Here is a 56,735-nt window from a genome sequence, read left to right as displayed (position 1 = left end):
CGCCGGGCGGCAGGCTCCACAGCGCCGGCTTCGGCTCGCCCGCCTCCTTCGCCGTGGGATCAGGGCGGGCGGAGGTGAACAGCAGCGAGCCGTCGGGGGCCCACACCGGCGAGGACTCACCCGGGACGCTGCGCGTCAGCCGGCGCGCCGGGCGGTCGCCGGCGGGGTCGACCTCCCACAGCGCCGACTGCCACTTCTTCTTCGCGGGGTCGAGCGTGCCGACCGAGATCGCCAGCCGAGAGCCGTCCGCGGACAGCGCGAGCGCGCCGATGCGCGGCAGCGCGGCGAAGTCGGCCAGCCGGGCGAACGGGCTGCTCGGGGCGTCCGAGGGGTCGGCGTCGGACGCCGGGGCTGCGGAGGAGTCGGACGGGCTCACCGGGACCTGCTCTCAGGAGGGGGCGACGTCGGCCCCACCGTAGTGAGCGGTGCGCCCGGCCGGGACGACGGCCGGGCGCGGCTCCGCTCAGAGCAGAGGGGCCGCCTCCAGCGGGGTGAGCTCCGAGTCGACGGCGCTGACGAACATGTGCCGCGCCACCTCGAGCGGCAGCAGGTAGCCGTCCAGGCTCACCGAGCCCTCGACGAGCCGGGCCTGCATCGTCACGCCGGGGCGCACCCCGTGATCGGCCAGGGCCCGCAGCTGGTCGGGGTTCTCCTGCAGCTGCTCGCTGATCCGCCGGATCACCACGGGGCGGCCCTCGGCGGTCGCCGTCGTCGAGAGCACGGTCAGCGCGTCGAGCACCGCGGAGGTCTCGCCGCCCAGCGGCTCGTCCCCGCGCAGGGCCTCCAGGCCCGGGATCGGGTTGCCGAACGGGGAGACGCTCGGATTGCCCAGCAGGGCGAGCAGTCGGCGCTCCACCGCCTCGCTCATGACGTGCTCCCAGCGGCACGCCTCCTCGTGCACGTCGGCGTAGTCCAGGCCGATCACGTCGACGAGCAGGCACTCGGCCAGCCGGTGCTTGCGCATGACCGCGGTGGCCAGCTGACGGCCCTCCTCGGACAGCTGCAGGTGCCGGTCGCCCTCCACGGTCAGCAGGCCGTCGCGCTCCATGCGGGCCACCGTCTGGCTCACGGTGGGGCCGCTCTGGTGGAGACGTTCCGCGATCCGGGCCCGGAGCGGGGTGATCCCCTCCTCCTCGAGCTCGAAGATGGTGCGGAGGTACATCTCCGTGGTGTCGATCAGGTCGTTCACAGGTACTCCTCCGGGTCGGCGGCCAGTCTACGGGCGGTGCGCCACCCCATCGGGCTTCCCGACGCCGCGTCCAGCAGGCGCGTTGCCCGGTCGACGCCGGTAGCGTCGCTCCCGTCGGCGGCCGCAGCCGGCGACGTCCGCGCACGGGCACGGGGAGGTGGGATGAGCGACTCCGTCGCCGTCGTCTGGGACGAGAGCCTGCTGGGCTACACCATGGGCGGCGAGCACCCGCTGCACCCGGTGCGGCTGGATCTGACCATGCGCCTGGCCGACGGCCTGGGCGTGCTGGACACCGACCGGGTCCGGGTGCTGCGGCCGACACGGGCCGACGCCGAGCTGCTCGAGCTGGTGCACGACGCCGAGTACCTCGAGGCGGTCCGCCGGGCGCCGGCCGACCCGACGGTCGGACACGGCCTCGGCACCTCGGACAACCCGATCTTCCCGGACATGTACGACGCGGCCGCCCTCATCACCGGCGGCAGCGTCCTGGCGGCCGAGCAGGTCCACACCGGAGCGGCGCAGCACGCGGTCAACATCTCCGGCGGGCTGCACCACGCGATGCGCGACGCCGCCTCCGGCTTCTGCGTCTTCAACGACGCCGCCGTGGCCATCGCCTGGCTGCTGGGGAAGGGCTACGAGCGGATCGCCTACGTCGACCTCGACGTGCACCACGGCGACGGCGTCCAGGCCGCCTTCTACGACGACCCGCGGGTGCTCACCGTCAGCATCCACCAGACCCCGCTGACCCTGTGGCCGGGCACCGGTTTCCCGGAGGAGACCGGCGACCCCGAGAAGGCGTCGGGGAGCGCGGTCAACCTGGCGCTGCCCAACGGCACCGAGGACTCGGCCTGGCTGCGCGCCTTCAGCGCCGTCGTCCCCAGTGTGCTGCGGGCGTTCGACCCGCAGATCATCGTCACCCAGTGCGGCTGCGACGCCCACCACGAGGACCCGCTGGCCGACCTCGGCCTGACCATCGACGGGCAGCGGGCCAGCTACCGGGCGATGCACGAGCTGGCCCACGAGCTGTGCGACGGGCGGTGGATCGCCCTCGGTGGCGGCGGCTACGGGCTGGTGCGTGCGGTACCGCGCGCCTGGACCCACCTGCTCGCCGAGGCCGCCGGCTCGCCGCTGGACCCCGCGACGGAGATCCCGCAGTCCTGGCGCGACGACGTCGTCGCCCGCGGCCTGCGTGCCCGGCCGCCCACGCACATGACCGAGGGCGGCTACACCGGCTTCGCCCGCTGGGACGCCTTCACCGAGTCCCGGGTGGACCGGGCCATCATGCGCACGCGCCGGGCCAGCTTCCCGCTGTTCGGCCTGGACCCGGACGACCCCCGTGACTGAGCCGCGACCGCAGGGCACCGCCGCGCCCGCCGCCGAGGAGCCCACGCCCACGCCGCCCAAGCACTGGGAGGCCGACATCGTCGCCGCGGACGGCGGCACGGTGCACCTGCGCCCGATCTGCCCGGAGGACGCCGACGGGCTGACCGGGCTCATGGACCGCAGCAGCGACCAGACGCGCTACTACCGGTTCTTCGGGCCGATGAAGCGCCTCTCGGCCAAGGAGCTGCACCGCTTCACCCACGTCGACCACGACGCCCGCGTCGCCTTCGTCGTGCTGCTGGGCGACCAGGTCATCGGGGTCGGGCGCTACGACCGCTACCCCGGCACCGACGACGCCGAGGTCGCGTTCCTCATCGAGGACGCCCACCAGCGGCGCGGCCTGGGGTCGGTGCTGCTCGAGCACCTCGCCGCGGCCGCCCGCGAGCGCGGCATCAAGCGGTTCGTCGCCGAGGTCCTCGCCCAGAACAGCACGATGGTGCGGGTGTTCCAGGACGCCGGCTACAAGTCGCAGCGTTCCTACGAGGACGGCGTCGTCCACCTGTCCTTCCCGATCGAGCAGACCGAGGACGCGCTGGCGGTCACCTACGAGCGGGAGCAGCGCAGCGAGTCGCGGTCGATCGCCCGGCTGCTCACCCCGTCGTCGGTGGCCGTGGTGGGTGCCAGCAACGACGACGGCAAGATCGGCAACGCGCTGCTCCGGCACCTGCTCGACTACGGCTTCGCCGGCCCCGTCTACCCGGTCAACCCGTCCGCCCGGCACGTCCGGGGCGTGCCGGCCTACGCCGACATCGAGTCGATCCCCGACGACGTGGACCTGGCGCTGGTGGCTGTACCGGCCGACGAGGTGGCCGGGGTGGTCGAGGCGTGCCGCCGCAAGCGGGTGCGCGGCCTGGTCGTGGTGTCCGGCGGGTTCGGCGAGTCCGGTCCCGAGGGGCGGGAGGTCGAGCGCCGCCTGGTCGCCTCCGCGCGCGCCTCGGGCATGCGTGTCGTGGGCCCGAACTGCCTGGGCGTCGTCAACACCGACACCGGGGTCCGGCTCAACGCCTCGCTGGCGCCGATGGTGCCCGGGCGCGGACGCGTCGGGTTCTTCGCCCAGTCCGGCGCCCTCGGGGTGGCCTTGCTGGAGCGGGCGCGCGGGCGGGGCATCGGGCTGTCGACGTTCGTCTCCGCCGGCAACCGCGCCGACGTGAGCGGCAACGACCTGCTCCAGTACTGGGCGACCGACCCGGGGACCGAGGTCGTGCTGCTGCACCTGGAGAGCTTCGGCAACCCGCGCAAGTTCGCCCGTCTGGCGCGCACGGTCGGGCGGACCAAGCCGGTCGTCGCGGTGAAGAGCGGCCGGCACGTCGGCGTCGCCCCCGGGCTGGCCGGCACCTCGGTGGCGGTGCCGGAGCAGTCGGTCGCCGCGCTGTTCGCCTCCGCCGGGGTCATCCGCGTCGAGACGGTGGCCCAGATGTTCGACGTCGGGACCTTGCTGGCCCACCAGCCGCTGCCGGCGGGTGACCGGGTCGCGATCGTCGGGAACTCCACCGCCATCGGGGTGTTGGTCGCCGACGCGGTGCTCGAGGAGGGGCTGACGCTGGCGCACGAGGCGCCGGTCGACATCGGCGTCAACGGCACCCCCGAGGAGTTCCGCGCGGCGCTGCAGGCGGCGGTCGACGACGAGGGCGTCGACGCGGTCATCGCCGTGTTCCTGCCGCCGCTGATGGCCGGCTCGCACGAGTTCGGCCCCGCGCTGCGCGAGGTGGCGGTCGGTTCGGCCAAGCCGGTGCTGGCCAGCTTCCTCTCCGCCGAGGGCGTGCCACCCGAGCTCGCCGTCCTGGACGAGCACGGGATGCCGGCCCGCGGCTCGGTGCCGTCCTACAGCACCCCCGAGCGCGCGGTGATCGCGTTGGCGAAGGCCAGCGAGTACGCCCGCTGGCGCCGCCGTCCGGTCGGCGAGGTGCCGGAGCTGCCCGACGTGGACGAGGAGCAGGCGCGGACCGTGGTCCGCCGTGCGCTGGCGTCGACACCGGCCGGCCGCGAGCTGGACGACGACGAGCTGATGGCGCTGCTGGGCGCCTACGGCGTCCCGCTGCTGCGCACCCGCACCGTGACCGACCCGGAGGCGGCGGTCGCCGCCGCGGCGGAGATCGGCTACCCGGTGGTCCTCAAGTCGACGGCGCCGTGGCTGCGGCACCGCTCGGACCTCGGGGGCGTCCGGCTGGACCTCGTCGACGACGACGCGGTGCGTGGGGCCTATGCGGCCATCCCGTCGGGCGACCCCGTGATCGTGCAGGAGATGGCCGCCCCCGGTGTGGCGACGGTGGTGGAGATCGTCGACGACCCCTCGTTCGGCGCCCTGGTGAGCTTCGGCGTCGGGGGAGTGGCCACCGAGCTGCTCGGCGACCGGGCCTTCCGCACCCTGCCGCTGACCGACCTCGACGCCGCCGAGCTGGTGCGCGGCCCCCGTGCCTGGCCGCTGCTCGACGGCTGGCGGGGGTCCGAGCCGGTGGACACCGCAGCGCTGGAGGACCTGCTGCTGCGGGTGGCCCGGCTCGCCGACGACCTGCCCGAGGTGCTGCGGCTGAGCCTCGAGCCGGTCATCGTCGGCCCGGCCAACCCGTGGCACGGTGGCCGATCGCTGGTGGTCGCCGGTGGCACCGCCCGTGTCGGCCCGCCGACCGCCCGTGTCGACCCCGGCCCCCGCCGCATGCGCTCGCCGTTGTGAGACGACGAGAGCCCGCCCCCGAGTGGGGGCGGGCTCTCGTGCCCAGCGGTCACCCCGTCAGGGTGAGCCGCTCTGCGAGCAACCGCGTCCTGGCGCGGGGCCGGAGGTTCCCGGCAGGACGTCCGTGGACTCGCTCAGTGCAGCCGGGGGACGGCTCCTGGCCGCGGTGAGGCCCGGAGGACCTCAGGCCAGGTAGTCGCGCAGGGCGTCGGCGCGCTCCGGGTCGCGGAGCTTGTTCATCGTCTCGCGCTCGATCTGCCGCACGCGCTCGCGGGACAGGCCGAACTGCTTGCCGATCTGCTCCAGCGTGCGCGGCTGGCCGCCGTCGAGACCGAAGCGGAGGACGACGACGTCGCGCTCCCGGTCCTCCAGCGTCTCCAGCACGTTCCGGACGTCGCCCTTCATCATCTGGAAGGCGACGGCGTCCTCGGCGACGGCGGCGTCGGCGTCCTCGATGAAGTCACCGAGCCGGGACTCCTCGTCCGCGCCCACGGTCTGGTCCAGGCTGACCAGGTCGCGGCTGTGCTCGAGCAGCTCGACCACCCGCTCCTCGGTCATGTCCAGCTCGAGACCGATCTCCTCGGCAGTGGGCTCGCGCTCCAGCTCCTGGTGCATGCGGCGCCGGGTGCGGACCACCTTGTTCACCTGCTCGGCGAGGTGGACGGGCAGCCGGATCGTGCGCCCGGAGTCGGCCATGGCGCGGGTGATCGCCTGCCGGATCCACCAGGTGGCGTACGTGGAGAACTTGAAGCCCTTGGTGTAGTCGAACTTCTCGACCGCGCGGATGAGCCCGACGTTCCCCTCCTGGATCAGGTCGAGGAAGGTCATGCCGTGGCCCGTGTAGCGCTTGGCCACCGAGACGACGAGCCGGAGGTTGGCCTCGAGCAGGTGCGCCTTGGCGGCCTTGCCGTCGACGGCGAGGGCCTTGTAGTCGCGCTTCTTGGCGGCCGACAGCTCCGGCTTCTCGGCCAGCAGGCGGTCGGCATAGAGACCCGCCTCGATCCGCTTGGCGAGCTCGACCTCCTGCTCGGCCGTGAGCAGCGCGGTCTTGCCGATCGTGTTGAGGTACACGCGCACGAGGTCGGTGGACACCAGGCCGGTGGTGTCGGGCTCCCGGCGCGGGGTCCGCGAGCGCACCTCGAGGGTGTCGTTGGGGGAAGACTGCAGCAGCGTCACGATGCTTCTTCGTCCTTGCCTTCGATTCGGATGCATCCGCCGGTCATCGGTGGCGCGGCGGCGCTGACATCCGGGGCGTCGATGGGGATTCCGGGGTGCCCGGACCATCCCCGTTGCTCTTCTGTCCGGTGTGGTACGTGATGCACAACGGTTCGGAGCGGGGTCCGTGTTCCGCGAGCGCAGGGTTCACAGGCAACCCGCAGGGAGTGTTCTCGAACACGGGTGCTACCCAGCTCGGAGCGGGCTCAGACCTCCAGGAGCAAGGTCATCGGTCCGTCGTTGACCGAGGCGACCTGCATCCGCGCGCCGAAGACCCCGGTGGCCACGGTGGCGCCCCTGCGCCGCAGCTCGGCGACCACCTCGTCGACCAGTGGCTCGGCCACCTCGCCGGGCGCCGCCTCCGACCACGAGGGGCGCCTGCCCTTCCGGGTGTCGGCGTAGAGGGTGAACTGGCTGACGACCAGCACGGGGAGGCCCAGATCGGCGGCGGACACCGCGCCGTCCGCGCCGGGGAAGATCCGCAGTTCGTGGATCTTGCGGGCCAGCAGCCGGGCGCGCTCGACGTCGTCCGCGTGCCCCACTCCGACCAGTGACAGCAACCCCGGGCCGATCTCGCCCACGACCGCGCCGTCGACCGTTACAGCGGCCGTAGCCACCCTGCTCACCACGGCGCGCACGGGGTCATCCTCCCGCGGTCTCCCAGGACGCATGCGCCCAGGGGTGGGTCGGCCGTCGGCCTCGCCGCCACATCACGGTCGCGTGACGGTTCCGCTCCGCAGGTGGGCTGCGGAGGCGCCCGGGTAGCCGGTTGGTGGACGCCCACCAAGGAGGTTGCTCGTGCTCGGATTCATCGCACTGCTGTTGGTCATCTGGCTGGCACTCGCCGTCGTCGGCGCCGTCGTCGAGGGCCTGTTCTGGCTCCTGGTCATCGGCATCGTGCTCTTCGTCGCCACTGCGGCCTACGGGTGGGTGAAGCGGAACACCAAGGTGTGACCTGTCGCCCCCTGCCTCCGTGTCGGGCCGCAGAGGCGCGGGCCTCCGGCGCCGGACCGTCGTCCGGTGGTGAGGGGTCCGCGGACAGCTCCGCGACCGGACGGCGCGGCTCGGCGCACCAGCCCTGGACCGCTGCGGCGAGCACACCGGTGACGTGTCGTGTCGCCAGGTCGCGTCCGCCGCGGGCCCTGGGTGCAGGAGGGGAACACATCCAGCCTGTCTTCTCCGCGCCCGTCCCCGGGTAGCCCGAGGCCAGCCGGCGATGTCCCGACGGTTCGCCGGCGCACGGAACCGGCCCGCGAGGGCCGCTGACCACGCCGTCCCACGGCACCTCCCCGCTGGGAGGTGCCCATCGACGAGCAGGAAACGGAGCACCGGCCATGGCGACAGCGAGCAGCAACCACGAGAACGAGCAGGGTCACGGCAGCGGGGGAGCGGGTCACGACGAGGGCTCCGGCAAGGCGATGGAGCGCACGATGTACCTGCGCTTCGGGGCCATGATCCTCACGGCGATGGTGGTCATGTACTGGACCATGTTCGCCGGCACGTGGGAGTGGAGTCACGTCCGGTGGAGCGAGAGCCGCCTGTTCATGGCGCTCACCATGGGCGGGACGATGGGGCTGGTCATGCTCGCCTGGATGCTCAACATGTACAAGAACACCAAGGCCAACATCGGCATCGTGGCGGCGAGCCTGCTGCTGCTGGGCGGCGGCGTGTTCCTGGACCGCAGCCAGGCCACCGTCCAGGACGAGGCCTGGATGAGTGCCATGATCCCGCACCACTCGCTGGCCATCACCCGGTCCGAGCGCGCCCAGATCACCGACGTCCGCGTGTGCCGGCTGGCCCTCGAGATCATCCGGGCGCAGGAGCGGGAGATCAGCGAGATGGAGTGGCTGATCGAGGACATCGAGGAGAACGGGGAGGCCGAGACCGCCGAGCAGGCCGACGCCCGGCCCGTCCCGGACTTCGAGGGCTCGGCCCTGCGCGACTGCGCGACGGGCTGAGCGAGCCGGATCGGGAGGGAACACGCGAACGCCCCGGTCCCACAGGGGACCGGGGCGCCCGGGTGCGGTGCCTGGGAGCGGATGCCTACCGCAGGTCGAAGCGGTCGAGCTCCATGACCTTGACCCACGCGGCGGCGAAGTCCCGCACGAACTTCTCCTGCGCGTCGTCGGCGGAGTAGACCTCGACGATGCCGCGCAGGATCGAGTTCGAGTTGAACACCAGGTCGGCGGCGGTGGCGGTGCGGACGACGTTCCCGGTGGCGTCCAGCCCTTCGTAGACGTCCTCGGCGTCCGCCGAGGTGCGCCACGAGATGCCCAGATCGAGCAGGTTCCGGAAGAAGTCCTGCGAGAGGACCCCCGGCCGGTCGGTGAACACGCCGTGCGGCACGCCGCCGGTGTTCGCGCCGAGCACGCGCAGCCCGCCGACCAGCAGCGTCATCTCCTTGGCGGTGAGCTCCAGCATGTAGGCCCGGTCGACCAGCAGCGTCTCCGGCTCGAGCTTGCTGCCCGGCTGGAGGTAGTTGCGGAAGCCGTCGGCACGGGGCTCGAGCCAGCGGAAGTTGTCGACGTCGGTCTGCTCCTGCGAGGCGTCCGTACGACCCGGCGTGAACGGCACCGTGATCTGCACGCCGGCGTCGGCCGCGGCCTTCTCGACCGCCGCGGTGCCGCCGAGCACGATCAGGTCGGCCAGCGAGACCTTCTTGCCGGTCTGCTCGAAGTCGGCCTTCACCTGCTCCAGTACGGGGAGCACGTCCCGGACGCCCGCGTTGACCGCCCAGCTGATCTGCGGCTCGAGGCGGAGCCGGGCGCCGTTGGCCCCGCCGCGCTTGTCCGTGCCGCGGTAGGAGGCGGCCGCCGACCAAGCCGTGTGCACCAGCTGGGACACGGTCAGGCCGGAGGAGAGCAGGCGCTTCTTGAGGTCGGCGATCTCCGCCTCGCCGACCAGCTCGTGGTCGACCGCCGGCACGGGGTCCTGCCAGATGAGCTCCTCGGCCGGGACGTCGGGGCCCAGGTAGCGGCTCTTCGGGCCCATGTCGCGGTGCAGCAGCTTGAACCAGGCGCGGGCGTACTGGTCGGCGAAGTACTCGGGGTCGTCGCGGAAACGCTCGGAGATGGCGCGGAACCCGGGGTCCTTGATGAGCGCCAGGTCGGTCGTGGCCATCATCGGCGGGTTCTTCTTGCCCTCGATGTGCGCGTCGGGGATGAGCTCCTGTGCCTCGGGGTTGCTGGGCTGCCACTGCTTGGCGCCGGCCGGGCTCTCGGTGAGCTCCCAGTCGAAGCCGAACAGGGTGTCCCAGAAGCTGTTGTCCCAGGTCGTCGGGGTGGGGGTCCAGGCGCCCTCGAGACCGCTGGTGATGGTGTCGGGGCCCTTGCCGGTGCCGTGCTGGCTGATCCAGCCCAGGCCGTTGCCGTGCACCGGGCAGCCCTCCGGCTCGGGGCCGACCAGCTCGGGGTTGCCGGCGCCGTGGGTCTTGCCGAAGGTGTGCCCGCCGGCGATGAGGGCGACGGTCTCCTCGTCGGTCATGCCCATGCGGCTGAACGTGACGCGGATGTCGTGCGCTGAGGCGACCGGGTCGGGCTGTCCCTTCGGGCCCTCCGGGTTGACGTAGATCAGGCCCATGGTGACCGCGGCCAGGTGGCCCTCGTCGAGGTCGAGCGGGGCCTGGTCGGCGTAGCGCTCGTCGCCGAGCCAGGTGTCCTCCGGCCCCCAGAAGACCTCCTGCGGCTGCCAGCTGTCCTCGCGGCCGAAGGCGAATCCGAAGGTCTTCAGGCCCATGTCGTCGTGCGCGACGTTGCCGGCGAGCAGAAGCAGGTCGGCCCAGGAGAGCTTCCGGCCGTACTTCTGCTTGATCGGCAGCAGCAGGCGGCGCGCCTTGTCCAGGTTGGCGTTGTCGGGCCAGCTGTTGAGCGGGGCGAACCGCTGCGCGCCCTCGCCGCCACCGCCGCGGCCGTCGGCGATGCGGTACGTGCCGGCCGCGTGCCACGACATCCGGATGAACAGCGGGCCGTAGTGACCCCAGTCGGCCGGCCACCAGTCCTGCGACGTGCGCATGACCTCGGCGATGTCGCGCTTGAGCTGCTCGACGTCGAGCTTCGCGAACTCGGCCCGGTAGTCGGAGTCACCGAGGGGGTCGGCGTCCTTGGCGGGCTTGTTGAGCACCGACAGGTCGACCTGGTTGGGCCACCAGTCCCGGTTGCTCCGCGGCCGGCCGCTGGTGGCCTGCGTCGGCGACGGGATCGCCGGGTTCTCGCTCTCGCTGGTGCTGGCGGTCTGGACCTTGTCGGTCTCGTCCTTCACGGTGGGCCTCTCTGGTGTGCGGCGGGAGTGGAGGGTCAGGCAGCGATGCAGGCCGGGCAGCGGCCCCAGAAGACGACCTCGGCCTCGTCGACCTCGAAGCCGGCACCGTCGGACGGCGTCAGGCAGGGCGCGGCGCCGACGGTGCAGTCGACGTCGACGATCGCGCCGCAGTCGCGGCAGACGAGGTGGTGGTGGTTGTCGCCCACGCGTGCCTCGTACCGGGCCACCGAGCCCTGCGGCTGGATGCGCCGGACGAGGCCCGTGTCGGTGAGGACCCGCAGCACGTCGTAGACGGCCTGGTGGGAGATGGCAGCCTCGCGGGTGCGCGCGGCGCTGATGAGCGACTCGGTGTCCAGGTGGGGGTGCGCGTGCACGGCGTCCAGGACCGCGAGGCGCGGGCGGGTGACCCGCAGGCCCACCGCACGCAGATCGCGCTCGAGTTCGGCGTGGCCGGGCACGGGCACATCCTGCCGCGCCTTCCTTGACAGAGTCAAGAAACGCCCGGGGCCGGCGCGCGCGTTGCGGCGGGTGGCATTCCGTCCGCCGGCGGTAACCTCGGCCCGATGCGCCCCGAGGAGTCCGGCAGTACCGTCCCGCCCCTTCCGGAAGCCGGCCTCGCGGCCGCGCCGGGCCACGTCCTCCGGGGGATGGCCATGGGCGTCGCGGAGGTCGTGCCCGGGGTCAGCGGGGGGACCGTCGCTCTGGTCGTCGGCGTCTACGAACGGCTCATCGACGGCATCGGGCACGTCGTGACGGCGCTGCGGCTGTCGGTCACCGGGCGGTTCGGGCAGGCCCGCGAGGAGCTGGGGCGGGCGCACTGGACGACCATCGCCCCGGTGCTCGCCGGCATGGTGGTGGCCGTCCTCGTCGCCGCCCGGTTCCTCGAGCCCCTGATCGAGGACCACCCGGTCGGCTCCCGCGCGGTCTTCTTCGGATTGGTGCTCTTCTCGATCGTCGTGCCGGCACGGATGGTCGGCCGGTGGGCGCCACGGGACGTCGCTGTCGCGCTGCTCGGCGCCGTTCTGGCGTTCGGGCTCACCGGGCTCCCACCCGCGGACGACGTGGAGCCTGCGCTCGGGATCGTCGTCCTCGCCGCAGCGGTGGCCATCTGCGCCCTGGTGCTGCCGGGGGTGTCGGGCTCTTTCCTGCTGCTGACCCTGGGGCTCTACCAGCCCACTCTGGCGGCGGTCAACGAGCGGGACCTGGCCTACCTCGGCGCCTTCGCGGCCGGCGCCGCGCTGGGACTGGGGCTGTTCGTCCGGGCGTTGCAGGTGGCGCTGAGCCGGCACCACGCACTGACCCTCGCGCTCATGACCGGCCTCATGGCGGGATCGCTCCGCGCGCTGTGGCCGTGGCAGGACGCGGACCGCGGGCTGCTCGCCCCGGACGACGGCGCCCTTCCCATGGTCGCCCTCGCGGTCGGCGCCGGTCTGGCGGTGACCGCCGTCCTGCTCCTCCAGGAGCGGCTCGAGCGCCGCGCCCTGGCCGCGGCCCTCACCGCTCCGGACCGCCCGGGCAGCTGAGGCCCCCGCCGCCGCCCGGGTCAGCCGGGACGGGCGGCGACCCGAGATGGGGCGTCGTCCCGCGACCGTGGCGCGATCGAGTCGCCCGGCGCCTTCTGAGCCGAGCGCCAGCGGTGGTAGACGCTCCACAGCGAGAGCATCGGCGGAAGCACGAGGAACGCCGCCAGGAGGCTGTACAGGATCGTCAGGGCGGTGAGGATGCCGAACTGGCCGATCGGCGTGAGCGGCGAGAACAGCAGCACCGCGAAACCGAGCGCGGTGGTCAGCGCCGAGCCCACCAGCGCGGCGCCGGTCGTGCGCATCGTGGTGGTCATCGCCTCGACGACGTCGCCGTCCGCGGCCTCGAGCTCCTCGATGAAGCGGTGGGTGAGGTGCACGGTGTAGTCCACGCCCACGCCGATGGTGAGCGCGGTGATGAGCGCGGTGAACACGTTGTAGGAGACGCCGAGGGCGACCATCGTGCCGAGGACCAGCACCACGACGAGCGCGATGGGCAGCACCACCAGCGCCCCGAGCACGGGGCGGAGGTCGGCCAGCCCGAAGTAGAGGACCAGCACGATCAGGGCGGCGATGATCGTGACGGCGATCGAGCGCGCCTGGTTCTCGGTGAGCGTCTGGGCGATCGACACCTCGAGCACCTCCTGGCCGGTCACGACGAACTGGTCGTCCTCGCCCTGCCAGATGCCCTGGAGGTCGTCGACGACCTGTTGCACCGCGGCCTGGTCCTGGGCGGTGATCGGCACGTCGATGATCGTGCGGGCGAGACCGTCCTCGTCGATCGAGAGCACACGGGCCAGCTGGTCGGGTGCGACCTGCCGGAGCTGGTCGAAGATCTCCCGGAAGGTGCTGGGCTCGACCGTGAGGCCGAGGTCGAGCTGCTCGAGGTACTGGTCGAACTCGGCCGAGTAGTCGTCGCCGGGGAGCCCGGAGTCCTCGGCGTAGTCCTCGATGAGCGTCAGCAGGGACGACCGCGGGGGTCCGGTGACACCGTCGGGTCGCGAGTCGGGGGAGGCGAGCGTCTGCTCGAGGTCGATGACGTCCCGCGCGAGCCGGTCGTCGAGCTCTCCTTCGACGAGCAGCGTGGCCCTGGCCGTGCCGCCGGCGAAGTTCTCGTCGAGGAACTCGAGGTCGCGGGCGGTCTCGGAGTCCGAAGGCAGGAACTGCGCGGTGGAGAAGGTGGTGTCGATCCTCGTCGCGCTGACGCCCGCCAGGGCGCCCACGGCGACCACCGCGAACAGGATCGGCACGGGATGTCGCACCCCCACGCGCGCGACCGCGGCGAGAGCACGTCCCGTACCGGGGATCGACTCGGCCAGGGCTCGGTCCCGCAGTTCCTTCCCGGCTCGGGAGCGGCGCTCGTCGAGCAGTGACCGCGCCGCCGGGACCAGGGTGGTCATCACCACGTAGCCGCTGACGATGCCGATGGCGGCCAGCAGACCGAAGTCCTGGAGCGGCGGGATCGGGCTGGTCAGGTTGGTGAGGAAGCTGATGGCGGTCGTGGCCGCGGCCAGCAGCAGGGGCAGTCCGGTACGGCGCACGGCCGTGTACGCGGAGTCGCCGATCGTGTCGCCGGCGGCGAGGCCTTCGCGGTAGCGACCGGTGAGCTGGAGCGCGAAGTCCACGACCAGCCCGATCAGCAGCACCGGGATGATGGTCACCGTGGGGTTCGAGGGACCGACGACGTCGAGGCCGCCGGGGCCGAGCAGGCCCTGGAGCCCGAAGATCCACACGACGGTGATGACCAGCCCGGCCAACGAGAGGGCCACGTCGCTCGCCGAGCGGTAGAAGACGACCAGCAGTACGACGATGACGAGGAAGGCCAGGCTCATCAGCAGCACGGTGGTCGACGTCTGCGACTCGCTGATCTCCTGATCGAGCTTCGGCGGGGAGAAGGTCCGTACCTCGAGGCCCGGTATCTCGGCGGAGGAGATCACCTCCTCCGCGGCGAGCGCCGCGGCCCGGATCTCCTCCTGCGGTGCCTCGGAGAGGCTGAGGACGCCGAGCCCGCCGATCGGCCGACCGTCGGCATCGCGGGCGATGAACTGGGCGATGGTCGAGCCGAGTTCGCCGAGCTGACCTTCCGCCCCCTCCAGCGACCGGATGGCCTCGGTGATCTGCTCCCGATCCGCCTCCCCCGGGGCGACGTCACCGAGGAGGAGGTCGATGGCGTGGGCGTAGGAGAACACCGCCCGGGGCCCGTCGGCGAGGACGGTCGCGACCTCGGGGCCCTCGGCGGCCGCCGCCATGGCGTCGAGGACGCCCTGCACCGCCGCCGGCTCCAGGACGTCGCCGCGTGCGATGACCTGCACGGTGGTTCCGCCGGCAGCGGTGGCGAACGACTCGGCGATCCGCTCCTGGGCGGCCGCCGCCTCGCTGGACTCCGGGAGGAACGCCTCGACCTGATCCCCGGCCGACTCCCGCAAGAGGGCACCGGCGCCGAGGCCGATCGTGATGACCATCAGGACGGCGAGTGCGAGGCGCCGGTGGTCACGGACGACTCTGCCCTGCCACGAGAACACGTTCACGGGCGCCGTCCTACCCCGCCGACCTGCGACGATGCCGCGGACCCCGACACGACCCGGAGCGCCTACGCGGCGCTGCACCGGCTGGCCGGCGAACTCCGGGCGGCCCGGCGGAAGACCGACGACGATCTCTTCGCCGCCAGCAGCATCGTCGAGGGCATCCGGCGGTGCCTGGCTGCGGTGGTGCCGCAGGAACTGCGGAGGAGGAGGACCGGGCCCGCCCGGTGAATCGGTGAGTCAGGGGCCCATCGGCTCCACGTCCTGGCGGCGGGATGGAGAGATCATGCCGGCCCTCTGCATCGCGCAGGACGCCGCCGCCGGCGTGCTGCTCGCCCGCGATCCGCTCGCCTGCTGATCGGGATGCCGCTGGACGAGCACGTGCGTGGACGGAGCAGCCGGCCGCAGCTGTGCAGCACACCGAGGAGCTGAGCACCACCGGGACGATGCGGCGCGGAGGATCAGGTCCCGTCGGAGGTGAAGGGGTGCACCGAGGCGCCGTCCCCCATCTTGTCGGCGCCGATGACCGCGAGCGTGCCGTCGGCCTGGAGGACCACCGCCGCGACGTCGTCCAGCGAGCCGAAGCCCTTCTCGCGCGCTGCCGAGTGCAGGTCCGACTCGATCATCCGGTGCCGGCGCAGGGCCCGGTCCACCGGCTGCCCGTCGTGGTACAGCAGGGACGGTCCGGGATCCAGCAGGCGCTTCAGCGCAGGCCAGCGGGCGCGGCCCGCTGCGAACACCCACTGCAGGGTCACCAGGAGTGCGAACGTGACCAGGACCTCCACCAGGGACACCTCGCTCGCGGTCAGCACCCGGCCGAAAGCCGAGCCGAGGGTGACGGTGATGACGAAGTCGAAGGGCGTCATCTTGGCCATCATGCGGGGGCCGGAGCCGCGCAACAGGAGCGCGAGCCAGACGTAGCCGAGCGTCCCGATCAGCAGGATGCGCGCGATCGGCTCCCAGCCTTCCCAGAGGAACTGGACCTGGTTCACGAAGCTGGCCTCCCGGCTGAGTGGTGGATCGGGCTCCTCGGGCCGTACCCGACCACCGAGGAACACACGACCGGCGCGACGGGAGAGCGCGCCGGCGGACGGGGCATGGATCGGGGTTTCCGGGTACCCCGCGCGGCCAGGGCGGTTCGCCACGACGGGAACGCGCGGACATCGACAGCGGGGAGGGTCGTCGTGCCGACGGACAGGGAGAAGGACAGCGCGGGCAGCACCATCGTCCGGGGCATGCGGAGCACGGTCGGGAGGGAGAGCACCACCTTCGGGTTCTCCATCCTCGTCACCGTCACCTTCGCGGTCTGCCAGGTGACGCAGGGATCGCCCGATCTGCCGCGCATCGCCCTGTACGCGGTCGGCGCGGTCATGTCCTTCACGCTGCTCGAGGGGATCCTCTCCGCCGGCTTCCGGCGGCCGATGCCCCAGCACCCCACCCAGACGCTGGCGCTGGGCACGAGCCTCAACATCCTGTCCGTCCTCGTCGGGCTGGGCGCCGCGATGCTGCTGAGTGCGTCGTTCTCGCATCTCGCGGTCTGGGGCCTGGCGCCGTTCGTCGCCGGTGTGGGCTACCTGCTCACCGAGAGCCTGGAAGAGGCGCTCGCCGAGCGGATCCTCGTCTCCTCCGGGGACGGCGAGGCCCGGGAGGTCTCGGGCTAGGGCAGCACCGCGGTGCCCACTCGTGCGGTCGGCAGGGGAGGCCCGGTGCGTGGGGCTCCCGGTACGTCAGGGCGCGGGCGGCGCTGTCCCCGGGACGACCGCCGCTTCCGCGCGGCGCCGGACGCGGCGACGTCGAGACCGCCTTTCCCGGCTGGATCCTCACGGACGAGGAGCCCGCCGACGTGACCGGAATGCCCGGCCCGCTCGAGCGGACCGCGCTCCGGTGGTACTGCCTGCGGCGAGCCTGACGGCGCAGCAGCCTCTTCGCCGTGGCGGCGGGTGAGTGCGACCCGACCTTGCCGCCGACGAGCTGCTCGACGGCGGCATGACGACGTCACATCGTCATGCGCGGGTGCCTCCCGAGCGGGTAGGGGAACGTGCGACGACCACGTCGAGGAGCACGACAGGGGTGAGGCCGGCGGTGAACCTGATCGACGGAGCCGGGGGCTGCGATGTGGGTCGTCCGGCCGGTGGCGGCGGGCGAGGTGCGGTCAGGTTGCGCCGTCGACCGGGGCCTGACGCAGCACGTGATGACCTGAACTGCTGGACGACCGGAACGAGGTGTGATGGAAACGACGCCCTTCTACATCCTGCTCTTCATCCATCTCGGTGGCCTGGTCCTGGGGTTCGGATCGGTCCTCGTGACGGATCTCTACGGCTTGTTGTGGCTCCGGGACCGGGTCCGCTTCCCGCAGGTGGTGCGGGTGAGCAGCGTGACGGAGAACTTCGTCTGGGCGGGGTGGGGGGTGATGGTGGCCACCGGGATCCCGCTGCTCGTGCTCAAGGGCGAGATCGACAACCTGCTGGTGGTCAAGCTCTTCTTCGTCGTCCTCATCGGGCTCAACGGCCTCCTGCTGCACGTACTCCACGACCGGATACGGGGCTACGAACAGGGCCGCGACGTGCCGGCGAAGGTCCTGTTCCGTCTGTCGTTCGCGTTGCTGGTGTCGCAGGTGGCCTGGTGGGGCGCGCTCCTCATCGGGTTCCTGCACCGCCACGTGCAGTCGATCATCGAGTGGCCCGATCCGCCGTGGCTCCTGATCGGGCTGATCGTCGCTGCCTTCCTGGCGATCTGGGCCGGCGGCGAGGTGCTGGTGCGGCGCAAGCGCAGGGCCGCCGAGGACCTGGTCGACGAGGTCGCGCCCTGACCCGGCGATCCCTGGCCGCTGCCCGAGAGGAGCTCGACGGCCGCCGTCCGGTCGATCGACGCCGTCGACGACGGACAGCTCCACCGCGCGCAACGGGACCATCGGTGTCGGACAGCGGGATGCCACGGTTCGGGCGAGTGCGGCAGGATCGGCAGGCGTGCCGACTCTCCGCATCGCCCAGGACGACGCCGCCGACGAGCTGCTGAGCCGCGATCCGCTCGCGTTGATGATCGGGATGCTGCTGGACCAGCAGTTCCCGATGGAGCGCGCCTTCGCCGCACCCCGGCTGCTCGCCGACCGCCTCGGCGTCGCCGAGCTCGACGCGGGGCAGCTGGCCGACATGGACCCCGACGAGCTGACTCGCGTCTTCCAGGGTCCCCCGGCGCTGCACCGCTATCCGGGGTCGATGGCCGGCCGGACCCAGGAGCTGTGCCGGGTGCTGGTCGAGCGCTACGAGGGCCGCGCGGAGAACCTGTGGGCGGGCGCCGCGGACGGGACGACATTGCTGCGCCGGCTGAAGGAGCTGCCCGGCTTCGGGGCGCAGAAGGCGTCGATCTTCCTTGCGCTGCTCGGCAAGCGGTACGGCGTCACCCCGCCGGGCTGGCGCGAGGCCGCGGGCGCCTACGGCGAGGAGGGGGCCCGCCGCTCGGTCGCCGACATCACCGGGCCGGAGTCGCTGGCCGAGGTGCGCCGGTTCAAGCAGGAGCAGAAGGCCCTGGCGAAGCAGACCAGGGCAGGGGAGCGGGAGCAGGCCTCGCCGGCCTGACCGGTCACCCCGGGATCGGGACGATCACCCCGGGATCGGGACGACGGCGATCGGGCAGGCCGCCCGGTGCAGGACGCCGTTGGTGGTCGAGCCCAGGCGGGCCAGCCGGCCGCGGTGCCGGTGACCCACGACGAGCAGCTCCGCCCCGGCCGACGCGGTGAGCAGGGCCGTGGCCGGGGTGTCGCGCAGCACCTCCTCCCGGATCCGGACGTCCGGGCTCCCGTGGCGCACCGGACCGACCGCCTCGGTCAGCAGCCGCCGCGCGTCGGCCTCGACGCCGCTCCAGTCGACCAGCGGTCCGAAGGCGCCGACGGCGGACTCCAGCGGGACGTCGCGCCAGGCGTGCACGGCCCGCAGGTCGGCACCGCGCGCAGCCGCCTCGGCCACGGCGAAGGCCAGCACGGCGTCGTCCCCGGTCCTCCCGTCGACGCCGACGACCACCGACGGGGGAGGGCCGTCGGGCGGCGCGCAGTCGTCGGGCAGCGCGATGACGGGACACCGCGCGTGCTGGACCAGTGCGCCGGCGGTGGAGCCCAGGATCAGGCCGGGGAGCCCGCCCATGCCCCGGCGCCCGGTGACGATCATCGCCGCGTCGGCCGACAGGGCCAGCAGCCCGTCGACCGGGTAGTCCTCGACCACCGACGCCGTCACGTCGGTCAGCCCGGTGGTCTCCCGGACGCTGTCGGCGGCGGCCTGCACCAGCCGGGTGGCGCTGCCCGCGAACTGCTCCCTGATGTCGCGGTCGGCCATCGGCGCCGCCCCGCCGTCAGCCCGCCGCGGCGTCACGTGCACCACGAGCAGCCCGGTACCCCGGCGACGCGCGCACCCGGCGGCGTAGGCGGCGGCCTGCGTGGAGGAGGCGGAGCCGTCGACACCGACGACCACCTGCCCCGCTGAGGACACCTGCGGACCGGACATCGGCCACCTCCCGTCACGAGCTACCAGTCGTACCCCACCCGCCCCGGACCGGCCCGACCGGCCCGGGGGGAGGCGGACGTGGGACGCGGAGCATTCCTGCCGCGCCTGCACGACCCCCTGCAGCGGTGGCACCATGGGGTGCGGACCGGGCGTGCAGGGGCGTTCGCCCCCCGCCGCACCGGACACCGGAGGGATGGACGTCCGTGGCCACCAGCCAGCAGTTCCCGCGGCCCCGCCGCGCCGAGCCGGTGCTGATCACCGAGGCCCAGGTCAGCCAGGTCGACCAGCACGCCGCGCGGAAGAAGCGCTACGCGATCACCATGCTGGTCCGCAGCGTCTGCCTGGTCCTGGCGGCCGTCTTCTACCAGGTCGTCTGGCTGATGCTGATCTTCGCCGTCCTCGGCACGATCCTCCCGTGGTTCGCCGTGATCATGGCCAACGACCGCCCGCCGAAGAAGAAGCAGCACGTCAACCGCTATGTGGCCGGCCCGGACCGGCAGCTGGAGAGCCGCCCCCACCGGGTCATCGAGGGCTGACCCGCCCGCTCAGCCCTGCGCGGGCACCGGCGCCTCGGCGTGGTGCCGCCCGATCGGCAGCATGAGCGGCTTGCCCGACACGGGGTCGATCACGACCCGGCTCTCCAGGCCGAAGACCGCCCGCACGCAGTCCTCGGTCAGCACGGAGGCGGGGTCGCCGGCCGCGTGGATCCGGCCGCCCTCCAGCGCCACGAGGTGGTCGGCGTAGCGGGCGGCGAGGTTCAGGTCGTGCAGGACCATGACGATCGTCGTGCCGCGCAGCCGGTTGAGGTCGGTGAGCAGGTCGAGGACCTCGATCTGGTGGCTCACGTCCAGGAACGTCGTCGGCTCGTCGAGCAGCAGCAGATCGGTCTGCTGCGCGAGCGCCATCGCGATCCAGACCCGCTGGCGCTGCCCGCCGGAGAGCTCGTCCACGGCCCGCTCGGCCAGCGCCGTCGTCTGCGTGGCCTCCAGCGCCGCGGCCACCGCGGCGTCGTCCTCCCTGTTCCAGCGGGAGAAGATGCCCTGGTGGGGGTGGCGACCGCGCCCGACCAGGTCGGCCACGGTGATCCCCTCGGGCGCGATGGGGGACTGCGGGAGCAGACCCAGCGTGCGCGCCAGCTCCTTGGCCGGCATCCGGTGCACCTCCTTGCCGTCCAGCAGCACCCGCCCGGCCCGCGGGGCGAGCAGCCGGGACATGGAGCGCAGCAGGGTCGACTTGCCCGAGGCGTTGGCCCCCACGATCGCGGTGATGCGGCCCGCCGGGACGGCGATGTCGAGCTCCTCGATGACGGTGCGCTCGCCGTACGCGAGCGTCAGCCCCTCCGCGACGAGGGTGTGGGAGCGGGTCATAGCGAGCCTCCGGCCCGGTTGGTGCGGATGATCAGGTAGATCAAATAGGGCGCGCCGAGCACCCCGGTGACGACGCCGACCGGGAAGCGGGTGTCGAACGCGAACTGGCCGACGAGGTCGGCGACCAGGACGAGCAGGGCCCCGACCAGGGCCGCCGGGACGAGCAGCGAGCCGTGGGGCCCCACGATCCGCGCCGCGATCGGGCCGGCGAGGAACGACACGAAGGCGATGGGCCCGCACGCGGCCGTGGCGAACGCGACCAGCCCCACGGCGGCGACGATCGCGACCAGGCGGGTGCGCTCCACCCGGACGCCCAGCGCCGCGGCGGTGTCGTCGCCGAGCTGCAGCGCCGAGAGGTTCTTCGTCTGACCGAGGAGCACCGGGCCGAGCACCAGCAGGGCGACCAGCGCGGGCAGCACCGCCGTCCAGGTGGAGCCGTTGAGGCTGCCGGTCAGCCAGCGCAGCGCCTCCTGGTAGTCCCACTGCCCGGCCTTGGTCAGGACGTAGTTGATGACGCTGGTCAGCATGGCGCCGATACCGATGCCGATGAGGATGAGCCGGGTGCCGGCGACCCCGCCCTTGAAGGCCAGGCCGTAGATCAGCAGCGCGACGCCGAGGGCGGCGGCGACCGCGAGGGTGGACACCGCCGTCCCGCTCAGCGAGAAGATCACGATGCCGACGACGGCCGCCGCGCTGGCGCCGGAGCTGATGCCGATCACGTCGGGGCTGGCCAGCGGATTGCGGAGCATGGTCTGGAAGGTGACGCCGCCCAGACCGAAGCTCAGGCCGGCGACGACGGCCAGCACCCCGCGGGGCAGCCGCAGCCGCCCGACGGTGAACGAGGCACCCGGCACGCGCTCGCCGAGGACCACGCGCACGACCTCGCCCAGCGGGTAGAACGTCCGCCCGACCATCAGCGTGGTGACGAAGACGGCGACGACGAGCACCGCGAGCACGATGATCACCAGGCGGCGCCGCGACGCTCGGCGGACCCGGTTGCGGGCGACCGCGTCGACGTCGGCCGTCGGTGCGGGGAGCAGGGTCGTCACAGCTCGCGCACCTTCTGCCGGCGGACGACCGCGATGAAGAAGGGGGCGCCCACCAGCGCGGTGACGATGCCGACGTCCAGCTCGGCGGGGCGGGCGACGATGCGGCCGACGACGTCGGACGCGACCAGAAGGGAGGCGCCGGCCAGCGCCGAGAAGGGCAGCAGCCAGCGGTGGTCGACCCCGACCAGCAGCCGGCACAGGTGCGGGACGACGAGCCCGACGAACCAGATGGGACCGGCGACCGCGGTCGCCGCGCCGCACAGCAGCACCGACCCGAGGGCGGCCACACCGCGGGCGATGGCCACGCGCTCGCCCAGCCCGGCCGCCAGTTCGTCCCCCAGGGCCAGGGAGTTCAGGCCGCGGGCGGAGAGCAGGCTGATGACGAGACCCACGGCGAGGAAGGGCAGCACGGGGGTGATCGTGGAGAAGGTCGCCCCGCCCACGCCGCCGACCTGGAAGGACTGCACGTTGGCCGCGATGTCGCCGCGCGGCAGGGCGATGGCGGTGATGAACGACGTCAGGGCCGCCGAGGTCGCGGCGCCGGCCAGCGCCAGCTTCAGCGGCGTCGGGCCGCCGCGGCCCAGCGCCCCGACGGCGTACACGAAGACGGCGGCCAGGGCGGCGCCGGCGATCGCGACGAAGATCCGGCTGGTGGCGGTGAACAGCCCGAACCAGGCCAGACCGGCCACCACCGCGAGCGAGGCACCCATGTTGATGCCGAGGACGCCGGGGTCGGCCAGCGGGTTGCGGGTGACGCCCTGCATGACCGCGCCGGCCAGGCCGAGCGCCGCGCCGACGAGCACGGCCAGGACCGTGCGCGGTATGCGCTTGGTGACGGCCGCCTCCTCGATGGTCTCCGAGGACCCGCCGAGCGCGGCGAGGATGTCCGACCAGCCGACGCCGCGGGAACCGATGGCCACCGAGGCCGCCATGAGCAGGGCGAGCACCGCCAGGACGACGAGCAGCCAGAGGAACCGGACCGACCCCGGACGCCGCCGCGTGGCGGCGTCCGGGGTCGGGACGGGGAGGACCGAGCTCACGGGAGGGACGTCACGCAGCCTTGTCGGCGACCTCGGCGAGCATGGACACGTAGTCCTCGAGCACCCAGGAGATCGCCAGTGGCGTGGGGTTCGCCGCCGTGCCGAGCGGGGTGTCCGGCAGCAGCACGATCGCGTCGTTCTGCACCGCGGGCATCTGCGACAGCAGCGGGTCGGCCTTCAGCGCGTCGACCAGCTCCTGGTCGCCGTAGGTCACGATGATCTGGACGTCGTCCAGGGTGTCGATCTGCTCGGCGCTGATCGTGCCGGAGAACTGGTCGGCGTCGGTCGAGGCAGCCTCGATGCTCTCCGGGGTGGCCAGGCCGAGGTCCTCGAAGAAGGCGCTGCGGGTGTCGAACGGCGTGTAGTAGCTGACCTCGCTCAGGTCGGTGGTGTCGACGTGGGTCAGGAACATCGCGGACTTGCCGGCCAGCTGCGGGTGCTCGCCGACGGTGTCCTCGATCTCCTGCTCCAGGTCGGCGACGAGTTCCTCGCCCTCGTCGGCCATCCCCATGCCGGCCGAGTTGATCTCGATCATGTCGCGCCAGGAGGTCGCCCACGGGCCCTCGGGGTAGGCCACGACCGGCGCGATCTCGCTCAGCGTGTCGTAGTCCTCCTGGGTCAGCCCGGAGTAGCCGGCGAGGATGACGTCGGGCTCGGTGTCGGCGACGGCCTCGAAGTCGATCCCGTCGGTCTCGTCGAAGAGCACCGGCACCTCGGCGTCGAGATCCTCCAGGCGCTCGGACACCCAGGGGAGCAGGCCGTCGCCGTCGTCGTCACCGAAGTTGGCCGCCGCCATGCCGACCGGCACGACCCCCAGGGCCAGGGGCACCTCGTGGTTGGCCCAGGCCACCGTGGCCGCCCGCTCGGGCTCCGACTCGATCGTCGTGGTGCCGAGGGCGTGCTCGATGGTCACCGGCGCGAAGTCGCCGGAGCTCGCCTCCTCGGTGTCCGTGGAGGAGTCGGCGCAGGCGGCGAGCCCACCGATGAGCAGCGTGGCCGCGGTGAGTGCGACCAGTCGTGGTGCGCGGTGCATGGTGTCCTTCCAGCGTCGTGCCGCGCTGCGGCGCAGCGCGGTCCGTCCGGCCCGTCGGTGGCGCCCCCGACCTGCGGCGCGCGGCACGGGACCGGGCGGCACGCTGGAGAGGGCCGCCGGGGGAGGATGCCGACAGAGCCGGTGGCGTTCGTGATGAGGTGAGGCTTGCCTAACCTAGAGCTGCCGAGTGCGGCTGTCCATCACGGGAAGATCACGTTCGTCGCCTGTCATCATGGATGCGGCCCGGCGGGTGCCCGGTTCCCGGGTCGCGACCCCGGACGCACACCACGAAGGAGAACCCGTGAGCAGCAGCGACATCCTCGAGCGGCCGGACGTCCGCGACGCCGACACCGGCAACGCCAACGAGGTCTTCCACTACGTCCGCAAGAACAAGATCGCCGAGAGCGCGGTCATGGGCACGATGGTCGAGGCGCTCTGCGGAGAGGTCTTCCCGGTCACCAAGACCCCCAAGCCGGGCAGCCCGGTGTGCCCGGCCTGCAAGGAGGTCTACAACCAGCTCAAGAAGGACTGAGCAACCTGTCGTCCCGTGTGGGCCCGAAGGGGCCCGGGCAGGGACGACCGACGCGCTCCGCACAGCCGGGGGGCCGCTCCTGGTCGCGGTGCGATCCGGAGGATCGCGGTGTCACTGCCCGAGCCGCCGCGCCTCCGCGGCCAGCTTGGCCTCCCGGCGCGCGCGGCGACGGGGGTTGTGGCGGCGCAGCGGCGCCGGCCAGCGGGCCTGGACGGTGGCGTTGAGCTCGGCGCCCAGCAGGACCGCCATGCCGAAGAAGAAGCAGAACAGCAGGATGCCGATCGGGGCGGCCAGCGCGCCGTAGGGCAGGGCCGCAGTGAGGACGTCGGCGACGTAGGTCCGCAGCAGCAGGGCGGCCACCATGAAGAAGACCAGCGCCAGCACCGCGCCGGGCAGGTGCCGGCTCCACGGCAGGCGGCTGGGGAGCACCACGTTGTAGAAGCTGGTGAGCGCCAGCAGCAATCCGACGATGACCAGCGGCCAGTAGATGCCGTTGATCAGGACGGTGGCGACCGGCTGCCAGCCCGCGGGCAGCAGTGCCACCAGCACGCCCCGGCCGAGCACCAGCAGGGGCAGGGTCAGGACGGCGATGACCATGCCGACGACGAAGAGCCACAGCGCCTTGAGCCGGGTGCGGATCGGCCCGCGCACGTCGCGCTGGTCGTAGGCGATGACGATCGTGTTCATGAAGGTGGCCGTCGCCGAGGACCCGGCCCACAGGGAGATCAGGAAGCCCAGGCTGACGACCTCGAGCCGCCCGGAGCTGAGGATGTCGTTCAGCGTCGGGGCGACCAGGGAGTCGACGACGTCGGGGGTGAGCACCTCCGTGGAGGAGCTGAGCAGGTAGTCCTCGATCTGCCGGACCGAGTCCGCGCCGATCAGGTTGCTCAGGTAGCCCAGTGAGCCCAGCAGCCCGATGAGCAGCGGCGGGACGGAGAGGATCTGCCAGAAGGCCGCCTCGGCGGACAATCCGAGGATGCGGTCCTGCCACGCCTTCGCCAGCGTGCGGCCCAGGACCTGCAACGGCACCCGGACGAACGCCGGCCAGGAGTCCAGCCGGCCCGGTTTCCCGTCCTCGACGCGAGTGGCCCCCGGGTCGGAGCGCTGCTGGGCGGCGCCCACGGCCGGTGGGTCGCCGGCGTCGGGAGGTGGGGCGCCGCCCTGCGCCGGCGGATCGCCGGGCAGCACGGTGCTCATCCGGTCAGTCTGCACGGCGCGCCCCCGGTCGGGCAGCGGCACCCGCTCGTCGGGGGGACCCCCGGCGGGGGAGCCGGTCAGCGCACCCGCCGGCCGCCGGCACGACCGTTCCCGGGGCGCCGGTCAGCCGGGCGCCGCCCGCCCGACGTGGGAGCGCCGGTCGGAGCCGTTCCCTCCGGGCGGGCCGGGGGAGCCGGCGACTCCTTCGGCGGATCGGCCTTGGGCACGCAGGTGATGACCGCCTCGGCGTTGTAGCGGGTGCGGAAGTCCTCCCGCTTGATCTCCGCTCCTGTGTCCAGGTCCTTGAACACCCGGGTCACGGTGATGTCGAAGCCGGGCACTCCGGACTGCGGGATGCAGTCGCCGTCGTCGACCTTCTCGATCACCGCCGGCTTCCTCGGGTTCCGCCGCTCGCTGCTGATCGACTCGATCTCGTAGCGCTTGGTGCCGTAGAAGGTGACGGTGAGGGCGCGCGGCGTCCACTGCGTGTCGACGTAGACGCCGGTGTCGCTGTCGTTCCGCCACTGGAGGTCGATCGCCCCCTCGTAGACCGTCGCCTCCCGGCCGGCCGGATAGCGGCTGATGTAGAAGCTGTGCGGCTTGTGGTAGACGTCCTCGAGCCCGGCGAAGAACACCGCGTTGAACATCGTGGTGGCGAACTGGCTGATGCCCCCGCCGACCGCGGTGGACAGCTCGCCGCCGCTGATGACGGTGGCGGGCACGTACCCCTGGGCCGTCCCGCGGGGGCCGGTGTAGGTGTTCAGGCTGAAGGTCTCGCCGGGCATGATCAGCGCACCGTCGACCTCTTCGGCCACGACGCGGATGTTCTCGCCGCTGGCCGGGTTGCTGATGTTCGTGGTGAAGCTGCTGATCTCCTCGCGGATGCCGAGCGCCTCGGCCTCCTGGGTGGTGAACTCCGCCGGCACGGGGCCGGGCTCGGCGGTGACCGAGCGCGGCGCGGGGTCGTCCAGCACGGGCAGGAGCTGCTCGACCAGGTGTGCCGGGTCGATCCCGGTCCCGTCGACCGAGGGCACGACCCGCACGGAGCCGCCGGCGACGTCGAAGGTGGCGTCCTGGGCGGGGGTGCCGAAGACGGCCAGCTCGTCCCCGAGGGCGGTCTGCAGCGCGGCCGCGTCGATGCCGACCTCCAGCTCGCCGTCCTCGGTCGGGGTGAAGGTCAGCGACGCGGCCAGGGCGCTGACCGGCACCTCGGCGGTCGGGCCGCCGGGGCCGCCGGTCACCGCGACCGGGGCCGCGAGGGCCGGCTCGACCGTCTCGGCGAGCACGCGCTCGGCCTCGGGCGTGTCGACGTCGACCGGATCGACGTCCACGGGCAGTTCGAGGGGCGTGGCCGGATCCACCTCGCCGGTGAGGGCCGCGGTGATCGCCGTCTCGGCGCCGTCGCGGTCGAGCGTCCGCCCGTCGGCGGGCTCGACCACGCGGGGCGTGGTGCCCTCGATCGCGATCGTGGCGTCGGACGGCGCCCGGTCGACCTGCTCGGCGAAGGTCTCCAGCTGTGCGCTCAAGGAGCCGAGCTCGTCGGCCACCGCGGACTCGTCGACCTCGACGACGGGCTGGACCTCTCGGTCGGAGAACAGCGTGGTGAGACGGGTCCACGGGTTCAGCGGCTGGTCGTCCGCGGTGTCGACGGTCTCCTCGGCGTCGAGCCGGATGCCGGCCCGGGAGGGCGAGAAGACGCCTTCCACGTCGTCGGCGACGATGCGGCGGTCGGCCGCCACCCGGTCGCCGAGCTCCGCGTCGAGCCGGTCCACGGCGGCGGCGGGCTCCATCCCGCCGATGTCGACGCCGGCGACGACGGTCGACCGCGGCACGCTGCCGGAGGAGACGAGAAGGTCCACGCCGTAGACGGCGGCGAGCACGGCGAGGGCGCCCGCGGGCGCGAGCACCGCCGGACGGCGCCACCACGGCGAGCCCGCGGTCTCGGCACCGGTGGCGGGAGGCGGCCCGTCGCCACCGTCCCCGGAGCCGTGGACGACCGGCGCGGTCAGCCGCCCCGTGGCGTCCACCGGGGAGTCCGCGGGCGGGGTGTCGCCCTGGGGGGCGGAGGGTGCGTCGGCGAGGCCCTGTGGAGCGGTGGTCCCGGGGTCGCCCTCCGGCGCGCCGCTGAGCCAGTCCCGTGACACCGGCCGGGTGTCGTCGACCTCACCGGGGGCCGTCGGAGAGATCTGCGGCTCGGGCGTGTCGCCGTCGTCGGCAGCGGGCCGCGACGGCTCGACCGGTGGTCGGCTGTCGGGGCCGTCGCTGCGCAGGCGCACGGTCTCGTCGTGCGCGGGGGGCTGCTGGGACATGGGGGGATCCTCCGGTCGCCGTCGACCGGGAGTGCCCGGGAACGACGGAGCCGCCGGCCCTCCGTCCGCACGAGGCGGTACGGAGGAGCCGGCGGCGTCGTCGGGTGAGGCTGTCATCGCGGGCGCGACGATAGCCGGTCTCTCAGGCAGTTACGTGCTGCTCGCCCTCGGTGTCGATGATGTCGACGGCGATGTCGCGGAGCTTGCCCTCGTACTCCCGTGCGTGGTGCCCGCAGAAGACGAGGTCGCTGCCACTGGCGAGCACGACTCGCACCTTGGCCAGAGCACCACAGCGATCGCAGTGGAAGGGAACGACGAGGTCATCGGTGGGCGGGGTCGTCGTCAGCGTCTGGGTCATCTGGCTCATCACTCGCTCTCTACCGCACGGATCCGCGGATGCGGATCGGCCTCCTGCACAGCGCCAGGATGGCCCCTCGTGTTCCCGCTCTGCTGTCGGCGAACCCGGACTCGCCGATCGAGACGAGTCCGTGATGTGCCGGCAGTGGAACGGGTTCAGCAGGGGACGTCACTGGGGTGGTACCGGTCGTGCACGTGCTGGTCTCGCTCGCCGTGCCGGTCGGGTGACCGGTACGGCGGTGGGTCCGCTGCTGTTCTGACGACCCCCACGCTACGCCGTCTACCCGGGGGATGTCGGCGCACACCCGCGCGGGCTGTCGTGCCGAGTGAGCCCCGGAGGGGTCCGCGCAGGCGCGACGGTGGAGCTCAGCGCACCAGGGGTACGGCTCCTGGCCGCGGTGGGTGTCGTGCCGAGTGGGCCCCGGAGGGGTCCGCGCAGGCGCGACGGTGGTGCTCCACGCAGCCGGGGCACGGCTCCTGGCCGCGGTGTCGTCCGGGAGGACGACGGTGTCCTAGTCGAGGTAGTCGCGCAGGACCTGGGAGCGGCTGGGGTGGCGCAGCTTGCTCATGGTCTTGGACTCGATCTGCCGGATCCGCTCCCGGGTGACCCCGTAGACCTGCCCGATCTCGTCGAGCGTGCGGGGCTGGCCGTCGGTCAGGCCGAAGCGCAGCCGGACGACGCCGGCCTCCCGCTCCGAGAGGGTCTGCAGGACGCTGGTGAGCTGGTCCTGCATGAGCGTGAAGCTCACCGCGTCAACGGCCACGACCGCCTCGGAGTCCTCGATGAAGTCGCCAAGCTGGCTGTCGCCCTCGTCGCCGATGGTCTGGTCGAGGCTGATCGGCTCCCGGGCGTACTGCTGGATCTCCAGCACCTTCTCCGGGGTGATGTCCATCTCCTTGGCCAACTCCTCCGGCGTGGGCTCGCGGCCCAGGTCCTGGAGCAGCTCGCGCTGGATGCGGCCGAGCTTGTTGATGACCTCGACCATGTGCACCGGGATGCGGATGGTGCGGGCCTGGTCGGCCATCGCGCGGGTGATCGCCTGCCGGATCCACCAGGTGGCGTAGGTCGAGAACTTGTAGCCCTTGGTGTAGTCGAACTTCTCGACCGCGCGGATGAGGCCGAGGTTGCCCTCCTGGATCAGGTCCAGGAACGCCATGCCGCGGCCGGTGTAGCGCTTGGCCAGGGAGACGACCAGGCGGAGGTTGGCCTCGAGCAGGTGGTTCTTGGCGCGCTCGCCGTCGCGGACGATCCAGTTGAGGTCGCGGCGCATCTGCGGGGAGAGCTTGATGCCCTCCTCCTCGACCTGACGCAGCCGCTCGGAGCCGTAGAGCCCGGCCTCGATCCGCTTGGCGAGGTCGACCTCCTCCTCGGCGTTGAGCAGCGCGACCTTGCCGATCTGCTTGAGGTAGGCGCGGACGGAGTCGGCCGACGCGGTGAGCTCGGCGTCCTTGCGGGCCTGGCGGAGCGCCTCGGACTCCTCCTCCTCGTCCCACTCGAAGTCGGTGCCGCCCTCGGCGGCCTCGTCCTCTGCGGGGGCGACCTCGACGCCGTCCTTGCCCGTCATGACCGTCTCGTCGAGCGTGAGCCCCTCGGAACCGCCGTCGACCACGGCGACGGTGGTGCCCTCGCCGGCCACGGCGGTCAGGACCGCGCCCTCGCCGGCCGGGGTGGAGGGCGTGATCGCCGGCTTCGTCTTCCCCTTGGCGGGCGCCTTCGCGGTCTTCTTCGCCGCGGCCTTCCTCGCCGCGGCCTTCCTCGCCGGGGCCGCCGTGCCGGTGCTCTCGGGAACCGCGGCGGTGGCCCTCGGGGCGCGGGTACCGGCGGCGACCGTCCTGGCGCGCGTGCGGGCGCTCGCGTCGGCTGCTTCCGGTGCTGGCTTGTCGGCGGGCACTCAGGTTCCTTCCCGTGCTGGGGACGTACGCCAGGGGACCGTGTGATCCTCGGGTAGCGGCTCCGGCTCTCGCCCTCGTCGTCGGGGGAGTCCCGGCAGCCCGGTGCGGTGTTTGACCGCGCTGGGGTGGGGGATCCCTCACGGCTGGAGGGCGGCGGGCTGGGGCAACGCCATTGTAACGACGGGCCCCGGCGATTCCACCGCCCTTTCCTGCCCGTTCCGCCGGGGGAGTGGCCGGGTCGCCCCCGGGGTCAGGCCTCCGGGCGTTCGTGCGCCGCCAGGGCCGCTCCGACGATGCCCGCGGCGTTCTGCAGTTGGGCCGGGACGACGGGCGTCCGCGTGGTGAGCAGCGGTACCCACTTGGCCGCCTTCTTGCTGACGCCGCCGCCGACGATGATCAGGTCGGGCCAGAGGCCGGCCTCCAGGACGTCGAGGTACCGGTCGACCCGCGCGGCCCACTCGGGATAGCTCAGCTCCTCGCGCTCGCGGGCCGACGCGGCGGCGCGGCGCTCGCCGTCCTCGCCGTCGACCTGGATGTGGCCGAACTCGGTGTTGGGCACCAGGCGCCCGTCGACGAACAGGGCGCTGCCGATGCCGGTCCCGAACGTGAGCATCAGGACGACGCCGTCCCGGTCCCTGCCGGCGCCGTAGCGCATCTCGGCGATCCCGGCGGCGTCGGCGTCGTTGAGGGTCGCCACCGTGCCGGGGATGCGTGCCTCGAGGCCGGCGTCGACGTCGGTGCCGATCCAGCTGCGGTCGACGTTGGCCGCCGTGTGCGCCACGCCCTGCTTCATGACGCCGGGGAAGGTGACACCCAGGCGACCGGTCCAGCCGAAGTGGGCCACGATCCGGCCCACGGCGTCGTAGACGGGGTCGGGCAGGGCGGGCTGGGGGGTCTCGATCCGCAGCCGCTCGCCGATGAGCTGCCCCTTCTCGAGGTCCACCAGGCACCCCTTGATGCCGCTGCCGCCGATGTCCACACCGAAGCCCTGCATCCGACCAGGTTAGTGAGCCTGTCCGGGCAGGGTCCGGCTGCGGCAGGATCGGGTCGTGACCGAGCCCTCCGCAACCCCGACGTCCCCGGACCTCGACGCCCTGCTGACGCTGGCCGTGGCCACCGCCCGCGAGGCCGGCGAGCTGGTCCGCGGCGGACGTGCCACGGCGGGGGACGACGTGGCGGTCAAGTCCAGCCCGGTGGACGTGGTGACCGCGGTGGACACCGCCAGCGAGCACCTGATCATCGGGCGGCTGCTGGGCGCCCGGCCCGACGACGGCGTGCTGGGCGAGGAGGGCGCCGAGCGGGCCGGTACCAGCGGCGTCCGCTGGGTGGTCGACCCCATCGACGGCACGGTGAACTTCCTCTACGACCTGCCTGCGTACGCCGTCTCGATCGCCGCCGAGGTCGACGGTGCCGCCGCGGTGGGCGTGGTTCTCAACGTCGCCACCGGTGAGCTCTTCACGGCCGTGGCGGGCGGCGGGGCGTTCCTCTCGACGCCGGCGGCGCCGGAGCCGGTGCGGCTGACCGGCGGCCGGGCGAGCTCGCTCGAGCAGAGCCTGGTCGCCACCGGCTTCGGGTACCGGGTCGAGCAGCGGCGGGCGCAGGGCGCGGTCGTGGCCGAGCTGCTGCCCCGGGTGCGCGACATCCGCCGGCACGGGAGCGCGGCGCTGGAGCTGTGCGCCGCGGCAGCCGGGCGGGTGGACGCCTACTACGAGGCGGGTCTCCAGCCGTGGGACCACGCCGCGGGCGCGCTGGTCGCCGCGGAGGCGGGCCTGGCGCTGTCCGGGTTGCCGGGCCGGCCCGTCGGCGATCCGATGGTCGTGGCCGCCGCCCCGGGGATCGCCGAGGACCTGCTCGCCCTGCTGGCCGAGCTGCACCCGGCCTGAGGCCCCGTCCAGGGCACCGCCCCGAGCGGGTGGGGAGGAGGGGGTCCTTCCTCAGCAGGCGTTCGCGGCCTCCTCGGCGTCGGCCAGGGCGGCGTTGACCGCGTCGTCGGTGGCCAGGCTCTCGCCGATCACGAAGTCGGGCCCCAGGACCAGGTCGACCTGCTGGGTGGCGCGCACGTCCTGCCAGAGCCCGGCGCCGGGGAGGTAGAGCGCCAGGAAGGCGGCGGTGGACTTGCCGCCCACGCCGTGGCGCACCTCGCCCACCCCGGTGACCTCGCGGCCGGTGGGGTCGTTGGCGACCTCGGCGATGGTGAACCCGCGAGCGCCCAGGTCGTCCGCGACGGCCTGGGCGATGCCCGCCTGGTCGGAGGCGTTGAAGACCCGCACCGACACGGTCGCGGGGTCCAGGGCGGCGGGTGCGGACTCGGCGGTCTCGCAGGCCGCGTCCTGCTCGGCCTGTCGAGCGGCGTCCTGCCGGAAGACGTTCCACCAGACGCCGAACGCGACGAGGGCCAGCACCAGCAGGAAGATGAGCGGCGGCAGCGGCCGTCGCCCGCTGCGGGCCCGCACCGGGGGGCGTTCGGTGCGCAGCGTCACTGTCACTCTCCTCGCAAGGACCCGGGAGCCCGCACCGGCCGGGGGAGCCCGGCCGGAGCGCGACGGTGGGTCGGTCGGGGTCGAGCTTAGAGCCGGACCGGCCGGCTAGATCGCACCGTCCTCGAGCGCGGCGCGTCCGAGCTCCACCACCGGATCGATGCGGTCGGCGTATCCGCTGGTGTTCTTGCCGGCCATGGCGCCGGCCGCCGAGCGGGCCACGATGCCGGCGACGATGGCGGCGAACTTGAAGAACGCGAAACCGACGTACCAGTTCAGCTCCGACAGGTCGGCCCCGCTGCGCTGCGCGTACCGCTCGGCCACCTCGCGGCGGGTCGGGAAGCCGGGCAGCGCGGTGACCCCGCTGGCCGCCGATGCGCGGTCCTCGCCGGCCTCGGGCCAGTAGACGAACATCATGCCGATGTCGGTCAGCGGGTCGCCGAGCGTCGACATCTCCCAGTCCAGGACGGCCTTGATGCGGCCCGGGGTGGCCGGGTCCAGCAGGCAGTTGTCCAGCCGGTAGTCGCCGTGGACGATCGTCGAGCGCGGGGTGCTCGGCACCGTCTCGGCGAGCCGGGCGGCCAGGGCGTCGAGGTTCGGCCGGTCCCGGTCGCGGGTGGCGTCCCACTGCTTGGTCCAGCGGCGCACCTGGCGGGCGGCGAAGCCCTCGGGGCGGCCGAAGTCGCCCAGCCCGACCGAGGCGGGGTCGACCGCGTGCAGGTCGGCCAGCACGTCGACCAGGCCGTCGCCGATCGCGCGGCGCTGCGCTGGCTCGTCGGCGTACCCGTCGGGCAGCGAGCCGACGGCGTGGATGCCCACCACGCGCTCCATGACGTAGAACGGCGCGCCCAGGACCGACTCGTCGGTGCACATGTGCAGCGTGCGCGGCACCGGCACGGGCGTGCCGTCCAGCGCCGAGATCACCCGGTGCTCCCGGGCCATGTCGTGGGCGGTGGCCAGCACGGCGCCCGTGGGCGGCCGGCGGAGGATCACCGAGTCGTCGGCGGAGCCGCCCTCCGGGGTCACCACGTAGGTGAGGTTGGACATACCGGCCGCGATGAGCTCGACGGTCACCTCCTGCCAGCGCTCGTCGCCCAGCGCACGCGCCAGGTAAGGGCCCACGACGGTCGGATCAGCACCCACGGGAGTCGCCACGGCGGCAGGGTAACCTCTGCCGCTCCGCCGCCCGGACGCCCGTCCGTGCGCCCGATGTGTCGCCCGTGATCCCGCGGGCACAAACCGGGCCCGTAGGGCGTTGGGCGGCTGCCGGACCCGTCCGCCGTCCACCCGGACGGCAGCGAGCGACCGGCACGGACCGGAGGCCCCGCGTGCGGGCCGCCGGCACCAGACACACCGATCGCCCACCGGCGACCGGCCGAGACGACGGAGCCCACCCGGCACCGCGTCAGAAGAGCGGGCCCGACGCCCGCGAGAACCAGGAGGGGCACCCCATGGCCACCGACTACGACGCCCCGCGCCGCAACGAGGCCGACGAGCTCGGCGAGGACTCGCTCGAGGAGCTCAAGGCACGCCGTGCCGAGGCGCAGTCCTCGTCGGTCGACGTCGACGAGACCGACTTCAACGAGAACCTCGAGCTGCCCGGCGCCGACCTCTCGAACGAGGAGCTGACCGTGCGCGTGCTGCCGAAGCAGGAGGACGAGTTCACCTGCTCGCGCTGCTTCCTCGTCCAGCACCGCAGCCGGCTGGCCGCCACCAAGGGCGACGACCTGTACTGCCGCGACTGCGCCTGAGCAGGAGCACGTCCTCCCGCACGCCGCAGGGAGGACACGGGCCGACCGGGAGGGGACGGCGATGACCGAGCACCCGGGGCGCACGGCCGCTCCGCGCGACGTCCCGTCCCCTCGTCCGGTCGCGCCCGTCCCGGTCCCCGCCGAGGACGGCGCTCTGGGCCGCGCGGCGCGAGCGGTGGCCGAGGCGGTCGCCGGCCTGGTCGGCGGTGCCGACCAGGCTCCCGGCCCGGCCACGGACCAGGGGCCCGGGCGGACCGCCGGAACCGGCCTGCGCGACGTGCTCGGCGCCGTCGCCACGGCGGTGGGCGCCTCCCTCGGTGGGGGCGCACCCACCGCGTCGCCGGGGCCGGCCGAGGAACCGCCTGCGGGGCCGGGCCGGTCCCCGGGGGCGGTGCTGGGCGACCTGCTGGCCGCCGCTGCGCCGCGGCTCCCCGTCCGCGACGCCGCCCGGCTGCGCGCGGCCTACCCCGGCTCCTCCGACCAGGAGATCGCCGACCTCCTCGTCGCCCGCGCGGCCCGGGCCACCTCCGGCATCGGTGCGGCGACCGGTGGCCTGTCGGCCGCGCACTGGTTCGCGCCGCCGTCCCTGCTCGCCGTTCCGCTCGAGCTCGGCGCGGAGACGGTCCTCACGGCCGCGGTCGAGGTGGTGCTCATCGGCGAGCTGCACGAGCTGCACGGCCGGCCCGCACCCGGGGACGCCCGCGAGCGCGGGGCCGCCTACCTGTCCAGCTGGTCGGCGCAGCGCGCGGTGTCGAGCGCCTCCGGCCTCGGATCGGTCCTGGGTGCCGCGGGCCTGCGCGCGTTGCGGCGGCGCGTCGGGCGCCGGCTCGTCGGCAACGTGCCGACGGCGGCGCCGCTCCTGCTCGGTGCCGCACTGGCCGGCCGGAGCAACCGGCGGGCCACCGAGACCCTGGCCGCGCGGGTGCTCCGCGATCTCCGCGGCGGAGCCTGACCTCGTGCCCCGGGCCGGCGTGAGCACCGGACCGGCGGACGCGGCTAGGGTCGCCGACGTGCCCGACCTCCCCCCGTCCGAGCTGGACGTGCCGGTCTCCCTGCTCTCCCCGGAGGGCGCCGTGCCGCGCTACGCGCTGCCCGGCGACGCCGGCGCCGATCTGACCCTCACCGAGGACGTCGAGCTGGCTCCGCTGCAGCGGGCGGTCGTCGGCACGGGGGTGGCGGTGGCGATCCCCGAGGGCTATGCCGGGTTCGTCCACCCGCGGTCGGGCCTGGCCGCCCGGCACGGCCTGGGCGTGGTGAACGCCCCCGGGACGATCGACTCCGGGTACCGCGGGGAGATCAAGGTGATCCTGGTCAACCACGACCCGGCCACCCCGCTGAACCTCCGCCGCGGTGACCGGATCGCGCAGCTGGTCGTGCAGCCGGTGGTGCGGGCCCGCTTCGTGCCGGTGGAGCAGCTGCCCGGCAGCGTCCGCGGCGCCGGGGGGCACGGCTCGACGGGGGGCTTCTCGGAGCGGACGACCACGGTGGACGAGGAGCAGGACTGACATGCCGTTCGGACGACGACGCAACCGGATCGACCGCAGCCTGCGCGAACGCGGGGTGCCGCCGGAGCCGCAGGTCCGCGAGCGGGACGTGGAGGAGACCACCGGTCCCTGGGACGTCGCCGACGCACCCGAGGACGGCATCACCCGGTTGGACCTCGGCGCTCTGCGGCTGCCCGCGCGCCCCGGGATGGAGCTGCGGGTGGACCTGAACCAGCAGCAGCAGGTGGTCGGGGCGACGCTGCGCTCGGGGGACTCGCTGCTCCAGGTCTCGGCGTTCGCCGCACCCCGGGCCGCCGGCATCTGGGACGAGGTCCGCCAGGACATCGTCCGGACCGCGTCGGGGCAGGGCGCGTCGCTGCGCGAGGTCGAGGGGCCGTTCGGCATCGAGCTGGCGGGCACCGTCGTCGCCGCTCCGCCGGCGCAGCCCGGGCAGCCCGCGCCCGAGCCCGTCCGCCGTCCGGCGCGGTTCCTCGGCGTCGACGGCCCGCGCTGGTTCCTGCGCGGCACCATCAGCGGGGCCGCGGCCTCCAGCCCGGAGGCCGCGGCCGCGCTGGAGGACGCCTTCCGCGCCATCGTGGTCGTCCGGGGGAGTGAGCCCATGCCGGTCCGCGAGGCGCTGCCGCTGACCCTGCCGCCCGAGGCGGCCGCACGGGTCGCCGCCCAGCAGGAGGCGGCGGCCGCCCGGCCGACCGGAACGGCGCCCCGGACCCCCTCCGCCGGCGGGCCGGGGGGCACCGCGCCTCGGACGCCACCCGCCGGGGGGAGCGGCGGCGCCGCGTCCGGCCCGGGCGGCACTACGCTGGGTCCGTGACCGAGACCCGTCCGGTCGGCTGGCTGTCGCGGACCCTGCAGCGACTGACCGCCGACGACCAGGCGATCGACGCGGAGGAGCTCCGCGCGGAGTCCGCCAGTGCCGGCTGCGAGCCCCTCAGCGCCTGCCGCAAGGGCGCCGTCGTGACGGTGACCGGACGGCTGAAGTCGGTCGTCTACACCCCCCGGGAGACGGTGCCCACGCTCGAGGCCGAGCTGTTCGACGGCTCGGGGTCGGTCACGCTGGTCTGGCTGGGCCGCCGGCGCATCGCCGGCATCGAGCCCGGGCGCACGCTGACCGCGCGCGGCCGGTTCGCCGCCTTCGACGGCAAGCGGGTCATCTACAACCCCTGGTACGAGCTGGGCTCCTGCTGAGAGCCGCTCCGTGCGGGAACGACGTGCCCGGCGGGGACGGTGCGGGTACGACGGAGCCGGCGGTCGACCGCCGGCAGGTTCGACGTGGGGGAGGGCGCACGTGAGCGAGCTTGCGAGCGAACCGAGGTGCACGGCAGCGCCGCTCACGAGGCCGACGAGCGCCAGCGAGGAGGGCTCGTGAGCGAGCTTGCGAGCGAACCGAGGTGCACGGCAGCGCCGCTCACGAGGCCGACGAGCGCCAGCGAGGAGGGCTCGTGAGCGAGCGGGCGAGCGACATGACCGGTCCCGACGGCGCGGCGCCGTCCCCGGAGGGCGACCGGCCGGCCGGCACGGGCGCCGACCGCGCCGCCGACGACGCCCGTGAGCCATCGGTCGTCTTCGACCGGCACCTGGTCCTCGACCAGCTGGGCGGCTGGCGCGGCATGGTCGACGCCACGGTGCCGACCATCGCCTTCATCGTGGCCAACGGGATCGCCGGGTTGCGCCCCGGCATCTGGGCCGCCCTCGGTGCCGCCGTCCTGATCTTCGGGCTCCGGCTGGCCCGCCGGGAGAGCGTGCAGCAGGCGGTCAGCGGACTGTTCGCCGTCGGCGTGGCGGTCGCCATCGCGGCCGCCACCGGGCAGGCCCGCGACTTCTACGTCCCGGGCATCATCCGGAACGCCGCCCTCGCCGTCGTGCTGCTCGGCTCCATCGTGGTGCGCCGGCCGCTGGTCGGGGTGATCGCGGAGTTCCTGGCCCCCAGCCACCTGGGCGCCATGTCGGCGCCGGGTGCGGCGCTGCCGCGGCTGCGTCGCCGCGGGGACCCGGTCGTCCTGGACCCGCCCCGCACGCCCGCCCGGGCGACCGGTCGTGGCCTGCCCGACCCGGCCCCCGAGCTGCCCTGGCGCGAGGACCCGCGGCTGCTGCGGGCCTACGGATGGCTCACCCTGCTGTGGGCCACGGTCTTCCTCGTCCGGGCAGCCGTCCAGACGTACCTCTACCAGGGCAGCGCGAACACCGACGCCACCGATCTGGGCGTCGTGACGGTCCTGCTCGGGGTGCCCGTCACCGCGGTCGAGGTCCTGGTGACGTTCTGGGTCGTCTCCCGGCTGCACCGCCACCGGGCGGCCGTGGACCCCGTGCCGGGGCCCGACGAGCGTCCGGCGGCCTGAGGGAGCGCTCCCGTCCCCGGCTCAGGCCTGGCCGGGCGCAGGGGCGAGGACGACCTTGAGCTGGTCCTCCACCTCGGCGTGGGTGATGAACAGCAGCTCGTCCCCGGCCTCCAGCGGCTCGTCCGGGCTCGGGGTGATCACCCGCTCGCCGCGCAGGATCGCCGTCAGCACCGTCTCCCGGGGGAGTGGCACCTCGCGCAGCGCGTGGCCCACCCAGGGGGTGTCCTCGGCGAGGGTGATCTCGACGAGGTTGGCCGCACCCTTGCGGAAGCTCATCAGCCGGACGACGTCGCCGACGGTGACCGCCTCCTCGACCAGCGCCGCGAGCACCCGCGGGGTGGAGACGGCGACGTCGACGCCCCAGGCCTCGGTGTAGAGCCACTCGTTGCGGGGATCCTTCACCCGCGCGACGACGCGGTTGACCGCGAACTCGGTCTTGGCCAGCAGGGAGACGACGAGGTTGGCCTTGTCGTCGCCGGTGGCGGCCACGACGACGTCGCAGGTGGCCAGCTGCGCCTCCTCCAGCGAGGACACCTCGCAGGCGTCGGCCTGGACCCACTCCGCCCCCGGCACGGCGCGGGTCTTCACCTTGCGGCCGTCCTTCTCGATGAGCATGACGGTGTGCCCGTTGCCGAGCAGCTCCCCGGCGATCGACCGGCCGACGGCGCCCGCGCCCACGATGGCGACCCGCATCAGTGCCCGCCTCCCTGGGGCCCGCGCTCGACGACGTCGTGCACCCGGCCGGTGATCTCGTCGGTCACGGCGAGGACGAGCTGGTCGCCGTCCTGCAGCACGGTGGTCGCCGTCGGCAGCAGGGACTCCCCGAAGCGGACCAGCCAGGCGGCCCGGGCCGCCGTGGCGGTCTCCAGCTCGGTCAGCCGCCGGCCCACCCAGCCCTCGGTGACGGTCACGCGCATGAGCGAGACCTTCCCGGTGGGCTCGCGCCACAGCTCGCTGACCTTGACCGAGAGGAGCTCCCGGATGAGCCGGTTCACCGTCCACGGCACGGTGGCGACGCTCGGGATGCCCATCCGCTCGTAGACCTCGGCGCGCTTGGAGTCGTAGATGCGGGCCACGACGTGCTGGACGCCGAAGGTCTCGCGGGCCACCCGGGCGCTGATGATGTTGGAGTTGTCGCCGCTGCTGACGGCCGCGAAGGCGCCGGCGGAGTCGATGCCGGCGTCCAGCAGCGTCTGCCGGTCGAAGCCGAGGCCGGTGACCTGCCGGCCGCCGAAGTCGGGCCCCAGCCGGCGGAACGACGCGGGGTCCTGGTCGATCACCGCGACGCTGTGCCCGACCTCCTCGAGCCGGCGGGCGACGGCGGAGCCGACCCGGCCGCAGCCCATGACGACCACGTGCACGAGCAGCTCCCAGAGTTCCGTCGCGCCGGCGGCCGTCCGCCCGCGCATCCGGGCGCGAAGTTACACCCGTCCGCGCGGCTTTCCCGCCCGCAACGGGGGTGCCTCACCCGCGTGAGGAGTAGTACAGCCCGGCGACGGCGATCCGCCCTCCGCCGTCCGTACCATCGCCGCCGTGCCCACGCTGTCCGACCTCGGACAACTCCCGAAACGGATCGTCCTCGGTCGTGCCGTCCGCAGCGACCGCCTGGGTGAGTCGCTGCTCCCCAAGCGGTACGCGCTGCCCATCTTCGCCAGCGACCCGCTCTCCTCGGTGGCCTACGCCACCCAGGAGATCCTGATCGTCCTGACCCTGGCGGGGACGGCCTTCCTGTACCTGGCCCCGTGGCTGGCGGTCGGCGTCGTGCTGCTGCTGATCACGGTGGTGCTCAGCTACCGCCAGGTCGTGCACGCCTACCCCTCCGGCGGGGGCGACTACGAGGTCGCCATGAAGAACCACGGGCAGTTCGCCGGGCTCACCGTGGCCAGCGCGCTCCTCGTGGACTACGTGCTCACCGTCGCCGTGTCGGTGTCGGCCGGTACCGACAACATCATCTCGGCGTTCCCGGGGCTGGACGAGCACCGCGTGCTCATCGCCGTCGGCCTGGTCTCGCTGCTCGCCGCCGCCAACCTGCGCGGGGTCCGCGAGTCGGGCAGGGCCTTCGCCGCCCCGACCTACCTCTTCATCGCCGGCATCGGGATCCTGATCGTCACCGGGCTGATCCGCTGGTTCGTGACCGACGGCGGGCTGGTCGCCGAGACCTCGCAGTACTCGGTCACGCCCGAGCCCGGGTACGAGAACCTGGCCGGGCTGGCGCTGCTGCTCTTCGCGCTCCGTGCTTTCGCGTCCGGCTGCACCGCGCTGACCGGGGTGGAGGCGATCGCCAACGGCGTCCCGGCCTTCCGGGCCCCGAAGAGCCGGAACGCCGCCACCACGCTCGCGCTCATGGGCGGTATCGCGGCCACGATGTTCGCCGGGGTGACGGCGCTGGCCCTGCTGGCCGACGTCAAGTACGTCGAGCACCCCTGCGACCTGGTGGGCTTCGCGGACTGCGAGACCGAGCCGCAGCGCACCGTCATCGCCCAGCTCGCCGCCGCGACGTTCGGCGGGGACACCTCCCTCGGCTTCTTCTACATCCAGGCCGCCACGGCGCTGGTGCTCATCCTGGCCGCGAACACCGCGTTCAACGGCTTCCCGCTGCTGGGCTCGGTCCTCGCCCAGGACCGCTTCATGCCGCGCCAGCTGCACACCCGCGGCGACAAGCTGGTGTTCAGCAACGGCATCCTGCTGCTCGCCGGGTTCGCCGTCCTGCTGATCGTCGTGTTCGACGCCGATGTCAACCGGCTGATCCAGCTCTACATCATCGGCGTCTTCACCAGCTTCAGCATCGGCCAGTGGGGCATGGTGCGGCACTGGAACCGGGAGATGCAGGACACGCAGGACCCGGCCGACCGCCGCCGGATGCGCCGCTCCCAGATCATCAACACCCTGGGCGGGACGCTCACGACCATCGTCCTGGTGATCATCGTGATCACGAAGTTCACCCACGGCGCCTGGCTGGTCATCGTGTCGATGCCGATCCTGTTCGTCCTGATGCGGGCGATCAATCGGCACTACTCGGACGTCTCCGACCAACTGGTGCCCGACACCGACGCGCGCACGCTGCCGAGCAAGGTGCACGCCGTCGTCCTCGTGTCGAAGGTGCACAAGCCGACGCTGCGGGCGCTGGCCTTCGCGCGGGCCACCCGGCCCGACGAACTCACCGCCCTGACGGTCAACGTCGACGACGCCGAGACCCGGAGCCTGAGGGCCGACTGGGAGCGGTTCGACATCCCGGTGCCGCTGACCGTGCTGGAGTCGCCCTACCGGGAGATCACCCGGCCGGTCGTCGATTTCGTGAAGAACATCCGCCGGGGCAGCCCCCGCGAGCTCGTCGTCGTCTTCGTCCCGCAGTACGTCGTGGGGCACTGGTGGGAGAACCTGCTGCACAACCAGAGCGCGCTGCGGCTGCGCGCCCGACTGCAGTTCCAGCCCGGCGTGATGATCACGACCGTGCCGTGGCAGCTGGCCAGCTCGGTGGGCCGGGACGACGACGGGCGCGGCGGGCCGGCGCCCGGTGACCTGCGGCGCGGGTTCACCGACGACTCCGACGTGGTCCCGTATGGCTGAGAAAGGACCCCGCCGCCCCCCGCCGCTCGCACGCTCGCGGCGGGACCCTGCGGCGGGGCCGAAGGGCTTGGGGTGGACCGGTACGGAGTTCGAGGTGACGGTGGGTCCGGTGGCCCACGGCGGGCACTGCGTGGCCCGGCACGAGGGACGGGTCGTCTTCGTCCGGCACGGCCTGCCCGGCGAGCGGGTCGTGGTGCGGGTGACCGAGGACCGGCACCCCGGCTTCTGCCGCGCCGATGCGATCGAGGTGCTCGAGGCGTCGCCGGCGCGCGTGGAGCGGCCCTGCCCCTACAGCGGACCCGGCCGGTGCGGTGGATGCGACTGGCAGCACGTCGACCCGGCCGAGCAGCGCCGGCTCAAGGCCGCCGTGGTCCGCGAGCAGCTCACCCGGCTGGCCGGTCTGGACGACGTCGCGGTGACGGTGGAGGAGCTCCCCGGAGGGGCGCTGCGCTGGCGCTCGCGGGCCCGGTTCGCCGTGGACCGCACCGGGGCGCCCGGGCTGCGCCGCCACCGGTCGCACGACGTCGTCGTCCTCGACGACTGCCCGATCACCGTGGAGCCGGCGGCGCAGGCGGTGCTCTCCCGGCGGTGGCCGGGTGCCGGCGCGGTCGACGTCTCCATCGACTCCGCGGGCGCGGTGACGACCAGCCGGCTGGACCGCGGCGGGCGGGCGACGTCGAGCCGCGTCGTCCGGCCGGGGGGCGAGCTGCCGGAGGAGCCGGTCACGCGGGCCGAGCGGCGTGCGGGCGGGCGCGACTGGGAGGTGGAGGGCACCGGGTTCTGGCAGGTGCACCCCGCTGCCGCGGACGCCCTCGTCGAGGCGGTCGCCGGGTTCGCCGCCGTCCGCCCGGGCGAGACGGTGCTGGACCTCTACGCCGGCGCCGGCCTGTTCGGCGGCGCGCTGGCACCGAGGGTGGGGGAGACCGGCCGGGTGGTGTGCGTCGAGTCCGACCCCGGCGCGTGCGCCGCCGCGGACGCCAACCTCGCCGACCTGCCGCAGGCGGAGGTCTGGCAGGGCGACGTCGACGCCGACGGGCTGCGCGAGCTGCTCGAGGAGCTGGACACCCCGCCCGACGTCGTCGTCCTGGACCCGCCGCGGGCGGGCGCGGGCCAGGCGGTGAGCCGGCTGCTGGCCGGCACCGGTGCGCGCGCCGTCGTCTACGTGGCCTGCGACCCGGCGGCCCTGGCGCGCGACGTCGCCGCCTTCGGCGAGGCGGGCTACCGGCTCGCCGGCATCCGCGGCTTCGACGCCTTCCCGATGACCGCCCACGTGGAGTGCGTGGCGCTCCTCGTGCCGGAGTCGTAGCTCCCGGCGTGGGGGAGACTGGTGCCATGACCGATCCGGGGCACTACTGCGACGCCTCGGGCTGCGCGCGCCCCGCCACCCAGGTGGGCGTGGTCGAGCTGTCCATCCAGCCCCTCGAGCTGCGGCTGTGCGACGAGCACGTCGCCGCCCTGCGGGCGGGCAAGCTGCGGGGCATGAGCCAGGAGCAGCGCCCGGGCGGCGGCCGCCATTCGCGACCCCGGGTGTCCTTCACCGAGTAGCCGGCGCAGGCGGGCACTCCGGCGCCGTGTGCGTCCCCCGATGAGCGCCGCGCAGCCGGTTGGCTACCGTTCAGGGGTGCCCACGTGGGAATACGCCTCGGTCATCACCGCCAACGATGCGGAGTCGCAGCGGGCCGGCGTGAGCGTCAAGCTCCCCGGCGGTTCGTCGGAACGCCAGCAGGGCGACACCAGCACGGTGCTCAACCAGCTCGGCGCCGAGGGGTGGGAGCTGGTCAGCTACCACTCCAGCGGCGCGGGCAGCTGGGGTTTCGAGCAGTTCTGGCTCAAGCGGCAGAAGGACGCCTAGCCGCCTGCCCCGGCCCGTGCGTCGGTCGAACAAGCGTTCGACCGATGCGGCACACTGGTGCGGTGGACGCGACGGTGCCGCCGGGCTGGCCGGACGAGGTCCGGCCTCCGGGCGCCCCCGACTGGGAGCGCACGGCGGTCGCCTGGCTCTACGACCTGGTCCCGCCGGACTACCGGGCGCACGAGGTGCTCCGCCGTTACCCGGTGCTGCTCGCCCGGTTCGCCGCCGACCACGTCGCCGCCGGGCTGGAGGCCGCTCGCGCGGGCTGGCGCACCGTCCGGGTGGAGCTGGCCGATCACCTGCCGGCCGACGCGATCGAGGCGGCGATGCAGGCCTACGAGCGGGAAGGTGCCCGGCTGGCCGCCGCAGCCCGGGGCGTGGAGGTGGTGGCGGGCGCGCTGCGCGGTGAGCGCTGGGTCCCGCGGCTGTGAGGGATCGTGCTTCTCCGGGTCGTGCACTGCGGACGCGGGTACGGTTGAGCGGCGGCAGTCAGCAGCGCCGTGCCACCCCGACGCCAGAGAGGACCCGCCGCGACGTGCCGCTCCTGCGATCGCTCCGTGGCCCGGAGGACCTCCGCGCCCTGCCCCCCGAGCAGCTCCCCGTCCTCGCAGCGGAGGTCCGCGACGCGCTGGTCACCAGCGTGGCGAAGACCGGTGGGCACCTCGGCCCCAACCTCGGCTGCGTCGAGCTGACCATCGCGCTGCACCGGGTGTTCGACAGCCCACGCGAGCCGATCGTCTTCGACACCGGGCACCAGTCCTACGTGCACAAGATGCTCACCGGTCGCGTCGAGGACTTCGAGCGGCTGCGCCAGCGCGGCGGGCTGTCCGGCTACCCCAGCCGTGCGGAGAGCGAGCACGACTGGGTGGAGAACAGCCACGCCTCGACGTCGCTGTCCTACGCCGACGGGCTGGCCAAGGCCTTCGCCATCCGCGGTGACTCGCGTCCCGTCGTCGCCGTCATCGGCGACGGCGCACTGACCGGCGGCATGGCCTGGGAGGCGCTGAACAACATCGCCGCCGCGCAGGACCGCCCGGTGGTCATCGTGGTCAACGACAACGGTCGTTCGTACTCGCCGACCATCGGCGGCGTCGCCGACGCACTGGCCACCCTGCGGCTGCGCCCCGGCTACGAGAACGCCCTGCTCCAGGTCCGGCAGACCCTGAACCGGGCGCCCGTCGTCGGCACCGCGCTGTACGACGCGCTGCACGCGATCAAGAAGGGCCTCAAGGACGTCCTCTCCCCGCAGGGCATGTTCGAGGACCTCGGCATGAAGTACGTCGGCCCGGTCGACGGGCACGACATCAAGGCCATGGAATCGGCGCTGCGCCGGGCGCGGGACTTCGGGGGCCCGGTGATCGTGCACGCCGTCACCACCAAGGGCTTCGGGTACGCACCGGCCGAGACCGACCAGATCGACGCCTGGCACGCGACCGGGATCTTCGACCCCGACAGCGGCGCGAGCGTCCGCAAGACGGGGCTGGCCTGGACCGACGCCTTCTCCGACGAGCTGGTGCGCGTGGGCACCGAGCGGCCCGACGTCGTCGCCATCACCGCGGCGATGCTGCACCCGACCGGGCTGGCCGCCTTCGCGGAGCGGTTCCCCGAGCGCACCTTCGACGTCGGCATCGCCGAGCAGCACGCCCTGACGTCGGCGGCCGGCCTGGCCATGGCCGGCATGCACCCGGTCGTCGCGGTCTACTCGACCTTCCTCAACCGGGCGTTCGACCAGCTGCTCATGGACGTCGCCCTGCACCGCCAGCCCGTGACCGTGGTGCTGGACCGCGCCGGCGTGACCGGGGAGGACGGCGCCTCGCACAACGGCATGTGGGACATGTCGATCCTCTCGGTCGTGCCCGGCGTGCACCTGGCCGCGCCGCGGGACGAGGCGACCCTGCGCGAGGCGCTGCGCGAGGCCGTCGCCATCTCCGACGGCCCGTCGGTGGTCCGCTTCCCCAAGGGTGTGCTCCCGCCGGATGTGCCCGCGCTGGAGCGCCGCGGTCCCGTCGACGTGCTGCGCCGCGGCGGCTCGGACGACGTGCTGCTCGTCGCCGTCGGTTCGATGGTCCCGCTGTGCCTGGCCGCCGCCGAGCGCGCGGCCGACCAGGGCATCGACGTCACCGTCGTCGACCCCCGGTGGGTGCTGCCGGTGTCCGAGGAGCTCGTCGCGCTGGCGGGCGACGTCCGGCTGGTGGTGACCGTCGAGGACGGCGGCCGCGCCGGGGGAGTGGGCACCACGCTGAGCCAGGCACTGCAGGACCGCGACGTCGACGTGCCGGTGCGGACCCTGGGTCTGCCCCAGCAGTTCTTCGACCACGGCAGCCGCGGGCAGGTGCTGGCCGACGTCGGCCTGACCGAGCAGGACGTCGCCCGCCGGATCGCCGAGTGGAGCGCGAAGCTGGGCGAGCGCAGCGACACCGCGGTGGCCGAGCGGGTGGACGGCGCGCAGCAGTAGAAGGACCCCGTCGCTCCCCACCACTCGCAGGCTCGTGGCGGGACCCTGCAACGGGGCCGTCCGGCAGGAGGAACGAGTCACATGATCGCCGAGATCCAGGTCGCGCCGTCACCGCCCGGAACCCCGGACGACCCGCACGCGCACGTCGAGGCGGCCATCGCGGTGATCCAGGCGTCCGGCCTGCGGTACGAGGTCGGGGCGCTGGGCACCACGCTCGAGGGCGAGGCCGACCAGGTGTGGGCCACCCTGCGCGCCGCGCACGAGGCGATGATCGCCGCCGGCGCGACCGGTGGGCTCTCGCACATCAAGGTCGCCTCGGTGAACCGCTCGATGGACAGCCTCACGCACAAGTTCCGCTAGCGACAACACCGCGATCGTCCGGATCGCATCGCGGCCAGGTGCCGTCCTCCCTCACCGCAGCGCGTCCTCCCTCACGGTGCACGGTGAGGGAGGACGCGCTGGGATCAGGTCACCTGATCCCAGCGCGGGGGGTCAGGCGCGGGTCGCGGCCTCGGTCAGCAGGTCGGCGGTCAGCTCGATCTGCCACTCCCGGGCGCCCCCGGCCCGCAGCGCCGCGACGACGGAGTCGCGCTCGCGGGGCTCGGGCGGGTGCCACATGAGCCGGCGCACCAGGTCGGGGGAGACCACGTTCTCGACGGGGACGGAGTGCTTCTCCGCCACCTCGGCCAGGCCCGCCCGCGCCGCCTGCAGCCGCGTGGCCGCCGCGGGGTCGCGGTCGGCCCACCGGTTCACCGGCGGAGGGCCGTCGCCGGTGCGGCTGTGCGGGGGCAGCTCGTCCTCGGGGATCTCCTTGCCGCGGACCAGCGCCTGGAACCAGTGCGCGACCAGCCGCCGGTTGGCCCGCCCCCGGAACACCGGCAGCTCCAGCAGGGCGCCCTCGTTCCGGGGGTCGGCCTGCACCGCGGACACCATCGCCGAGTCGGGCAGCACCCGGCCGGGGGCGACGTCCCGACGGCGGGCGAGCTCGTCACGGGCCTCCCAGAGTGCGCGCAGCATGCCCAGCTGACGGCGGCTGCGCAGACCGTGCACCCCGGACGTGCGCCGCCAGGGGTCCACCCGGGGGGCGGGGGGACCGGCGGCGAGGATCGCCTCGAACTCCTGGCGCGCCCACTCCGTCTTGCCCTGCTCCTCGAGGATCGCCGCCAGCGCGTCGCGCAGATCGACCAGCACCTCGACGTCGAGGGCGGCGTAGACCAGCCACTCCTCCGGCAGGGGGCGGGTGCTCCAGTCGGCCGCCGAGTGCCCCTTCTGCAGCGAGAAGCCGAGCAGCGACTCGACGACCGCGCCGAGCCCGACCCGGGGCAACCCGGCGAGCCGGGCGGCCAGCTCGGTGTCGAACAGCCGGGTGGGGACGAGGCCGATCTCGGCCAGGCACGGGAGGTCCTGGTTGGCCGCGTGCAGCACCCACTCGGCGTCGGCGATCGCCTCCTGCAGCACGGACAGGTCCGGCAGGGGAACGGGGTCGACCAGGCCGGTGCCCGAGCCGTTGCGCCGCAGCTGCACGAGGTAGGCCCGCTGGCCGTAGCGGTAGCCGGACGCGCGCTCGGCGTCGACGGCGACCGGTCCCGTGCCCTCGCGCAGGGCCTGGGCGTACTCGACCAGCTGGGTGGAGTTCTCGATGGTCGGCGGCAGGCCGTCGCGGGGAGCGAGCAGCGGGACGGCGGTGGACTCCGGCGCGGCGTCGTCGGTCGCCGGCGGGGGAGTGGGCTCGGTGCTCAGTTGCCGTCCACCTTCTCGCCGGTCCGTGCGGGCGGGGGCCCGTCTGCTGGAACCGATGTTAGAGAGTCTCGCCGCCGGACCGGTCGGAGGGACCCAGCAGACGCACGCCAGGGGGCGGCAGCCCCGCCGCGTTGGCCAGCACCTGGAGCCACGCCTGCAGGTGCTGGTCCAGCGCGGTGTCCCCGGCCGTCCAGGACGCGCGCATCTCGACGTCCACCGAGTGCTCGGGCCCGGCCAGCTCGCCGAACCGGGTGGACGCCGTGCGGGTGACCGTGCCGCCGACGGTGGTGTGCACGGCGCCGGACTCGGTCAGCGCGTCGGTGAGCCAGCTCCAGGCCACCTCGGAGAACATCGTGTCGTCGACGAGCTCCTCGTCGGTCTCCGCCGACAGGTACCCGACGCACCGGGTGGTCCCGTGCCACGTCTCGTGGCCCGCCGGATCGTGCAGGACGATGAACCGCGCGCTGGCGATCTCGACGTCCTCGTCCCCGTCCCGCTCGCTCACCGAGGCGCCGACGGCGTGCGCGTACGGAGCGAGCCGCTGGGGAGCCGGGATGTGCTCGAGCACGATCTCCGGGCGGGCGCGGACCCGCGCCAGCGCGTCCACGGCGGCCTGGAACGCCGCGGGGACCTCGTCCCCACGCCCGTCCTTGCCTCTGTTCCCGGCGTTGGCCAGGAGGTGCGGCTCCACGTGCGCAGGGTAGGTCGCCGTCTAGCACATCGCGCCCGACGCGCCGCAGCGGCGCCCGACTCTCGGTCGACGCGCCGGGGACGTGCCCGGCGGCCGTCTGGGAGGATCGACCCCCGTGAGCCTCGCCCCCGCCCCGGTCCCCCCGACGTCCCCGGCCGAGTCCGACCTCGTCCGCGCCGCCCGGGGCCTGCCGGTCAGCCGCACCCCGGTCTGGTTCATGCGCCAGGCCGGCCGGTCGCTGCCGGAGTACCGCAGCCTGCGAGCCGGCACGGTGATGCTCGACGCCTGCCAGGACCCTGACATGGTCACCGAGATCACCCTGCAGCCGGTGCGCCGGCACGGTGTCGACGCGGCGATCCTGTTCTCCGACATCGTGCTGCCGCTGGTGGTGGCCGGGATGGACGTCGAGATCAAGCCGGGCATCGGCCCGGTGATCGACAAGCCGGTCCGCTCGGTGGCCGACGTCGATGCGCTGCCCGCGCTGGAGCCCGAGTCGCTGGGCTTCCTGCAGACGGCGGTGCGCCAGCTGGTCGCCGAGCTGGGCACCACCCCGCTCATCGGCTTCGCCGGGGCGCCGTTCACCCTCGCCACCTACCTGATCGAGGGCGGCCCCTCCAAGGAGCACGCCCGCACCAAGGCCTTCATGTACGCCGAGCCCGAGGCCTGGAGCCGGCTGCTGGACAAGCTGGCGGTGTCGGCGGCGATCTTCCTGCGGGCCCAGGTCGACGCCGGTGCGGCCGCGGTCCAGCTGTTCGACTCGTGGGCCGGCGTGCTCTCCGCGGCCGACTACGCCGAGCGGGTCCTGCCGCACTCGCGGGCGGTCTTCGACGGGCTCGGCGACCGGGAGCGGGGCGAGCGCGACGTGCCCCGTATCCACTTCGGCGTGGGCACCGGCGAGCTCCTGCCGCTCATCGGTGACGCCGGTGCCGACGTCGTCGGCGTCGACTGGCGCATCCCGCTCGACGAAGCCGCGCGCCGCGTCGGTCAGCAGCGCTCGCTGCAGGGCAACCTGGACCCCGCCGTCCTGCTCGCCGACCGCGCCACCGTCGACCGCGAGGTGCGCCGGATCGTCGAGCAGGGGAAGGCGGCCCGGGGGCACATCTTCAACCTGGGCCACGGCGTGCTGCCCGACACCGATCCCGGTGTGCTCACGCACGTGGCCGAGCTGGTCCACGAGCTGACCACTCCATGACTCCGGCCCACCCCGCCGCCCCGGCGTCTCCCCGCCGCCTGGTCGTCGTCGGGGCCGGCATCACCGGACTGGCCGCCGCCTTCGAGTGGCGGCGACGCCGGCCCGACGACGAGATCGTCGTGCTGGAGGCCGGCGACCGGATCGGCGGCAAGCTGCACCGCATCGAGCTGGCCGGGCACTGGTACGACACCGGCCCCGAGGCGATGCTCGCCCGCGTCCCGGAGGCGGTGCGCCTGGTCGAGGCGCTGGGGCTCGGCGACCGGCTGGTCGCACCCGCCACCACGCAGGCCTCGGTGGTGCTGCCCGACGGCCGGCACCCGCTGCCGGCCGGCACCGTGCTCGGGGTACCCGCCTCGGCCGACGGGCTCGAGGGCTTCCTGTCCGCCGACGGCGTCGCCCGGGTGCGGGCCGAGGCCGACCTGCCCCCGCTCCGGCCCGACGGTGACGTCGCCGTCGGCACGCTGCTGCGCGAACGGCTGGGCGACGAGGTGGTCGACCGGCTGGTCGAGCCGCTGCTCGGCGGGGTGTACGCCGGCCGGGCCGACGAGCTCTCGCTGCAGGCCACCATGCCTGCCCTCGCCGCCCACCTGCCGGCGGCGGGCTCGGTGCTCGGTGCCGCGGCCGCCGCCCGGGCCGCGGGGACCCGCAGCCGGGGTGACGCCGACGGCCCGGTGTTCGTCACCGTCTCCGACGGCATCGGCTCGCTGCCCGACGCGCTGGTCGCCGCCGCGGGTGCGGAGGTCCGGCTGCGCACGCCGGCGCACGGCCTGCGGCGCACGGCGGACGGCTTCGAGCTCTCGGTGGGTTCGGCCGCCGAGCCGCAGCTGCTGACCGCCGACGCCGTTCTCGTCACCGCGCCGGCGGGCAAGGCGGCCCGGCTCCTCCGCGAGGTCGTGCCGGGCGCGGTCGAGCCCCTGCAGGGCATCCCGTACGCGTCGATGGCGGTGGTCGCCATGGCGTTCCCGGCACAGGAGGTCGCCGCCGGGTCGGGGCTGCTCGTGCCGCCGGTGACCGGCCGGCTGGTCAAGGGCGTGACCGTCTCGTCGGCGAAGTGGCCGCACCTGGCCGGTGGGGAGGCGCTGCTGGTCCGGTCGTCGGTCGGCCGGTTCCGCGCCGAGAGCGACCTGCAGCGGGACGACGACGAGCTCGTCGGCGCCGTGGTGGACGACGTCGCCGAGCTGCTGGGCCTGGCGCGCCCCGAGCCGCTGCAGACCGCGCTGGTCCGCTGGGGCGGTGGGCTGCCGCAGTACCTGGTCGGCCACCCGGGCCGGGTCGCCGCGGTGCGCGCGGCCGTCGCCGAGGTGCCCGGCCTCGAGATCGCCGGCGCCGCCTTCGACGGGGTGGGCGTGCCCGCCTGCATCCGTGACGCGCAGCGCGCGGTCACCGCACTGCTCGGCTGATCCCGGGCGGGTCGCCGGTTGCCGACTCCGCCCCGCACCACGAGGGTCGAGGGCATGACCGGGACCTTCCTCCGCGGCCTGGCGGCCGGCGCCGCCGGCACCGTCGCGCTCGACGCCGTCAGCTACCTCGACATGGCGGTGCGCGGGCGCCCGGCCAGCCCCGTGCCCGGCCAGGTCGTCGACGCCGTGGCCGAGCGCATCGGACGCCCGGTGCCCGGCAGGGCCGCGACCCGGGAGTCGCGCCGGTCCGCGCTCGCGGCACTGGCCGGGATCGCCAACGGGCTCGGGGTCGGTGTCCTGGCCAGCGCCGTCCGCTCCTACGGCCTGCGCTACCCGCCTCCCATGGGTGCGGTGCTCGCCGGCGCGGCGTCGACCGCCGCCACGGACCTCACCGTCGCAGGCCTCGGCATCAGCGACCCGCGTACCTGGTCGGCCGGCGACTGGGCGGCCGACGCCGTGCCGCACCTGGCCTACGGGATGGCGGTGCAGGCGGTGCTGGAGTCGGCGCCCACCGACCGGGAGAACCGCACGCCGCGCCGTCCGGCGGATGCGGGGATGGTGCTGCGCTCGGCCCTGCTGGGCCTGGCCGCGGGCAGCCGCAGCAGCCTGGGCTTCGCCGGCCCGATCCTCACCGCACCGCGGGGACGCGGTCCCGGGCGTTCCGGCCGGGCGACCAAGGTGGTGACGGCCGGGGCCCTCGCCCTGGAGCTGTGGGCCGACAAGCAGCCCGACGCACCGTCCCGGCTCAGCCGCGCGGGACTGCCGGCGAGGGTGCTCGGCGGCGCCGAGGGGGGTGCCCGGCTCGCGACCAGGGCCGGGGTCAACGGGGCGCTCCCGGCGACGGCGGGTGCGGCCGCCGCGGCGGTGGGCTCGGTGGCCGGCGCGGCCTGGCGCCGGTGGGCCACGGGCCGGATGCCGGCCCTGTCGGCGGCGCTGGTCGAGGACGCGGTGGCCGTGACGCTGGCGGCGCTGGCGTGCCGTCCCGGGCGCACCCGTCCTGCCCTCGTGGTGGTGCCGCGCTGACCGGTACCGGTGGCGGGCGCCACGGGTCGTCGCCGGGCATCCCGGGGGGCGCCCCGGTGTTGAACCGGGCGTGACCACCCAGCACGACCCGAACCGCCTGACCGCACCTCGATCCCGTCCCACTCCTCGCTGCCTCCGCCACCACGTCTGGCTGGCGGCCTGCGACGACTGCCGCGAGCAGCACGCCGGCCTCCTCCGCGGCCGGCGGAGCCCCTCCGCCGACCGCTGAGCACCTGGAGACCGCGAAGGCGGGGAGCCCGGGCCGCGCGTACCTCGCGCTGACCCGGGACCCCCGCCCTCGCGGCGTCCCGCGGCGACCGTCGACCGGGTCGCGGGCGGGTCCGCGGACCGGGGGATGATGGGGGCATGACCGAGCAGACCGACGCGCAGACCGAGGAACGCAGCATCGGCAAGCGGGCCAACGAGCTGAACTCGATGATCCGCTACACGATGTGGTCGGTGTTCCGCCTCGACCGGCCGATGGCCGACGACGTGCGCACCACCGCCGCCGACGAGGCGAGCGCGCTGATCGAGGAGCTGGCCGGCAAGGACGTCGTCGTCCGTGGCGTCTACGACGTCGCCGGTCTCCGGGCCGACGCCGACGTCATGGTCTGGTGGCACGCCTCGACCCCCGACGCGCTGCAGGAGGCGTACACCCGCCTGCGTCGCACCGAGCTCGGCCGCCACCTGGCTCCGGTCTGGTCGCAGATGGCGCTGCACCGGCCGGCGGAGTTCAACCGCAGCCACATCCCGGCGTTCCTCGCCGACGAGGAGCCGCGCCGCTACGTCTGCGTCTACCCCTTCGTGCGGTCCTACGAGTGGTACCTGCTGCCGGACGAGGAGCGGCGCGACATGCTCAAGGAGCACGGCATGCAGGCGCGGCCCTACCCCGACGTGCGGGCCAACACGGTCGCCTCGTTCGGGCTGGGCGACTACGAGTGGATGCTGGCCTTCGAGGCCGACGAGCTGCACCGGATCGTGGACCTCATGCGCGACCTGCGGGCCAGTCGCGCGCGCCGGCACGTCCGCGAGGAGGTCCCGTTCTACACGGGCGTGCGGAAGTCCGTCGCGGAGATCGTCCAGGACTTGGCCTGACAGCGCCGCCATACGCCTGAGGGCGGTCATCCAGGGATGGATGACCGCCCTCAGGCGTATGCGGGCGGCTACTGAGCCGGGGAGAGCCTGACGCTCACGCTGTTGATGCAGTAGCGGTCGCCGGTGGGCGTCTGCGGGGCGTCGTCGAAGAGGTGGCCCAGGTGGCTGTGGCACGTCGCGCACAGCACCTCGGTGCGGAGCATCCCGTAGCTGCGGTCCTCGCGGAGGATCACGTTGTCCTCGCTGGAGGCCTCGTAGAACGAGGGCCAGCCGCAGTGCGAGTCGAACTTGGTCTCGGACGTGAACAGCTCGGCGCCGCACGCGCGGCACTCGTAGACGCCGACGGTCTTGGTGTCGACGTACTCACCGGTCCAGGCGCGCTCGGTGCCGGCCTGGCGGAGCACCGCGTACTCCTCCGGCGTCAGCTGCGCGCGCCACTCCTCGTCGGTCTTCTGCACCTGGGGCTGCTGGGAGGAGGTCGTCATGTCCAGGAGAACGGGCTCCGCCGGACCGCCATTCCCGCCGGTCAGCGGCCGAGCCCCGCGTCGCGCGCCCGCACGATCGCCTGCGCCCGGTCGGTGACCTGCAGCTTGGCCAGCACGTTGGACACGTTGTTGCGGACGGTCTTCGGCGACAGGTACAGCGTCGCGGCGATCTGTGCGTTGGACCGCCCGGCCGCGACCAGGTCGAGCACCTCCCGCTCCCGGGCGGTGAGCTGCGGGAAGGCCGTCTCCGGGCCGGACGGGCCGGCGCTGAAGAACTCGGCGATCCGCCGGGCGAGGGCGGCGCCGAACACCGCGCCACCGCCGGCCACCGTCGTGATCGCCCGGACGACCTCGTCCTGGTCGGCGCCCTTGAGCAGGTAGCCGCGCGCACCGGCGCGGACGGCGGAGAAGACGGTGCCGTCGTCCTCGCTCATGGTCAGCACCACGACGCCCATCGAGGGCGACTCCGACGTGATCGCCCGGGTGGCGGCGATCCCGTCCATCCCGGGCATCTGCACGTCCATCACGACGACGTCGGGCTGCTCCTCCCGGGCGCACCGCACCGCCGCGGCGCCGTCGGCGGCGGTGCCGACGACGACCAGGCCGGGCACCGAGCCGAGCAGCATCGCCAGACCGTCCCGGTACACCGGGTGGTCGTCGACGACCAGCACGCGCAGCGGTTCCTCGTCCACGCTCACCCACCTCCCGCGGGCAGCACCGCCCGCACCACCGTGCCGCCGTCGGCGGGGCACTCCACCGTGCACGATCCACCCAGCTCGGCGGCGCGCTCGCGCAGCGAGACCAGGCCGACCCCGGCCGGCGCGTCCGGCGGGATGCCGATCCCGTCGTCGGTCACGCGGACCACGAGCGCGCCGGCGTCCCGCTCCAGCGCGACCGTCACCCGGGAGGCCCGCGCGTGCCGCGCGACGTTGGCCAGCGCCTCGGACGCGATCCGGTACGCGGCGACCTCGACCGCCGCGGGCAGGTGGGCCCCGGCGCCGTCCCCGGTCAGGGTCACGGCCACCTGCGGGGGCAGGACCCGCTCCGCCTGCTGGCGCACCGCCCCGCCGAGCCCGAGGTCGTCGAGCGCGGGCGGGCGCAGGTCGTGCACCAGCCGCCGCACGTCGGCCAGGGCCGCGGCGACGTCGTCGCGCGCCTGCCGGAGCAACCGGTCCGCGTCCTCCGGCCGGTCGGCGGCCAGGTTCCGGGCGGTGTCGATCCGCAGCACCACCGCGCCGAGGCTGGGCCCCAGGCCGTCGTGCAGGTCGCGGCGCAGCCGGCGGCGTTCCTCCTCGCGCGCGGCGACCAGTTGCTCGCGGCTGACCTGGAGCTGGGCGGCGAGGGAACTGGAGCGCGCGGCGGCGGCGGCCTGCCGGACCACGTCGGCCAGCAGCCGCTCGTCGCGGGAGAGCAACTGGGCCCGCACGCCGCGCCGGGGGAGCAGTAGCCGGCCGATGTCCTCCCCGCGGTAGGCGATCGGCAGCGATTGCACGTCGGTGGGCCGGTGGCCGTGCTCGGCCAGCAACCGCTCACCGCCGACGGACGCGACCTCCACCCCGACGTAGGGCGAGCGGAAGGCCTCGGCCACGGCGGCCGCGACGGCCATCAGCTGCTGATCCGTACCGTCGCTGCGCTCCAGGCGCTCGGCCAGGCGGGACACGACGCGGTAGGGGTCCTCGCGCTCGCCGAGGACCCATCGCCGGACGAAACGCCACAGCGGCGTCCTCAGCGGGACGTACAGGACGGCGACGAGCAGCAATGTGAGCACGGTGGCGTCCCGCTCGTCGAAGCGGGTGCCGAGCAGTGCGCCGGCGCCGCCGACCACGGCCAGATCAAGGAGCACCACCCCGACGGCGAGCCCCCCGTAGACGAGCGTCCCCCCGAGCAGCCGGTCGATGTCGACGGCGCTCGGACGCAGGATGCCCACGGTCACCGCTGCGCCGGTCAGCGCCACCGCCAGCGTCAGGCTGTAGGAGCTGATGTCGCCCGGCGCGAACAGGGTGGCCAGCATGACGAGGACATCGACGGCGCCGGCCCAGAGCAGCCAGCGCATCCGCCGGCGATCGTCCTCGGCGGCCCGCCGGTACCGGGCGATGACGGAGGCGACCGGAACGAGGACGCCCAGCAGCGCGAGGGGGAAGGCGATCCGCAGCAACGGCAGGACGACGCCTTCGGGCAAGGGCAGGCTAGTCGGGTCCAGGTCGAGGGAGCGGAACACCTCGGGTGTCTCGGTCCCCGCACGCGCGTCGGCGATCTCGCTCGGGACGACGAGCAGCAGCGTGGGGAGCAGGGCGGTCGAGGCGAGGCTGAGCACCGCCGGCACCCGCCACCGGCCGGTGGGCAGCTGACCGTCGGGGTAGAGCAGCAGTAGCAGCGGCAGCTCGAGCAGCAGCCAGGCGCCGAAGCGCTGGACGAGCCAGAAGGCCAGCGACGCCCCCGGCAGCGCTGGGTCGGTCTGCACGGCGTAGGTGAGCCAGGACTGCGCGAGCCCGTCGACGGACCACAGCAGCCCGGAGGCCGCGACGACCCATGCGACGGCGTTGCCCGGCACGCGGCGCAGCAGGGCGGCGGCGGCGACGGCGAGGGCTATCCCCGGCAGGCCGAAGACCCATCCCGGGCCGGATCGCGCGGCTTCCCGCGCGCTCGCGGGAGTGATCACGTCGAGCGCCGCCGCGGCCAGGGCGGCGGCCACCGTGACCGACACGACCGTCCAGGCGAGCACGCGCACCGGAGTGGGGCAGGCCGCCAGGCCGCTCGGCGGCGCGGAGGGCGCTCCGAGCGCGACGCCGTCGCGCTCGGCGACCAGGAACTCCGTGTGCACGCGGTGATCTTCGCGGACACGGCGTCCCGGACGCCATGAGGCGGGCGTCCCGACTCGGCCGGGACATCTCCGGGACCGAGATCGAGGCGGCAGGCCCTGGGGGCCTGGGACGCGGCCGCCCGAGGGTTCTCCTCAGTCGGTGCGCAGGGCACCGCGACCCGAGAACCGGAGGAACCCGATGTCCGTCACCACCTCGCCCGCCCCCGCCCGCACCGACCGGGGAGTGGGGCCGGCCGGCGCCGCCGCGGTCCCCCCCACCCACGTCCGCCCCGCCGGGATCGCCCTCGCAGCCCCCACCCCGGCCAGGGCCGCCCGGTA

General features: G+C 73.9%; 57 protein-coding genes (1 of these 57 running past the window's edge). 29 read left to right on the top strand and 28 right to left on the bottom strand.

The annotated features are described in order from the left end of the window. Positions 1-376 carry the 5' end (the start) of a S9 family peptidase gene (locus ACI793_RS17430; protein ID WP_456607636.1) on the bottom strand. It extends 1,703 nt beyond the left edge of the window, so only the first 376 of its 2,079 coding nucleotides appear in the window; the start codon lies at positions 374-376; the stop codon falls past the left edge of the window. Positions 377-463: 87 nt separating this feature from the next. After that, positions 464-1,189, bottom strand: coding sequence for a metal-dependent transcriptional regulator (locus ACI793_RS17425; RefSeq protein WP_456607635.1), 726 nt, complete (start codon positions 1,187-1,189; stop codon positions 464-466). Positions 1,190-1,351: 162 nt separating this feature from the next. Here ACI793_RS17425 and ACI793_RS17420 point away from each other — a divergent pair, with 162 nt between their 5' ends. Both ACI793_RS17420 and ACI793_RS17415 read left to right on the top strand, forming a co-directional pair. Next, positions 1,352-2,533 carry an acetoin utilization protein AcuC gene (locus ACI793_RS17420; protein WP_456607634.1) on the top strand — a complete coding sequence of 394 codons (1,182 nt, stop codon included), beginning with the start codon at positions 1,352-1,354 and terminating at the stop codon, positions 2,531-2,533. Beyond that, positions 2,526-5,243 (top strand): bifunctional acetate--CoA ligase family protein/GNAT family N-acetyltransferase, encoded by a 2,718-nt coding sequence (locus ACI793_RS17415; protein WP_456607633.1) that lies wholly within the window; start codon positions 2,526-2,528, stop codon positions 5,241-5,243. The genes ACI793_RS17420 and ACI793_RS17415 overlap by 8 nt, the downstream gene beginning before the upstream one ends. A 183-nt stretch (positions 5,244-5,426) precedes the next feature. Here ACI793_RS17415 and sigB read toward each other — a convergent pair whose 3' ends face one another. Further along, positions 5,427-6,419, bottom strand: coding sequence for an RNA polymerase sigma factor SigB (gene sigB / locus ACI793_RS17410; protein WP_456607632.1), 993 nt, complete (start codon positions 6,417-6,419; stop codon positions 5,427-5,429). A 245-nt stretch (positions 6,420-6,664) separates the two neighbouring features. After that, complete coding sequence (gene dtd / locus ACI793_RS17405; RefSeq protein ID WP_456607631.1) at positions 6,665-7,096, bottom strand: D-aminoacyl-tRNA deacylase; 432 nt, start codon at positions 7,094-7,096, stop codon at positions 6,665-6,667. Positions 7,097-7,256: 160 nt separating this feature from the next. Here dtd and ACI793_RS17400 point away from each other — a divergent pair, with 160 nt between their 5' ends. Both ACI793_RS17400 and ACI793_RS17395 read left to right on the top strand, forming a co-directional pair. Next, on the top strand, positions 7,257-7,412 hold the full coding sequence (locus ACI793_RS17400; RefSeq protein ID WP_456607630.1) for a hypothetical protein: 156 nt from the start codon (positions 7,257-7,259) through the stop codon (positions 7,410-7,412). 380 nt (positions 7,413-7,792) lie between these two features. Then, the gene (locus ACI793_RS17395; RefSeq protein ID WP_456607629.1) at positions 7,793-8,416 is read left to right on the top strand and encodes a DUF305 domain-containing protein; all 624 of its coding nucleotides are present in this window, start codon (positions 7,793-7,795) and stop codon (positions 8,414-8,416) included. A gap of 85 nt (positions 8,417-8,501) precedes the next feature. Here the strand turns inward: ACI793_RS17395 and katG are convergent, their stop codons facing one another. Further along, the gene (gene katG, locus ACI793_RS17390) at positions 8,502-10,715 is read right to left on the bottom strand and encodes a catalase/peroxidase HPI (RefSeq protein ID WP_456607628.1); all 2,214 of its coding nucleotides are present in this window, start codon (positions 10,713-10,715) and stop codon (positions 8,502-8,504) included. A 35-nt stretch (positions 10,716-10,750) separates the two neighbouring features. Continuing rightward, complete coding sequence (locus ACI793_RS17385) at positions 10,751-11,173, bottom strand: Fur family transcriptional regulator (protein ID WP_456607627.1); 423 nt, start codon at positions 11,171-11,173, stop codon at positions 10,751-10,753. A 105-nt stretch (positions 11,174-11,278) separates the two neighbouring features. On the opposite strand from ACI793_RS17385, the gene ACI793_RS17380 reads away from it, so the two are divergent. Then, entirely contained in the window at positions 11,279-12,238 is a 960-nt protein-coding gene (locus ACI793_RS17380) for a DUF368 domain-containing protein (RefSeq protein WP_456607626.1), read from the top strand. A 20-nt stretch (positions 12,239-12,258) separates the two neighbouring features. Here ACI793_RS17380 and ACI793_RS17375 read toward each other — a convergent pair whose 3' ends face one another. Continuing rightward, a complete protein-coding gene (locus ACI793_RS17375; protein ID WP_456607625.1) occupies positions 12,259-14,763 on the bottom strand; it encodes an efflux RND transporter permease subunit in 2,505 nt (834 codons plus the stop codon). A 229-nt stretch (positions 14,764-14,992) separates the two neighbouring features. Here ACI793_RS17375 and ACI793_RS17370 point away from each other — a divergent pair, with 229 nt between their 5' ends. Further along, positions 14,993-15,115: a hypothetical protein gene (locus ACI793_RS17370; RefSeq protein WP_456607624.1), complete on the top strand. Its 123-nt coding sequence runs from the start codon at positions 14,993-14,995 to the stop codon at positions 15,113-15,115. A 103-nt stretch (positions 15,116-15,218) separates the two neighbouring features. Here the strand turns inward: ACI793_RS17370 and ACI793_RS17365 are convergent, their stop codons facing one another. Then, the gene (locus ACI793_RS17365) at positions 15,219-15,749 is read right to left on the bottom strand and encodes a DUF421 domain-containing protein (RefSeq protein ID WP_456607623.1); all 531 of its coding nucleotides are present in this window, start codon (positions 15,747-15,749) and stop codon (positions 15,219-15,221) included. A 192-nt stretch (positions 15,750-15,941) separates the two neighbouring features. Between ACI793_RS17365 and ACI793_RS17360 the strand changes: the two genes are divergently transcribed. From ACI793_RS17360 to ACI793_RS17350, 3 genes are all read left to right on the top strand, one after another. Further along, entirely contained in the window at positions 15,942-16,418 is a 477-nt protein-coding gene (locus tag ACI793_RS17360; RefSeq protein ID WP_456607622.1) for a hypothetical protein, read from the top strand. 566 nt (positions 16,419-16,984) lie between these two features. After that, positions 16,985-17,566 (top strand): hypothetical protein, encoded by a 582-nt coding sequence (locus ACI793_RS17355; RefSeq protein WP_456607621.1) that lies wholly within the window; start codon positions 16,985-16,987, stop codon positions 17,564-17,566. 157 nt (positions 17,567-17,723) lie between these two features. Further along, positions 17,724-18,332: an HhH-GPD-type base excision DNA repair protein gene (locus ACI793_RS17350; protein WP_456607620.1), complete on the top strand. Its 609-nt coding sequence runs from the start codon at positions 17,724-17,726 to the stop codon at positions 18,330-18,332. A gap of 24 nt (positions 18,333-18,356) precedes the next feature. Here the strand turns inward: ACI793_RS17350 and ACI793_RS17345 are convergent, their stop codons facing one another. Continuing rightward, positions 18,357-19,250: a universal stress protein gene (locus ACI793_RS17345; RefSeq protein ID WP_456607619.1), complete on the bottom strand. Its 894-nt coding sequence runs from the start codon at positions 19,248-19,250 to the stop codon at positions 18,357-18,359. Positions 19,251-19,453: 203 nt separating this feature from the next. Here ACI793_RS17345 and ACI793_RS17340 point away from each other — a divergent pair, with 203 nt between their 5' ends. Further along, positions 19,454-19,786, top strand: coding sequence for a DUF3099 domain-containing protein (locus ACI793_RS17340; protein ID WP_456607618.1), 333 nt, complete (start codon positions 19,454-19,456; stop codon positions 19,784-19,786). Positions 19,787-19,795: 9 nt separating this feature from the next. On the opposite strand, the gene ACI793_RS17335 is transcribed toward ACI793_RS17340, so the two are convergent. Genes ACI793_RS17335 through ACI793_RS17320 form a run of 4 tightly spaced genes read right to left on the bottom strand, consistent with a single transcriptional unit; the run spans position 19,796 to position 23,739 of the window. Then, a complete protein-coding gene (locus ACI793_RS17335) occupies positions 19,796-20,617 on the bottom strand; it encodes an ABC transporter ATP-binding protein (protein ID WP_456607617.1) in 822 nt (273 codons plus the stop codon). Continuing rightward, positions 20,614-21,666: a FecCD family ABC transporter permease gene (locus ACI793_RS17330; RefSeq protein ID WP_456607616.1), complete on the bottom strand. Its 1,053-nt coding sequence runs from the start codon at positions 21,664-21,666 to the stop codon at positions 20,614-20,616. Before ACI793_RS17330 ends, ACI793_RS17335 begins: the two co-directional genes overlap by 4 nt. Beyond that, positions 21,663-22,706: a FecCD family ABC transporter permease gene (locus ACI793_RS17325; RefSeq protein WP_456607615.1), complete on the bottom strand. Its 1,044-nt coding sequence runs from the start codon at positions 22,704-22,706 to the stop codon at positions 21,663-21,665. The genes ACI793_RS17330 and ACI793_RS17325 overlap by 4 nt, the downstream gene beginning before the upstream one ends. Before the next feature lie 10 nt (positions 22,707-22,716). Then, a complete protein-coding gene (locus tag ACI793_RS17320) occupies positions 22,717-23,739 on the bottom strand; it encodes an iron-siderophore ABC transporter substrate-binding protein (RefSeq protein WP_456607614.1) in 1,023 nt (340 codons plus the stop codon). A gap of 301 nt (positions 23,740-24,040) precedes the next feature. Here ACI793_RS17320 and ACI793_RS17315 point away from each other — a divergent pair, with 301 nt between their 5' ends. Next, a complete protein-coding gene (locus ACI793_RS17315; protein ID WP_179653320.1) occupies positions 24,041-24,271 on the top strand; it encodes a DUF3039 domain-containing protein in 231 nt (76 codons plus the stop codon). 111 nt (positions 24,272-24,382) lie between these two features. Here the strand turns inward: ACI793_RS17315 and ACI793_RS17310 are convergent, their stop codons facing one another. From ACI793_RS17310 to ppgK, 5 genes are all read right to left on the bottom strand, one after another. Further along, a complete protein-coding gene (locus ACI793_RS17310) occupies positions 24,383-25,468 on the bottom strand; it encodes a YihY/virulence factor BrkB family protein (RefSeq protein WP_456607613.1) in 1,086 nt (361 codons plus the stop codon). 77 nt (positions 25,469-25,545) lie between these two features. Next, positions 25,546-27,777, bottom strand: coding sequence for a VanW family protein (locus ACI793_RS17305; RefSeq protein WP_456607612.1), 2,232 nt, complete (start codon positions 27,775-27,777; stop codon positions 25,546-25,548). A gap of 142 nt (positions 27,778-27,919) precedes the next feature. Next, entirely contained in the window at positions 27,920-28,144 is a 225-nt protein-coding gene (locus ACI793_RS17300; protein WP_311346758.1) for a DUF7455 domain-containing protein, read from the bottom strand. A gap of 502 nt (positions 28,145-28,646) precedes the next feature. Continuing rightward, positions 28,647-30,026, bottom strand: a complete 1,380-nt coding sequence (locus ACI793_RS17295; protein WP_456607611.1) for an RNA polymerase sigma factor — start codon at positions 30,024-30,026, stop codon at positions 28,647-28,649. Positions 30,027-30,277: 251 nt separating this feature from the next. After that, positions 30,278-31,021 (bottom strand): polyphosphate--glucose phosphotransferase, encoded by a 744-nt coding sequence (gene ppgK / locus ACI793_RS17290; protein ID WP_456607610.1) that lies wholly within the window; start codon positions 31,019-31,021, stop codon positions 30,278-30,280. A gap of 55 nt (positions 31,022-31,076) precedes the next feature. On the opposite strand from ppgK, the gene ACI793_RS17285 reads away from it, so the two are divergent. Beyond that, positions 31,077-31,910 (top strand): inositol monophosphatase family protein, encoded by an 834-nt coding sequence (locus ACI793_RS17285; RefSeq protein ID WP_456607609.1) that lies wholly within the window; start codon positions 31,077-31,079, stop codon positions 31,908-31,910. Positions 31,911-31,961: 51 nt separating this feature from the next. Here ACI793_RS17285 and ACI793_RS17280 read toward each other — a convergent pair whose 3' ends face one another. Then, positions 31,962-32,507: a LytR C-terminal domain-containing protein gene (locus ACI793_RS17280; protein ID WP_456607608.1), complete on the bottom strand. Its 546-nt coding sequence runs from the start codon at positions 32,505-32,507 to the stop codon at positions 31,962-31,964. 105 nt (positions 32,508-32,612) lie between these two features. Further along, positions 32,613-33,659, bottom strand: a complete 1,047-nt coding sequence (locus ACI793_RS17275) for a phosphotransferase family protein (protein WP_456607607.1) — start codon at positions 33,657-33,659, stop codon at positions 32,613-32,615. Positions 33,660-33,955: 296 nt separating this feature from the next. Between ACI793_RS17275 and ACI793_RS17270 the strand changes: the two genes are divergently transcribed. From ACI793_RS17270 to ACI793_RS17245, 6 genes are all read left to right on the top strand, one after another. Beyond that, positions 33,956-34,255, top strand: a complete 300-nt coding sequence (locus ACI793_RS17270; protein ID WP_091983763.1) for a DUF4193 domain-containing protein — start codon at positions 33,956-33,958, stop codon at positions 34,253-34,255. Positions 34,256-34,316: 61 nt separating this feature from the next. Beyond that, positions 34,317-35,207: a hypothetical protein gene (locus tag ACI793_RS17265; protein WP_456607606.1), complete on the top strand. Its 891-nt coding sequence runs from the start codon at positions 34,317-34,319 to the stop codon at positions 35,205-35,207. A 58-nt stretch (positions 35,208-35,265) separates the two neighbouring features. Further along, positions 35,266-35,760, top strand: coding sequence for a dUTP diphosphatase (gene dut, locus ACI793_RS17260; RefSeq protein WP_456607605.1), 495 nt, complete (start codon positions 35,266-35,268; stop codon positions 35,758-35,760). Between the two features lies 1 nt (position 35,761). After that, complete coding sequence (locus tag ACI793_RS17255) at positions 35,762-36,571, top strand: DUF3710 domain-containing protein (protein ID WP_456607604.1); 810 nt, start codon at positions 35,762-35,764, stop codon at positions 36,569-36,571. Continuing rightward, on the top strand, positions 36,568-36,945 hold the full coding sequence (locus ACI793_RS17250; protein ID WP_311346768.1) for an OB-fold nucleic acid binding domain-containing protein: 378 nt from the start codon (positions 36,568-36,570) through the stop codon (positions 36,943-36,945). Before ACI793_RS17255 ends, ACI793_RS17250 begins: the two co-directional genes overlap by 4 nt. A 254-nt stretch (positions 36,946-37,199) precedes the next feature. Further along, positions 37,200-38,096: a DUF3159 domain-containing protein gene (locus ACI793_RS17245; protein WP_456607603.1), complete on the top strand. Its 897-nt coding sequence runs from the start codon at positions 37,200-37,202 to the stop codon at positions 38,094-38,096. A 21-nt stretch (positions 38,097-38,117) separates the two neighbouring features. Here the strand turns inward: ACI793_RS17245 and ACI793_RS17240 are convergent, their stop codons facing one another. Further along, positions 38,118-38,789 (bottom strand): potassium channel family protein, encoded by a 672-nt coding sequence (locus ACI793_RS17240; protein ID WP_456607602.1) that lies wholly within the window; start codon positions 38,787-38,789, stop codon positions 38,118-38,120. Further along, a complete protein-coding gene (locus ACI793_RS17235) occupies positions 38,789-39,505 on the bottom strand; it encodes a potassium channel family protein (RefSeq protein WP_456607601.1) in 717 nt (238 codons plus the stop codon). Before ACI793_RS17235 ends, ACI793_RS17240 begins: the two co-directional genes overlap by 1 nt. A 124-nt stretch (positions 39,506-39,629) precedes the next feature. Here ACI793_RS17235 and ACI793_RS17230 point away from each other — a divergent pair, with 124 nt between their 5' ends. From ACI793_RS17230 to ACI793_RS17200, 7 genes are all read left to right on the top strand, one after another. Next, complete coding sequence (locus tag ACI793_RS17230) at positions 39,630-41,663, top strand: APC family permease (RefSeq protein WP_456607600.1); 2,034 nt, start codon at positions 39,630-39,632, stop codon at positions 41,661-41,663. Continuing rightward, positions 41,656-42,969: a class I SAM-dependent RNA methyltransferase gene (locus ACI793_RS17225; RefSeq protein WP_456607599.1), complete on the top strand. Its 1,314-nt coding sequence runs from the start codon at positions 41,656-41,658 to the stop codon at positions 42,967-42,969. The genes ACI793_RS17230 and ACI793_RS17225 overlap by 8 nt, the downstream gene beginning before the upstream one ends. A 26-nt stretch (positions 42,970-42,995) precedes the next feature. Next, on the top strand, positions 42,996-43,208 hold the full coding sequence (locus tag ACI793_RS17220) for a hypothetical protein (protein ID WP_456607598.1): 213 nt from the start codon (positions 42,996-42,998) through the stop codon (positions 43,206-43,208). A gap of 76 nt (positions 43,209-43,284) precedes the next feature. Continuing rightward, a complete protein-coding gene (locus ACI793_RS17215; RefSeq protein ID WP_456607597.1) occupies positions 43,285-43,515 on the top strand; it encodes a DUF4177 domain-containing protein in 231 nt (76 codons plus the stop codon). Between the two features lie 62 nt (positions 43,516-43,577). Next, the gene (locus tag ACI793_RS17210; RefSeq protein ID WP_456607596.1) at positions 43,578-43,946 is read left to right on the top strand and encodes a hypothetical protein; all 369 of its coding nucleotides are present in this window, start codon (positions 43,578-43,580) and stop codon (positions 43,944-43,946) included. A gap of 104 nt (positions 43,947-44,050) precedes the next feature. Next, positions 44,051-45,970, top strand: coding sequence for a 1-deoxy-D-xylulose-5-phosphate synthase (gene dxs, locus ACI793_RS17205; protein ID WP_456607595.1), 1,920 nt, complete (start codon positions 44,051-44,053; stop codon positions 45,968-45,970). Positions 45,971-46,051: 81 nt separating this feature from the next. Continuing rightward, complete coding sequence (locus ACI793_RS17200; RefSeq protein ID WP_456607594.1) at positions 46,052-46,330, top strand: thiamine-binding protein; 279 nt, start codon at positions 46,052-46,054, stop codon at positions 46,328-46,330. Positions 46,331-46,462: 132 nt separating this feature from the next. Here ACI793_RS17200 and ACI793_RS17195 read toward each other — a convergent pair whose 3' ends face one another. Beyond that, a complete protein-coding gene (locus ACI793_RS17195; protein ID WP_456607653.1) occupies positions 46,463-47,710 on the bottom strand; it encodes a ribonuclease D in 1,248 nt (415 codons plus the stop codon). 58 nt (positions 47,711-47,768) lie between these two features. Continuing rightward, positions 47,769-48,401, bottom strand: a complete 633-nt coding sequence (locus ACI793_RS17190) for a DUF3000 domain-containing protein (RefSeq protein ID WP_456607593.1) — start codon at positions 48,399-48,401, stop codon at positions 47,769-47,771. A gap of 115 nt (positions 48,402-48,516) precedes the next feature. Here ACI793_RS17190 and hemE point away from each other — a divergent pair, with 115 nt between their 5' ends. The 4 genes from hemE (at position 48,517) to hemQ (ending at position 53,111) form a co-directional block, all read left to right on the top strand. Further along, positions 48,517-49,593, top strand: a complete 1,077-nt coding sequence (hemE, locus tag ACI793_RS17185; RefSeq protein ID WP_456607592.1) for a uroporphyrinogen decarboxylase — start codon at positions 48,517-48,519, stop codon at positions 49,591-49,593. Beyond that, positions 49,590-50,993: a protoporphyrinogen oxidase gene (gene hemG / locus ACI793_RS17180; protein ID WP_456607591.1), complete on the top strand. Its 1,404-nt coding sequence runs from the start codon at positions 49,590-49,592 to the stop codon at positions 50,991-50,993. The genes hemE and hemG overlap by 4 nt, the downstream gene beginning before the upstream one ends. Before the next feature lie 54 nt (positions 50,994-51,047). Next, entirely contained in the window at positions 51,048-52,016 is a 969-nt protein-coding gene (locus ACI793_RS17175) for a hypothetical protein (protein WP_456607590.1), read from the top strand. Positions 52,017-52,382: 366 nt separating this feature from the next. Then, positions 52,383-53,111, top strand: a complete 729-nt coding sequence (gene hemQ / locus ACI793_RS17170) for a hydrogen peroxide-dependent heme synthase (protein WP_456607589.1) — start codon at positions 52,383-52,385, stop codon at positions 53,109-53,111. Positions 53,112-53,179: 68 nt separating this feature from the next. Here the strand turns inward: hemQ and msrB are convergent, their stop codons facing one another. The 4 genes from msrB to ACI793_RS17150 all read right to left on the bottom strand — a co-directional run. After that, entirely contained in the window at positions 53,180-53,596 is a 417-nt protein-coding gene (msrB, locus tag ACI793_RS17165; protein WP_456607588.1) for a peptide-methionine (R)-S-oxide reductase MsrB, read from the bottom strand. Positions 53,597-53,637: 41 nt separating this feature from the next. Then, positions 53,638-54,288: a response regulator gene (locus ACI793_RS17160; protein ID WP_456607587.1), complete on the bottom strand. Its 651-nt coding sequence runs from the start codon at positions 54,286-54,288 to the stop codon at positions 53,638-53,640. Positions 54,289-54,290: 2 nt separating this feature from the next. Next, entirely contained in the window at positions 54,291-56,417 is a 2,127-nt protein-coding gene (locus ACI793_RS17155; protein ID WP_456607586.1) for a sensor histidine kinase, read from the bottom strand. A gap of 132 nt (positions 56,418-56,549) precedes the next feature. After that, positions 56,550-56,735, bottom strand: a 186-nt coding sequence (locus ACI793_RS17150) for a hypothetical protein (RefSeq protein WP_456607585.1), incomplete at its 5' end; no start/stop codon positions are given.

The sequence above is a fragment of the Blastococcus sp. SYSU DS0617 genome (genome assembly GCF_054051075.1).
This window is presented reverse-complemented; position numbering and strand designations above follow the sequence as displayed.

Coding starts and splice junctions, on each gene's coding strand:
- ACI793_RS17420 (WP_456607634.1), top strand. CDS start 1,352: ATGAGCGACTCCGTCGCCGTCGTCTGGGACGAGAGCCTGCTGGGCTAC.
- ACI793_RS17395 (WP_456607629.1), top strand. CDS start 7,793: ATGGCGACAGCGAGCAGCAACCACGAGAACGAGCAGGGTCACGGCAGC.
- ACI793_RS17380 (WP_456607626.1), top strand. CDS start 11,279: ATGCGCCCCGAGGAGTCCGGCAGTACCGTCCCGCCCCTTCCGGAAGCC.
- ACI793_RS17355 (WP_456607621.1), top strand. CDS start 16,985: ATGGAAACGACGCCCTTCTACATCCTGCTCTTCATCCATCTCGGTGGC.
- ACI793_RS17345 (WP_456607619.1), bottom strand. CDS start 19,250: ATGTCCGGTCCGCAGGTGTCCTCAGCGGGGCAGGTGGTCGTCGGTGTC.
- ACI793_RS17335 (WP_456607617.1), bottom strand. CDS start 20,617: ATGACCCGCTCCCACACCCTCGTCGCGGAGGGGCTGACGCTCGCGTAC.
- ACI793_RS17320 (WP_456607614.1), bottom strand. CDS start 23,739: ATGCACCGCGCACCACGACTGGTCGCACTCACCGCGGCCACGCTGCTC.
- ACI793_RS17310 (WP_456607613.1), bottom strand. CDS start 25,468: ATGAGCACCGTGCTGCCCGGCGATCCGCCGGCGCAGGGCGGCGCCCCA.
- ACI793_RS17305 (WP_456607612.1), bottom strand. CDS start 27,777: ATGTCCCAGCAGCCCCCCGCGCACGACGAGACCGTGCGCCTGCGCAGC.
- ACI793_RS17300 (WP_311346758.1), bottom strand. CDS start 28,144: ATGAGCCAGATGACCCAGACGCTGACGACGACCCCGCCCACCGATGAC.
- ppgK (WP_456607610.1), bottom strand. CDS start 31,021: ATGCAGGGCTTCGGTGTGGACATCGGCGGCAGCGGCATCAAGGGGTGC.
- ACI793_RS17270 (WP_091983763.1), top strand. CDS start 33,956: ATGGCCACCGACTACGACGCCCCGCGCCGCAACGAGGCCGACGAGCTC.
- ACI793_RS17265 (WP_456607606.1), top strand. CDS start 34,317: ATGACCGAGCACCCGGGGCGCACGGCCGCTCCGCGCGACGTCCCGTCC.
- ACI793_RS17255 (WP_456607604.1), top strand. CDS start 35,762: ATGCCGTTCGGACGACGACGCAACCGGATCGACCGCAGCCTGCGCGAA.
- ACI793_RS17240 (WP_456607602.1), bottom strand. CDS start 38,789: ATGCGGGTCGCCATCGTGGGCGCGGGCGCCGTCGGCCGGTCGATCGCC.
- ACI793_RS17235 (WP_456607601.1), bottom strand. CDS start 39,505: ATGCGCGGGCGGACGGCCGCCGGCGCGACGGAACTCTGGGAGCTGCTC.
- ACI793_RS17225 (WP_456607599.1), top strand. CDS start 41,656: ATGGCTGAGAAAGGACCCCGCCGCCCCCCGCCGCTCGCACGCTCGCGG.
- ACI793_RS17220 (WP_456607598.1), top strand. CDS start 42,996: ATGACCGATCCGGGGCACTACTGCGACGCCTCGGGCTGCGCGCGCCCC.
- ACI793_RS17200 (WP_456607594.1), top strand. CDS start 46,052: ATGATCGCCGAGATCCAGGTCGCGCCGTCACCGCCCGGAACCCCGGAC.
- hemG (WP_456607591.1), top strand. CDS start 49,590: ATGACTCCGGCCCACCCCGCCGCCCCGGCGTCTCCCCGCCGCCTGGTC.
- ACI793_RS17175 (WP_456607590.1), top strand. CDS start 51,048: ATGACCGGGACCTTCCTCCGCGGCCTGGCGGCCGGCGCCGCCGGCACC.
- hemQ (WP_456607589.1), top strand. CDS start 52,383: ATGACCGAGCAGACCGACGCGCAGACCGAGGAACGCAGCATCGGCAAG.
- msrB (WP_456607588.1), bottom strand. CDS start 53,596: ATGACGACCTCCTCCCAGCAGCCCCAGGTGCAGAAGACCGACGAGGAG.